58 protein-coding genes, 2 tRNA genes, 2 pseudogenes and 1 riboswitch (2 of these 63 cut by a window edge) are annotated in these 55253 nt (G+C 71.3%); of the genes and pseudogenes, 36 read left to right on the forward strand and 26 right to left on the reverse strand.

Annotated elements, in window-relative coordinates; genetic code table 11:
• From FBY22_RS02965 to FBY22_RS02985, 5 genes are all read left to right on the forward strand, one after another.
• On the forward strand, positions 1 to 905 hold the 3' end of the coding sequence (locus FBY22_RS02965; protein WP_142142338.1) for an ATP-dependent DNA helicase UvrD2. Its footprint begins 1294 nt before the window's first position; the window shows 905 of its 2199 coding nt (coding positions 1295-2199); its start codon lies beyond the left edge, outside the window; its stop codon occupies positions 903 to 905.
• 164 nt (positions 906 to 1069) lie between these two features.
• A complete protein-coding gene (locus FBY22_RS02970) occupies positions 1070 to 1390 on the forward strand; it encodes a hypothetical protein (protein WP_174267073.1) in 321 nt (106 codons plus the stop codon).
• 178 nt (positions 1391 to 1568) lie between these two features.
• Positions 1569 to 1937: a WhiB family transcriptional regulator gene (locus FBY22_RS02975; protein WP_019072119.1), complete on the forward strand. Its 369-nt coding sequence runs from the start codon at positions 1569 to 1571 to the stop codon at positions 1935 to 1937.
• A complete protein-coding gene (locus FBY22_RS02980) occupies positions 1934 to 2257 on the forward strand; it encodes a hypothetical protein (RefSeq protein ID WP_142142340.1) in 324 nt (107 codons plus the stop codon). Before FBY22_RS02975 ends, FBY22_RS02980 begins: the two co-directional genes overlap by 4 nt.
• A gap of 135 nt (positions 2258 to 2392) precedes the next feature.
• Positions 2393 to 2602 carry a hypothetical protein gene (locus FBY22_RS02985; protein ID WP_142142341.1) on the forward strand — a complete coding sequence of 70 codons (210 nt, stop codon included), beginning with the start codon at positions 2393 to 2395 and terminating at the stop codon, positions 2600 to 2602.
• A 1-nt stretch (position 2603) separates the two neighbouring features.
• Here FBY22_RS02985 and FBY22_RS02990 read toward each other — a convergent pair whose 3' ends face one another.
• Positions 2604 to 3971 (reverse strand): AarF/ABC1/UbiB kinase family protein, encoded by a 1368-nt coding sequence (locus FBY22_RS02990; RefSeq protein WP_142142342.1) that lies wholly within the window; start codon positions 3969 to 3971, stop codon positions 2604 to 2606.
• Positions 3964 to 5187, reverse strand: coding sequence for a TOMM precursor leader peptide-binding protein (locus tag FBY22_RS02995; protein ID WP_142147311.1), 1224 nt, complete (start codon positions 5185 to 5187; stop codon positions 3964 to 3966). Before FBY22_RS02995 ends, FBY22_RS02990 begins: the two co-directional genes overlap by 8 nt.
• Before the next feature lie 281 nt (positions 5188 to 5468).
• Between FBY22_RS02995 and FBY22_RS03000 the strand changes: the two genes are divergently transcribed.
• The 4 genes from FBY22_RS03000 (at position 5469) to FBY22_RS03015 (ending at position 9328) form a co-directional block, all read left to right on the forward strand.
• Complete coding sequence (locus FBY22_RS03000) at positions 5469 to 6065, forward strand: M48 family metallopeptidase (protein ID WP_142142343.1); 597 nt, start codon at positions 5469 to 5471, stop codon at positions 6063 to 6065.
• A 123-nt stretch (positions 6066 to 6188) separates the two neighbouring features.
• Positions 6189 to 7862: a TerD family protein gene (locus FBY22_RS03005; RefSeq protein WP_142142344.1), complete on the forward strand. Its 1674-nt coding sequence runs from the start codon at positions 6189 to 6191 to the stop codon at positions 7860 to 7862.
• Between the two features lie 11 nt (positions 7863 to 7873).
• Positions 7874 to 8554 carry an AIM24 family protein gene (locus FBY22_RS03010; RefSeq protein WP_142142345.1) on the forward strand — a complete coding sequence of 227 codons (681 nt, stop codon included), beginning with the start codon at positions 7874 to 7876 and terminating at the stop codon, positions 8552 to 8554.
• A gap of 18 nt (positions 8555 to 8572) precedes the next feature.
• Entirely contained in the window at positions 8573 to 9328 is a 756-nt protein-coding gene (locus FBY22_RS03015) for an AIM24 family protein (protein ID WP_142142346.1), read from the forward strand.
• Positions 9329 to 9371: 43 nt separating this feature from the next.
• Here the strand turns inward: FBY22_RS03015 and FBY22_RS03020 are convergent, their stop codons facing one another.
• Both FBY22_RS03020 and FBY22_RS03025 read right to left on the reverse strand, forming a co-directional pair.
• The gene (locus FBY22_RS03020) at positions 9372 to 9893 is read right to left on the reverse strand and encodes an NUDIX hydrolase (protein WP_142142347.1); all 522 of its coding nucleotides are present in this window, start codon (positions 9891 to 9893) and stop codon (positions 9372 to 9374) included.
• Positions 9890 to 11308, reverse strand: a complete 1419-nt coding sequence (locus tag FBY22_RS03025) for a zinc-dependent metalloprotease (protein ID WP_142142348.1) — start codon at positions 11306 to 11308, stop codon at positions 9890 to 9892. Before FBY22_RS03025 ends, FBY22_RS03020 begins: the two co-directional genes overlap by 4 nt.
• Positions 11309 to 11500: 192 nt before the next feature.
• Here FBY22_RS03025 and FBY22_RS03030 point away from each other — a divergent pair, with 192 nt between their 5' ends.
• The 4 genes from FBY22_RS03030 (at position 11501) to FBY22_RS03040 (ending at position 14688) form a co-directional block, all read left to right on the forward strand.
• Positions 11501 to 12613, forward strand: a complete 1113-nt coding sequence (locus tag FBY22_RS03030) for an SDR family oxidoreductase (protein WP_142142349.1) — start codon at positions 11501 to 11503, stop codon at positions 12611 to 12613.
• Between the two features lie 160 nt (positions 12614 to 12773).
• On the forward strand, positions 12774 to 13235 hold the full coding sequence (locus FBY22_RS03035; protein ID WP_142142350.1) for a molybdenum cofactor biosynthesis protein MoaE: 462 nt from the start codon (positions 12774 to 12776) through the stop codon (positions 13233 to 13235).
• A gap of 139 nt (positions 13236 to 13374) precedes the next feature.
• Positions 13375 to 13539 (forward strand): hypothetical protein, encoded by a 165-nt coding sequence (locus tag FBY22_RS44075; RefSeq protein WP_174267074.1) that lies wholly within the window; start codon positions 13375 to 13377, stop codon positions 13537 to 13539.
• A 51-nt stretch (positions 13540 to 13590) separates the two neighbouring features.
• On the forward strand, positions 13591 to 14688 hold the full coding sequence (locus tag FBY22_RS03040; RefSeq protein ID WP_142142351.1) for a PDZ domain-containing protein: 1098 nt from the start codon (positions 13591 to 13593) through the stop codon (positions 14686 to 14688).
• A 70-nt stretch (positions 14689 to 14758) separates the two neighbouring features.
• On the opposite strand, the gene FBY22_RS03045 is transcribed toward FBY22_RS03040, so the two are convergent.
• The gene (locus tag FBY22_RS03045) at positions 14759 to 15301 is read right to left on the reverse strand and encodes a PPA1309 family protein (RefSeq protein ID WP_174267075.1); all 543 of its coding nucleotides are present in this window, start codon (positions 15299 to 15301) and stop codon (positions 14759 to 14761) included.
• A 163-nt stretch (positions 15302 to 15464) separates the two neighbouring features.
• Between FBY22_RS03045 and FBY22_RS03050 the strand changes: the two genes are divergently transcribed.
• The 4 genes from FBY22_RS03050 to FBY22_RS03065 all read left to right on the forward strand — a co-directional run bounded on the left by FBY22_RS03050 (position 15465) and on the right by FBY22_RS03065 (position 20750).
• Positions 15465 to 18398 (forward strand): UPF0182 family protein, encoded by a 2934-nt coding sequence (locus FBY22_RS03050; RefSeq protein ID WP_260844958.1) that lies wholly within the window; start codon positions 15465 to 15467, stop codon positions 18396 to 18398.
• 42 nt (positions 18399 to 18440) lie between these two features.
• Positions 18441 to 18514: transfer RNA gene (locus FBY22_RS03055), tRNA-Met, on the forward strand.
• A 204-nt stretch (positions 18515 to 18718) separates the two neighbouring features.
• Positions 18719 to 20536, forward strand: a complete 1818-nt coding sequence (locus tag FBY22_RS03060; RefSeq protein WP_142142353.1) for a tetratricopeptide repeat protein — start codon at positions 18719 to 18721, stop codon at positions 20534 to 20536.
• Positions 20537 to 20676: 140 nt separating this feature from the next.
• Positions 20677 to 20750 (forward strand) — tRNA-Met (locus tag FBY22_RS03065).
• 84 nt (positions 20751 to 20834) lie between these two features.
• On the opposite strand, the gene FBY22_RS03070 is transcribed toward FBY22_RS03065, so the two are convergent.
• The 3 genes from FBY22_RS03070 to hisN all read right to left on the reverse strand — a co-directional run bounded on the left by FBY22_RS03070 (position 20835) and on the right by hisN (position 22677).
• Positions 20835 to 21248, reverse strand: coding sequence for a Fur family transcriptional regulator (locus FBY22_RS03070; protein ID WP_142142354.1), 414 nt, complete (start codon positions 21246 to 21248; stop codon positions 20835 to 20837).
• 69 nt (positions 21249 to 21317) lie between these two features.
• The gene (locus tag FBY22_RS03075; RefSeq protein ID WP_142142355.1) at positions 21318 to 21716 is read right to left on the reverse strand and encodes a cyclic nucleotide-binding/CBS domain-containing protein; all 399 of its coding nucleotides are present in this window, start codon (positions 21714 to 21716) and stop codon (positions 21318 to 21320) included.
• A gap of 160 nt (positions 21717 to 21876) precedes the next feature.
• Positions 21877 to 22677 carry a histidinol-phosphatase gene (gene hisN, locus FBY22_RS03080; protein ID WP_142142356.1) on the reverse strand — a complete coding sequence of 267 codons (801 nt, stop codon included), beginning with the start codon at positions 22675 to 22677 and terminating at the stop codon, positions 21877 to 21879.
• A gap of 168 nt (positions 22678 to 22845) precedes the next feature.
• On the opposite strand from hisN, the gene FBY22_RS03085 reads away from it, so the two are divergent.
• Positions 22846 to 23451, forward strand: a complete 606-nt coding sequence (locus tag FBY22_RS03085) for a TetR/AcrR family transcriptional regulator (protein ID WP_142147315.1) — start codon at positions 22846 to 22848, stop codon at positions 23449 to 23451.
• Between the two features lie 24 nt (positions 23452 to 23475).
• On the opposite strand, the gene FBY22_RS03090 is transcribed toward FBY22_RS03085, so the two are convergent.
• From FBY22_RS03090 to FBY22_RS03105, 4 genes are all read right to left on the reverse strand, one after another.
• Entirely contained in the window at positions 23476 to 23799 is a 324-nt protein-coding gene (locus FBY22_RS03090; protein WP_142142357.1) for a multidrug efflux SMR transporter, read from the reverse strand.
• 75 nt (positions 23800 to 23874) lie between these two features.
• Positions 23875 to 24882 (reverse strand): ribosome small subunit-dependent GTPase A, encoded by a 1008-nt coding sequence (gene rsgA, locus FBY22_RS03095; protein ID WP_142142358.1) that lies wholly within the window; start codon positions 24880 to 24882, stop codon positions 23875 to 23877.
• A 13-nt stretch (positions 24883 to 24895) separates the two neighbouring features.
• A complete protein-coding gene (gene aroA, locus FBY22_RS03100) occupies positions 24896 to 26212 on the reverse strand; it encodes a 3-phosphoshikimate 1-carboxyvinyltransferase (protein ID WP_142142359.1) in 1317 nt (438 codons plus the stop codon).
• A gap of 123 nt (positions 26213 to 26335) precedes the next feature.
• Entirely contained in the window at positions 26336 to 27055 is a 720-nt protein-coding gene (locus tag FBY22_RS03105; protein WP_142142360.1) for a M50 family metallopeptidase, read from the reverse strand.
• Positions 27056 to 27362: 307 nt separating this feature from the next.
• Between FBY22_RS03105 and FBY22_RS03110 the strand changes: the two genes are divergently transcribed.
• Both FBY22_RS03110 and FBY22_RS03115 read left to right on the forward strand, forming a co-directional pair.
• Complete coding sequence (locus FBY22_RS03110) at positions 27363 to 27947, forward strand: sigma-70 family RNA polymerase sigma factor (protein WP_142142361.1); 585 nt, start codon at positions 27363 to 27365, stop codon at positions 27945 to 27947.
• Positions 27944 to 28696, forward strand: coding sequence for an anti-sigma factor domain-containing protein (locus tag FBY22_RS03115; RefSeq protein ID WP_142142362.1), 753 nt, complete (start codon positions 27944 to 27946; stop codon positions 28694 to 28696). The genes FBY22_RS03110 and FBY22_RS03115 overlap by 4 nt, the downstream gene beginning before the upstream one ends.
• A gap of 241 nt (positions 28697 to 28937) precedes the next feature.
• Here FBY22_RS03115 and FBY22_RS03120 read toward each other — a convergent pair whose 3' ends face one another.
• Genes FBY22_RS03120 through FBY22_RS03130 form a run of 3 tightly spaced genes read right to left on the reverse strand, consistent with a single transcriptional unit; the run spans position 28938 to position 30492 of the window.
• Positions 28938 to 29282 carry a hypothetical protein gene (locus tag FBY22_RS03120; RefSeq protein WP_142142363.1) on the reverse strand — a complete coding sequence of 115 codons (345 nt, stop codon included), beginning with the start codon at positions 29280 to 29282 and terminating at the stop codon, positions 28938 to 28940.
• The gene (locus FBY22_RS03125; protein WP_142142364.1) at positions 29279 to 29911 is read right to left on the reverse strand and encodes an Asp23/Gls24 family envelope stress response protein; all 633 of its coding nucleotides are present in this window, start codon (positions 29909 to 29911) and stop codon (positions 29279 to 29281) included. Before FBY22_RS03125 ends, FBY22_RS03120 begins: the two co-directional genes overlap by 4 nt.
• Positions 29908 to 30492: an RNA polymerase sigma factor gene (locus tag FBY22_RS03130; protein WP_142142365.1), complete on the reverse strand. Its 585-nt coding sequence runs from the start codon at positions 30490 to 30492 to the stop codon at positions 29908 to 29910. The genes FBY22_RS03125 and FBY22_RS03130 overlap by 4 nt, the downstream gene beginning before the upstream one ends.
• Before the next feature lie 256 nt (positions 30493 to 30748).
• On the opposite strand from FBY22_RS03130, the pseudogene FBY22_RS03135 reads away from it, so the two are divergent.
• The 5 genes and pseudogenes from FBY22_RS03135 to FBY22_RS44080 all read left to right on the forward strand — a co-directional run bounded on the left by FBY22_RS03135 (position 30749) and on the right by FBY22_RS44080 (position 34667).
• Positions 30749 to 32340, forward strand: a pseudogene (locus FBY22_RS03135) (molybdopterin-dependent oxidoreductase).
• A gap of 74 nt (positions 32341 to 32414) precedes the next feature.
• Complete coding sequence (locus tag FBY22_RS03140; protein WP_142147317.1) at positions 32415 to 33074, forward strand: fasciclin domain-containing protein; 660 nt, start codon at positions 32415 to 32417, stop codon at positions 33072 to 33074.
• A 133-nt stretch (positions 33075 to 33207) separates the two neighbouring features.
• Positions 33208 to 33720, forward strand: coding sequence for an Asp23/Gls24 family envelope stress response protein (locus tag FBY22_RS03145; RefSeq protein WP_142142366.1), 513 nt, complete (start codon positions 33208 to 33210; stop codon positions 33718 to 33720).
• A 33-nt stretch (positions 33721 to 33753) separates the two neighbouring features.
• Positions 33754 to 33939 (forward strand): hypothetical protein, encoded by a 186-nt coding sequence (locus tag FBY22_RS03150; protein ID WP_142142367.1) that lies wholly within the window; start codon positions 33754 to 33756, stop codon positions 33937 to 33939.
• On the forward strand, positions 33936 to 34667 hold the full coding sequence (locus tag FBY22_RS44080; protein WP_174267046.1) for a hypothetical protein: 732 nt from the start codon (positions 33936 to 33938) through the stop codon (positions 34665 to 34667). The genes FBY22_RS03150 and FBY22_RS44080 overlap by 4 nt, the downstream gene beginning before the upstream one ends.
• On the opposite strand, the pseudogene FBY22_RS03155 reads toward FBY22_RS44080, so the two are convergent.
• Positions 34568 to 35488 (reverse strand): annotated as a pseudogene (locus FBY22_RS03155) (NAD(P)/FAD-dependent oxidoreductase); the annotation flags it as partial. The gene FBY22_RS44080 and the pseudogene FBY22_RS03155 sit on opposite strands and share 100 nt — an antisense overlap.
• Before the next feature lie 262 nt (positions 35489 to 35750).
• Between FBY22_RS03155 and FBY22_RS03160 the strand changes: the two are divergent.
• The 10 genes from FBY22_RS03160 (at position 35751) to FBY22_RS03205 (ending at position 45780) form a co-directional block, all read left to right on the forward strand.
• Positions 35751 to 36569 (forward strand): SOS response-associated peptidase, encoded by an 819-nt coding sequence (locus FBY22_RS03160; RefSeq protein WP_142142368.1) that lies wholly within the window; start codon positions 35751 to 35753, stop codon positions 36567 to 36569.
• Between the two features lies 1 nt (position 36570).
• The gene (locus FBY22_RS03165; RefSeq protein ID WP_142142369.1) at positions 36571 to 37200 is read left to right on the forward strand and encodes an alpha/beta family hydrolase; all 630 of its coding nucleotides are present in this window, start codon (positions 36571 to 36573) and stop codon (positions 37198 to 37200) included.
• Positions 37201 to 37458: 258 nt separating this feature from the next.
• Entirely contained in the window at positions 37459 to 38142 is a 684-nt protein-coding gene (gene sigR, locus FBY22_RS03170) for an RNA polymerase sigma factor SigR (protein WP_058923321.1), read from the forward strand.
• Positions 38139 to 38450 (forward strand): mycothiol system anti-sigma-R factor, encoded by a 312-nt coding sequence (rsrA, locus tag FBY22_RS03175; RefSeq protein ID WP_142142370.1) that lies wholly within the window; start codon positions 38139 to 38141, stop codon positions 38448 to 38450. The genes sigR and rsrA overlap by 4 nt, the downstream gene beginning before the upstream one ends.
• 166 nt (positions 38451 to 38616) lie before the next feature.
• Positions 38617 to 39927: an HD-GYP domain-containing protein gene (locus FBY22_RS03180; RefSeq protein WP_142142371.1), complete on the forward strand. Its 1311-nt coding sequence runs from the start codon at positions 38617 to 38619 to the stop codon at positions 39925 to 39927.
• Positions 39840 to 41147 carry an HD-GYP domain-containing protein gene (locus FBY22_RS03185; protein ID WP_260844700.1) on the forward strand — a complete coding sequence of 436 codons (1308 nt, stop codon included), beginning with the start codon at positions 39840 to 39842 and terminating at the stop codon, positions 41145 to 41147. The genes FBY22_RS03180 and FBY22_RS03185 overlap by 88 nt, the downstream gene beginning before the upstream one ends.
• 110 nt (positions 41148 to 41257) lie before the next feature.
• Entirely contained in the window at positions 41258 to 42238 is a 981-nt protein-coding gene (locus FBY22_RS03190) for a hypothetical protein (RefSeq protein ID WP_142142373.1), read from the forward strand.
• Positions 42239 to 42387: 149 nt separating this feature from the next.
• On the forward strand, positions 42388 to 43038 hold the full coding sequence (gene def, locus FBY22_RS03195) for a peptide deformylase (protein ID WP_142142374.1): 651 nt from the start codon (positions 42388 to 42390) through the stop codon (positions 43036 to 43038).
• Positions 43039 to 43321: 283 nt separating this feature from the next.
• Positions 43322 to 44407, forward strand: a complete 1086-nt coding sequence (gene cyc1, locus FBY22_RS03200; RefSeq protein WP_142142375.1) for an epi-isozizaene synthase — start codon at positions 43322 to 43324, stop codon at positions 44405 to 44407.
• Positions 44404 to 45780, forward strand: coding sequence for a cytochrome P450 (locus tag FBY22_RS03205; protein WP_142142376.1), 1377 nt, complete (start codon positions 44404 to 44406; stop codon positions 45778 to 45780). The genes cyc1 and FBY22_RS03205 overlap by 4 nt, the downstream gene beginning before the upstream one ends.
• Before the next feature lie 6 nt (positions 45781 to 45786).
• Here FBY22_RS03205 and FBY22_RS03210 read toward each other — a convergent pair whose 3' ends face one another.
• Complete coding sequence (locus FBY22_RS03210) at positions 45787 to 46752, reverse strand: GlxA family transcriptional regulator (protein WP_142142377.1); 966 nt, start codon at positions 46750 to 46752, stop codon at positions 45787 to 45789.
• Positions 46753 to 46845: 93 nt separating this feature from the next.
• Between FBY22_RS03210 and FBY22_RS03215 the strand changes: the two genes are divergently transcribed.
• A complete protein-coding gene (locus FBY22_RS03215) occupies positions 46846 to 47064 on the forward strand; it encodes a hypothetical protein (protein WP_174267047.1) in 219 nt (72 codons plus the stop codon).
• Here FBY22_RS03215 and FBY22_RS03220 read toward each other — a convergent pair.
• The 9 genes from FBY22_RS03220 to FBY22_RS03260 all read right to left on the reverse strand — a co-directional run.
• On the reverse strand, positions 47031 to 47510 hold the full coding sequence (locus FBY22_RS03220) for a hypothetical protein (protein ID WP_142142379.1): 480 nt from the start codon (positions 47508 to 47510) through the stop codon (positions 47031 to 47033). The two genes, FBY22_RS03215 and FBY22_RS03220, sit on opposite strands and share 34 nt — an antisense overlap.
• Positions 47511 to 47620: 110 nt before the next feature.
• Positions 47621 to 48226: a nucleotidyltransferase family protein gene (locus tag FBY22_RS03225; RefSeq protein WP_142142380.1), complete on the reverse strand. Its 606-nt coding sequence runs from the start codon at positions 48224 to 48226 to the stop codon at positions 47621 to 47623.
• Positions 48227 to 48252: 26 nt separating this feature from the next.
• Positions 48253 to 49266, reverse strand: coding sequence for a ribonucleotide-diphosphate reductase subunit beta (locus FBY22_RS03230; protein WP_142142381.1), 1014 nt, complete (start codon positions 49264 to 49266; stop codon positions 48253 to 48255).
• The gene (locus FBY22_RS03235) at positions 49266 to 51614 is read right to left on the reverse strand and encodes a ribonucleoside-diphosphate reductase subunit alpha (RefSeq protein WP_142142382.1); all 2349 of its coding nucleotides are present in this window, start codon (positions 51612 to 51614) and stop codon (positions 49266 to 49268) included. The genes FBY22_RS03230 and FBY22_RS03235 overlap by 1 nt, the downstream gene beginning before the upstream one ends.
• 142 nt (positions 51615 to 51756) lie before the next feature.
• A riboswitch (cobalamin riboswitch) is annotated at positions 51757 to 51839 on the reverse strand.
• An 87-nt stretch (positions 51840 to 51926) separates the two neighbouring features.
• A complete protein-coding gene (locus FBY22_RS03240) occupies positions 51927 to 52427 on the reverse strand; it encodes a GNAT family N-acetyltransferase (protein ID WP_142142383.1) in 501 nt (166 codons plus the stop codon).
• 82 nt (positions 52428 to 52509) lie between these two features.
• On the reverse strand, positions 52510 to 54147 hold the full coding sequence (gene mctP / locus FBY22_RS03245; protein ID WP_142142384.1) for a monocarboxylate uptake permease MctP: 1638 nt from the start codon (positions 54145 to 54147) through the stop codon (positions 52510 to 52512).
• Positions 54144 to 54407 carry a DUF3311 domain-containing protein gene (locus tag FBY22_RS03250; RefSeq protein WP_174267076.1) on the reverse strand — a complete coding sequence of 88 codons (264 nt, stop codon included), beginning with the start codon at positions 54405 to 54407 and terminating at the stop codon, positions 54144 to 54146. Before FBY22_RS03250 ends, mctP begins: the two co-directional genes overlap by 4 nt.
• Positions 54408 to 54542: 135 nt before the next feature.
• Entirely contained in the window at positions 54543 to 54749 is a 207-nt protein-coding gene (locus FBY22_RS03255; RefSeq protein WP_142142385.1) for a YbdD/YjiX family protein, read from the reverse strand.
• Positions 54715 to 55253: the 3' portion of a carbon starvation CstA family protein gene (locus FBY22_RS03260; protein WP_142142386.1), read on the reverse strand. Its footprint extends 1606 nt past the window's final position; 539 of the gene's 2145 nt are visible here — the last part of the coding sequence; the start codon falls outside the window, past its right edge; its stop codon occupies positions 54715 to 54717. Before FBY22_RS03260 ends, FBY22_RS03255 begins: the two co-directional genes overlap by 35 nt.

Below are 55253 nucleotides of genomic sequence, written 5' to 3' on the forward strand. Positions count from 1 at the left end.
ACCTGCCCTCCCAAGTGCGTGCCGTGCTCTCCGGCGAGGGCTGGAGCACCGAGCCCCCGGCCGGTTCCGGCGCCGTCAGGGAGCGCTGGGAGTCCCTGGCCGCCCTGGTGAATCTGGCGCACGACTTCGCCGCCGCCCAGCAGGGCGCCACCCTGGCCGACCTCGTCGCCGAGCTGGACGAGAGAGCGAACGCGCAGCACGCTCCGACCGTCCAGGGCGTCACCCTCGCCTCCCTGCACTCGGCCAAGGGCCTCGAGTGGGACGTCGTCTTCCTGGTCGGGGTCGCCGAGGGCATGATGCCGATCACCTATGCGAAGACCGACGAGCAGATCGAGGAGGAGCGCCGCCTCCTCTACGTCGGCGTCACCCGGGCCCGCGAACGCCTGCACGTCTCCTGGGCGCTGTCCCGCTCGCCGGGCGGCCGCCCGAACCGCCGCCCCAGCCGCTTCCTGGACGGCCTGCGCCCCGGCTCCACCGGCGCCGCCGGCCGCGGCGCGACGGGCGGCGCGGGGGGCGTGGAGCGCGGTTACACCAGCAGGCCGGAGTCCGTCGCCCCGCGACGCACCCAGCGGACCCCGGCCCGCTGCCGGGTCTGCGGGCGCACGCTCACCGACGCCGGCGAGATGAAGCTGATGCGCTGCGAGGACTGCCCCTCCGACATGGACGAGGGCCTGTACGAGCGGCTGTGCGAGTGGCGCGCGGAGCAGGCACGGCGCAGCGGGCAGCCTGCCTTCTGCGTCTTCACCGACAAGACGCTGATGGCCATCGCCGAGGCCGTACCGGACGACGCGCACGAGTTGGCACGCATCCCCGGGGTCGGACAGCGCAAGCTCAACCGCTACGGGGCGGACGTACTGGCTCTGTGCGCAGGCCAGGACCTCGCGGCTGACGGCGAGAAAGACTGATGCGAACTCGTCGGAAAAATAGTTTGCGCATGCCCCAGCAATCCCCATAGGTTCTTAGCCACGGGGACAGAGGCCTTCTCGGAGGCCCTGATTCCGTGCTCTACTTGCATATCCGTCGGACTGGTTCAACCCAGTCCCCGAAGCGCCGAGAGGAGGCGAGTCCAGTGATCAGCATCAACACCAGCTCCACCAGCAGCGTCAAAATGACCGATCGCTCGGTCGTCGTCTCCCTGTGCATGCTCGGCGCCTCGATCCCGGGCACCGGTCTGTCCGGCATCCGTGCCGTGCGTCCGGCGTCCCCTGTGTCTCCCGCGGGTCTTCCCGTCCGTGAGCGCAATGAGCGACCGACGAAGGCACTGGAAGCAGTAGAGGCACAGGCGCAGGCCTATGCCTTTACGGCCGCCGGTGCCGGAAGCCGGAAGCAGACGCAGCACCACCTGATGTGGGCCTTCCGTGGGCCAGAACCCTGGAGTGATCCAGCCTGACAGCCGATCAGGCCGGCGCCTTCAGGGCCGCGGAACCCCATCCGGGATCCGCGGCCCTTCTGTTTGTCCCCCCACCGGGGACGACGGAGTGAAGGGGCCTCGGGACAACAGCAGAACCCGGTACCAGCCGCCTCCCGGCCCAACAGGGCCGGAAACGAACAGACGAGGAAGACGACCCGTGCAACTCGAAGCGCACGCCCCGTCCGTACCGCCTTCCGAAACGATCCCCCCGCCCGGCCTCACGGAGGACTCCACCTTGACCCCGCTCACCGCGCTCACCGCGCTCGACGACGCCATCGAGAACCTCGGCGTACCCGTCCCCTGCCGTTCCTACGACCCGGAGGTCTTCTTCGCCGAGTCGCCGGCCGACGTCGAGTACGCCAAGTCCCTCTGCCGCACCTGCCCGCTGATCGAGGCCTGCCTCGCCGGCGCCAAGGAGCGGCGTGAGCCCTGGGGCGTCTGGGGTGGCGAGCTGTTCGTCCAGGGTGTCGTCGTCGCCCGGAAGCGGCCGCGTGGTCGCCCGCGCAAGAACCCGGTCACGGCATGAACACCGTAGGCACGATCGACCGTCCCCTCACGCACGACCCCAAGAAGCAGGCCCCGATGAAGCCGTCCACCACTGAGCCCACCGGCTCCGCGATCGAAGACTCCACCTCCACCGACGTGACCGGTTCGCGTCAGAACAGGACCCGAGAGATGCAACTCATTCCAGAAGCCCTGGCACGTGCGCATATGCACGAGCGGCTGCGCGAGGCCGAGCGGGAACGCCCGGCCGCGCGTGTGGTGGCCGCCCGCCGGATGCAGCGCCGGGCCGAGCGCGCCTCGCGCCTCGCCCGCCGTGCGCTCGCCATGGCGGTCATGCAGTAGCCGCCCCATTTGAAGACGGCGCCTCCCGAGCCCGGGAGGCACCGGCCTCCCCGCGGGGCCGGTCCGTGCGAACGGACCGGCCCCCGCGGTGCGTTGCACCCGCCCGAGCTCCGGCCCCGGAGGTATCGTCACCGGATGACGAGTCCTCCCGGAAACCGTGACGACTCGGGCTCCGCGGCGGAGCCCCGGCCACTGGTGTGCGCCCGCTGCGCCGCCCGGGCCGAGGAACCGCAGCCCACCTGGACCTTCTCGGTGGAGGACGGCGTCCGCCGGCACTACTGCGACGCCTGCTCCCGGGAGAACCTCCGGGCGATCGAGGGCCGGCTGGACTCGGCCTGGTGGTAGGTCAGGCTTCCGCAGCCGGCTCGTCCTCCTCCGCGTCCTCCAGCACGAACCCCGGCAGCCACTCCTCCAACTCCTCGCGCAGCCGCACCGTGGCCCCCAGCTGACACAGGACACCGATCGTGCTCAGCGTCACCCGGTGGATCAGAAGGTAGGCGGGCGGCAGGTTCAGCTGCTTGCCCAGTTGGTAGGCCGGTGAGCGGGGGTCGGCGATGCGGGCCGCCTGGCTGCGCATCCAGCCGCGGGTGAAGGTGAACTCGTCCGCCCGGGCCGGTTCGATGATCGGCAGCAGGTAGTCGAGGACGGCCGCCGGGTCCAGCTCTATGGACTCCTTGACGAAACCCTCCTCGCAGAGCAGCTCGTAGACGGCCTCCGCATCTCCGTCGAGGGTCATCCGCAGGGAGTCGCCGATCGGGGTGGGCAGGCCTCCCGGGAGACGGTCGACCGTGCCGAAGTCCAGCACGCCCAGCCGCCAGTCGCCCTCGCCGTCCGCGTCGCCGGGCAGCAGGCGGAAGTTGCCCGGGTGCGGGTCGGCGTGCAGCAGACCGGTGCGGGCCGGACCGGAGAAGAGGAAGCGGGCCAGGAGCTGTCCGGCGCGGTCGCGCTGCTCCGGAGTGCCGTCCGCGATGATCTCCGAGAGCGGGATGCCGTCCATCCACTCCGTGATCAGGATCTGGTCGCACTGGTGGACCACCACCGGCACCACCACGTCCGGGTCGCCCGTGAACTCCTCGGCGTGGACCTGCTGGGCCTGGGCCTCCAGAGCGTAGTCCAGCTCCTCCGAGACACGGTCCCGGAGTTCCGTGATCAGCGGCTTGATGTCCATACCGGGAATGAGCGGGCCCAGCAGACGGGCGAAACGGCTGAGTTGGTTCAGATCGGACAGAAGGGCGTCGCCGGCTCCCGGGTACTGCACCTTGACCGCCACCTCGCGGCCGTCGTGCCACACCCCCCGGTGCACCTGGCCGATCGAGGCGGCCGCGGCCGGCTTGTCCTCGAACTCCAGGAACAGCTCCTGCCAGTCAGCGCCGAGCCGCTCGCCGAGCACCGTGTGCACGGTGCGCGTCGGCATCGGCGGGGCCGCTTCCTGCAACTTCGTCAGCGCCGCGCGGTAGGGGCCGGCGACCTCCTCGGGGAGTGCGGACTCGAAGACGGACAGGGCCTGCCCGAACTTCATCGCACCGCCCTTGAGCTCGCCCAACACCTTGAACAGCTGCTCCGCCGTACGCTGCTGCAGCTCGCGGCCGACGATCTCCGCCGACTCGCCGACGATCCTCTTGCCCAGTCCCCAGGTGGCCCGCCCGGCGAAGCCGAGCGGGAGCGCGGCGAGCTTGGCGGTCCGGGTGACCGCCTTGCGGGGAAGATCAGACATGCGCCCTCCAAGTCCCTGCCGGCCGCGCCGCCTCTGCCTCACGGCACAACTTCATCGGCGACCGTTGCACTCTCATTGTCTCGTGCCGGTCCGCGTCCTCAGCGGTGTGTTCCCCCTTACTTACCTTCTCCCCGGCTCCGCACGGGCATGCCGGGTGGGGCCAGACCGGCCGGGAATGCCAGTTCAGGGCCGGTAGGGAGACCTCCCAGCGGGCTCCGGCGCTCGCCGGGAGATGGCCGTCGAGAAAGGCGAGCGCGTGGCCCGCCGCCAGTCCTGCAACCAGAGTGGCCAGTGTCACATCGCACGGCCGCACCTGCCGTGACCTGCCCGAACCCGAACGCCACTGGGCGACCAGGCGGGGCCAGGCCGGGTCCCGGTCGGTGCGTCCCTCGTGCAGACAGCCCGCGCACCCCGTTTCGCCGGGCAGCACGAGGGGGCCGACGACACCGGTCGCCTCGACCACCCCGGCGTACAGATGGGGCGTACCCGAAGTGATGAGGGGTTCGGCGGTGGCCGGTGCGGGGGCGTGGACGGCGACGTCGTCGCGCGGGGCGAGGATCACCAGCGAGAATCCCGGGTCGCCGTCCGACGGCGGTGCCGTGGGGCCGCGGCGCGGCGGGCGGCCCGGTGCGCAACGGCGTACCGCCTGCCGGGCGGCATCGTCCCTGCGGGCGCCCACCGACTCCGGGGACAGACCGCCCGGCGAGACGTCCCAACGCTCGACCCGGCCGATGTCCCGGACGTCGACCTCGCCGACTCCCGCGGCCGCCAGCAGCGAGGCCAGCAGCGCTCCCACCCGGCCCGCTCCCCGGACCTGCACGCGCAGGGATCGCCGGGCGGCCAGCCGTGCGATCGCGTCGCCCGGCTCGGTGGTGAACACGGACAGTGAGGCCAGGTCCGGGCGAAGCCGGTCCAGGGCCTCCTTCTTTCCGCGCAGGGCGTCGGCGGCCGGCCCGCCTCCCTTCGCGTCGTCCAGCAGACCGGCCCCGACCAGCCGCGACACCAGCGTGTCGACGTGACTGTCTGGCAGGTCCATGCGGCGCCCCTCCTCACGCAGGAGCGGCAGGCCGCGCGTGCCGTCGAGCAGGTCGAGGAAGCTGCCCGTCGCGGAGTCCATCGGGCCCAGCGTCATCGCGTGCGCCGGAGCCATGCCGAACTGCACCGTGTTGAGATCACGCCAGCCACGCCTGAAGGCGGGCTTCACCACAGGTGCGATCACGTCCCTCGCATCCCTCGCATTCCCGGCATGTGTGGCGCGCAGTGCTTCCATGGCATTCATCGGCAGGCCCCCGTAGCCCTGAGAGAACATCCCCGTCCGCCGACGGAGGCAGGTCGGCCTCCGCGGTGAGACCCAGCATGCACGGACCCGGCGGAGCGTGCCGAAAGTTGTCCACAGGCGGTGGATATTCGTCGTACAAATCAAACGCTCGGTGGGGGATCGGGACGGAACCGTCCGGGAGTCGGGACTTCCCCATGTGCAGCGGGTAACGTCGGGGCGTGCCCGCCGACCCACTGCACAGCGCCGGAACGCCACAGCGCAGCACGACGAGCCAGCCGCCGAGCGGCTCGGGGGCGAGCGCGATCGAGGTCCGCAGGAGCGCCCGGCGACGCCGGACGGTCTCCGCGTACCGCGAGGGCGATCGCACCGTCGTGCTCATCCCTGCCCGGATGTCCGAGGCCGAGGAACAGCGCTGGGTCACCGTCATGCTCGACAAACTGGCCGCCCAGGAGAGCAAACGGATCCTCGGCGACGACGCGCTGGCGGAGCGCGCCGAACGGCTGTCCGCCCAGTACTTCGAAGGCCGGGCGCGGCCCGCCTCGGTGCGCTGGGTCACCAACCAGAACACGCGCTGGGGCTCGTGCACCCCGTCAGAGGGCAGCATCCGCCTGTCGCACCGGCTGCAGGGCATGCCCGAATACGTCATCGACTACGTCCTCGTCCACGAACTGGCGCACCTGCTGGTACCCGGGCACGGGCCGCGTTTCTGGCGGCTCCTGGAGGCCTATCCCCGCACCGAGCGCGCCCGCGGCTACCTCGAAGGAGTGGTCGCCGCCGAACGGTTGCCGCATCTGCCGGGCGCCCCCGACGAGTGACGGCCGCCCCGGCCGCCGGGACGCGGTTGTGTACCGGGTCTGTACCGGCTTCTTCCGATGTCGGAGTTAGCCGTTAGCCTGGCGCGACGCACTCACATTCGGGATGGGGGACGGTCGTTACGCATGGCCAGGGAATTCCAACGCGGCCACAAGGCCAAGATCAGTGACCTCACCCCGGGCACCGATCTGTACGTAGGCGTGCAGATCGGCGGACCCGGGCTGACGTTCGACATCAGCTGCTTCGGCCTCGACGCCGACGAACGGCTCTCGGACGACCGCTATTTCATCTTCTTCAACCAGCCCAAGTCCCCCGAGGAGTCCATCCAGCTCCTGGGTGCGCAGGCCGGCGACACGGAGTCCTTCCGCATCACGCTGGACAGGATCCCGCCGCAGATCCATAAGCTGTCCTTCACGGCGACCATCGACGGCTCCGGCCAGATGTCGCAGGTCGGCCCCGGATACCTGCGGATCGTCGCGGGCGGCGAGGAAGTGGCCCGGTACGCGTTCAACGGCTCGGAGTTCACCACCGAGCGGGCCGTGATGCTGGGCGACTTCTACCTGAAGGACGTGTGGCGCTTCGCGGCCGTCGGCCAGGGCTTCGACGGCGGTCTGGAGGCGCTGCTGAAGAACTTCGGCGGCGAGGTCGCCGAGGAGGAGGCACCCGCCGCTCCCCAGCAGCCGCAGGCATCCGGCGCCACTCCCGGGTTCGCGCCGCCCGCCTTCGCCGCCCCGGCCGCCCCTCCCGCACCGGCTCCGGCGCCGCAGCCCGCCCAGGGCTTCGCTCCGCCTCCGGGCGCGACCCCGCCCCCGCCTGCGGCACCCGCGCCCGCGCCGAACGTGCACGCCGCGCCCACCATCGTCGCGCCGATGACCCCGCCCGGCGGCGCCCCGGTGCCGCCCCCGGGCCCCGTACCGGCCCCGTACGGCCAGCCGCCCCAGCAGCAGCCCTACGGCCAGCCCCCCGGCCACGGCGCCCCGCCGCCCGGATACCCGCAGGCGCCGCAGGCCCCCGCCCCGCCGCCCGGCTACGGGCAGCCGACCCCGCCGCCCGGCTACGGCCAGCAGCCGCCCTTCGGCCAGGTCCCGGGCCAGCAGGCCGGCGGCTACGGCGTCCCGCAGGGTGCTCCCCAGGGGGGTGCCGGCGTGTCCGCCGCGCTGTCGGTGTTCAAGGAGACGCCCACCGGACAGCGCTGGACGCAGCAGAACAAGAAGCTCATCCGGGTCGACCTCGGCATCGGCGGCCAGCCCGTGCTCGCCCGGCAGGGCAGCATGGTGCTCTACCAGGGCAAGGTCGACTTCGGCTACAAGGGCGCCGGCTTCGCGGGCCGCATCGTGGGCAACGCGACCGGCCAGGAGATGCAGCTGATGCGCTGCACCGGCCAGGGGCAGGTGTTCCTCGCCGAGAACGCCACGCATCTGCACCCGATCGAGCTCCAGGGCGACGCGATCTGCGTCTCCGCCGAGAACGTCCTCGCCTTCGACGAGACCCTGCAGTACGAGGTCCGGCGCATCGAGGGGCACGGCATCCCCGGGGGCGCGCTGTTCACGATGCAGTTCCAGGGGACCGGCACCATCGTCGTGAAGACGCACGGCACGCCGGTGGTGCTGCCCGTCACGCCCACGACGTTCGCCGACGCCAACGCCGTGGTCGCCTGGTCGGCCGCCTCCCAGGTGATCGTCTCCAGCCAGGTCCGGATGCGCCGCAACGCCTACCCGGGCGACACCGGGGAGAGCGTGAACCTGCAGTTCCGGGGCGCCCCCGGCAACTTCATCGTCGTCCAGCCGTACGAGGTCTGAGGGAGCCCGTCATGAACCAGCCGCTCGCGGGCTACGCCCCCGCACCCGTCACCGCCCGCATGGAGAACCACGGCGAGCACATGCTCAAGGTCGCCATGCAGAGCGGGCAGGACCTCTTCGCGCGCGTGGGCTCGATGATCGCCTACGAGGGTTTCATCCAGTACGAGCCCAACCCGCCGGCCGTGCGCCAGATCGCCCGTGACTGGATCACCGGTGAGGGCGCGCCCCTGATGAAGTGCTCCGGCGACGGACTGCTCTACCTCGCCGACTACGGCGCGAACGTCGTCGTCATCAACCTCAACGGCGACGGCATCTCCGTCAACGCCACCAACCTGCTCGCCTTCGACGCCCACCTCACCTGGGGCGTCGAGCGGGTCAAGGGGCTGGCGAAGTTCGCCGGACAGGGCCTGTGGAACACGAAGATCTCCGGGCAGGGCTGGGTCGCGCTGACCTCCCGGGGAACCCCGATCGTGGTCGACTGCGGCGGTGGCGAGGACGAGACGTACGTCGACCCGGACGCCCTCGTCGCCTGGTCCCCGAACCTCAAGGTGAAGGGCAAGCGCAGTTTCAAGGCGCAGTCGCTGATCGGCCGTGGCAGCGGCGAGGCCTACCAGATGGGCTTCTCCGGCCAGGGCATCGTCGTCGTCCAGCCCAGCGAGGACAGCACCGACCGCCTCCGGTTCCGGGGCTGAGGGGGAGCCAGAAACGCCATGCAGAGTCCGCTTTTCGCCTTCAACGACTCCCAGTCCCAGGAGCGCTACAGCCTGCAGAACAAGCAGCTGCTGCGCGTCAACCTGGAGGGTCATGACGACATCCTGGCCCGAAAGGGCACCATGGTCGCCTACCAGGGGCTCGTCGAGTTCGACGCCGAGTACCAGAGCAACAACCAGGCACGCGCGCGTGCCCACACCGGCGAGGGCCTGAGCCTCATGCGCTGCCACGGGCAGGGCACGGTGTACTTCGCCAACCTCGCCCAGCACATCCATGTGATGGACGTGGAGCAGGACGGCCTGACCGTCGACAGCGGCTACGTGCTCGCGATGGACTCCTCGCTGCACCACGAGGTCATCGCCGTCGACAGCCTCTACGGCATCTCCGGCTCCGGGAAGTACCAGCTGAACATCACCGGCCGCGGCAAGGTGGCGCTGATGACCTCCGGTGCGCCGCTGATGCTGCAGGTCACGCCCGACAAGTACGTCAACTGCGATGCGGACGCGATCGTCGCCTGGTCCACCGGCCTGCGGGTGCAGATGCAGGCCCAGACGCACTCCTCCGGGGTGTGGCGGCGCCGCGGCAACACCGGTGAGGGCTGGGAGCTCAGCTTCATGGGCAGCGGCTTCGCGCTGGTCCAGCCGAGTGAGCTGCTGCCGCCGCAGAACGCCCAGATCGGTCAGGGCCTCGCCGCCCAGTACGGCATGGGCCAGCACGGGGCCCGGGCGCAGAACCAGGGCAACGTCTGGAGCTAGTACCCGTAAGGGGTGACCGCCTCGGTGGTCACCCCTTACCCGTTCACAGTCTGGCGCGGGCCGCTTCCAGCAGTCGTACGACCGACTCGTCCGCCACGTCCGCCACCTCGTCGTAGCGGAACCAGCGCAGGTCGAGGGACTCGTCGCTGATCTCCTGGACCGCGCCCGGGGGCGCCACGACCGCGTACTGCACGTCGAGGTGCCAGTGGCAGGGGGCCGGGATGGGGTGCCGGTCGAGACGGGCCGGGCCGCCCGGCAGCAGTGCGAGCCCGGTGATGCCCGACTCCTCGGTGGCCTCGCGCAGCGCGGCCGCCTCCAGCGAGGTGTCCTGCGGCTCGCAGTGGCCGCCCATCTGCAGCCACATCCGCAGCTTCCGGTGCAGGGTGAGCAGCACACGCCCCCGCGAAGGGTCGATGACCAGAGCGCTCGCCGTGATGTGGCCGGTCGTACAGGCCTTCCACAGACCGTCCGGATGGGCCGCCAGATGGTCGAGGTAGGCCTGGCGCAGCTCTTCCTGGCCCTCGTACCCCTTCAGGACGAGGACCGCGTCGTCGTACAGGCTCACTCGGCGTCGTCGCCCTTGTCGTCGTCCTTCTTGCGCAGGTCGGGCTTGTCCGCCGCCTCGCCCAGCATCTTGTCCAGCTCGGAGAAGTCCAGCTGCTCGCGGTGCACGAAGCCGTCCGGGTCGTCCAGGTCGGAGGCCGTGGGCAGCATGTCCGGGTGGGACCACAGGGCGTCGCGGCCGTCGATCCCGCGCGCGTCGGTCAGCGAGGCCCACAGGCGGGAGGCGTCGCGCAGGCGGCGCGGGCGCAGTTCCAGGCCGATCAGCGTGGCGAACGTCTGCTCCGCGGGCCCGCCCGAGGCGCGGCGGCGGCGCAGGGTCTCGCGCAGCGCGTCGGCGGACCCCAGGCGCGGCTTCGCGGCCGCGTGCACCACCGCGTCCACCCAACCCTCCACGAGCGCCAGAGCCGTCTCCAGACGGGCCAGCGCCGCCTTCTGCTCGGGCGTGTCCTCCGGCTGGAACATGCCCTGCTGCAGGGCGTCCTGCAGTTGCTCCGGGTTCTGCGGGTCGAACTGGCCGACGACGTCCTCCAGCTTGGCGGTGTCGACCTTGATCCCGCGTGCGTAGCCGTCGACCGCGCCGTACAGGTGCGAGCGCAGCCACGGCACGTGCGCGAAGAGGCGCTGGTGGGCGGCCTCGCGCAGGGCCAGGTACAGCCGCACCTCCTCCTTCGGCACGCCCAGGTCCTTGCCGAAGGTCTCGATGTTCACCGGCAGCAGCGCCGCCTTGCCGGCCGGGCTGAGCGGCAGCCCGATGTCGGTGGAGCCGACGACCTCGCCGGCGAGCACGCCCACGGCCTGCCCGATCTGCGTGCCGAACATGGCGCCGCCCATGGAGCGCATCATGCCGATCAGCGGGCCGGCCATGGCCTGCATCTCCTCCGGCAGGACGTCGCCCATCGCGGTGCCGACGCGCTCGGCGACCGGGTCGACAAGCTCCTGCCACGCGGGCAGGGTGGCCTCCACCCACTCCGCGCGCGACCACGCCACCGCGGTGCCGGCGCCGGAGGGCAGGGACGTCACGTCGTCCAGCCACAGGTCGGCCAGGCGGACGGCCTCCTGGACGGCGTTGCGCTCGGCGGGGCCGACGCTCGCGTCCTTGACGCCGTCCGCGGTGCCCTGCGAGACCGTCTGGCGGGCGATCTGCTTCGCCATGTCCCAGTTCACCGGGCCGCCCTCGTAGGAGAGCATCTGGCCCAGCTGCTGGAAGGCGGCGCCCAGGTCGGTGGGGTTCAGCGAACCGAACATGGCAGCGAGCGGGTTGTCACCGCCGGGGCCGCCGAAGCCGCCGGGCAGCCCGAAACCGAACGGGTTGGACGGGTCCTGACCACCACCGCTCTGCTGGTCCTTCTTCTTGCCCTCGTCGCCGTCTTCCGGCTCCTCCGGCGGAAGGCCGAATCCGAATGGGGTGTCGCTCACGGGATTCCTCGGCTGGTAAGGCCGCCGGTTGTCCCCGACGGCGCGGCTGCCCGATGACACCACCCAGCGTAGACACCATGGGCGGTTCGGGCCTCGGTGCTTCGCCGACTCATCGCCTGCGGCAGGATGGATGCCACCTGGTACGGACGCGTCACTCGCGTTCTTACTGAAGACAACCGCTGGAGACGCCCGGTGAGTTCCCCAGATCCGCAGGTTCGCGCAGCGCGAAACGAGTCAACCCCGCCGACTGTACGCGGGCCCGTCGTCGCCGTCACCGGCGCCGCGACCGGCGTCGGCGCGCTGCTCACCGAGCGGCTGGCCGCGTCCGACGAGATCAAGCAGGTCATCGCCATCGACGAGCGGCGCGGCGAGTGCGCGGCGGCCCAGTGGCACATCCTCGACGTACGGGATCCGGCCATCGCGGACAAGCTGCGCGGGGCCGACGTCGTGGTCCACCTGGCGCTCGACCTGGACCTCGAGACAGATGCCGCCGCGCGGACGGCGTACAACGTCCGGGGGACGCAGACCGTGCTCACGGCGGCCGCCGCGGCCGGGGTCCACCGCGTCGTGCTGTGCACGTCCTCGATGGTCTACGGGGCGCTTCCCGACAACGAGCTGCCCCTCTCGGAGGACGCCGAGCTGCGGGCGACGGCCGAGGCCACCGGTGTGGGGGACCTGCTGGAGATCGAGCGGCTCGCACGGCGCGCGCCCCGGGCGCACCCGGGGCTGAACGTCACCGTCGTCCGCCCGGCCGTCCTGGTGGGAGGCACCGACACAGCGCTGACCAGGTACTTCGAGTCGCCCCGGCTGCTGGTCGTGGCCGGGTCGCGGCCCGCCTGGCAGTTCTGCCACGTCGAGGACCTGTGCAGCGCCCTGGAGTACGCCGTCCTGGAGAAGGTCGAGGGCGAGCTCGCGGTGGGGTGCGAGGGGTGGCTGGAGCAGGAGGAGGTCGAGGAGCTCAGCGGGATCCGCCGGATGGAGCTGCCGTCGGCCGTGGCGCTCGGGGCGGCGGCCCGGCTGCATCGGATCGGGCTGACGCCGTCGCCGGCCGGGGACCTGGCCTACACGATGTACCCCTGGGTGGTGAGCGGCAGCCGGCTGCACGACGCCGGATGGCGGCCGCAGTGGACCAACGAGGAGGTCCTCGCGGAGCTGCTGGAGGAGGTTTCCGGGCGGCACACCGTCGTCGGACGGCGGCTGGGGCGCAAGGACGCGACCGCGGCGGGTGCCGCGGGGGCGACGGTGGCCCTGCTGGGCGCGGCGGCCGTGGTGCGGCGGGCCCGCAAGGCACGGCGGCGGATCTGAGCGGCCGGTTCCTGGGGCCGACCGGCCTCGCGGCGGACCCGAGCGGCCCGAACGGGGCCGGCCGCCGCGGCGGTCCTGTAGGAGTCGCCGAAAACGCACGCGCGTGTGCCTGGTGAAAGTCGTATTCCGTGTTGTCACGGGCGTGAGGCACGATGGACGCATGGCAGACACCCACGACCACCCCGGCGAGCAGGCCGCGGACGACCCCGTCAAGCTCATCGGCGTCCGCGAGACGCCCCTGTCCGTCGACGAGGTCTTCCGGGCCGTCGGGGACGACGCCGCCGGCGGGACCGCGCTGTTCGTGGGCACCGTGCGCAACCACGACGGCGGCGCTGACGTCGACCGGCTCGGCTACTCGTGCCACCCCAGTGCCGAGGCGGAGATGCGGCGGATCGCCGAGAAGGTCGTCGCGGAGTACCCCGTACGGGCGCTGGCGGCCGTGCACCGCGTCGGGGACCTCGCGGTCGGGGATCTCGCCGTCGTCGTCGCCGTGTCGTGTCCGCACCGGGGTGAGGCCTTCGACGCCTGCCGGAAGCTGATCGACGACCTCAAGCACGAGGTGCCGATCTGGAAGCACCAGACCTTCTCCGACGGTACGGAGGAATGGGTCGGCGCCTGCTGAGCACACGGAAGGAGTCCGCTGACTCCCTTCGTCGGTCCCGGGTTGCGTAACCGCACCCCTGGCGTGAGCGTTGTCAGTGGCGGCGGTTAATCTGCTGATCAGTCAGTTCGCGATCGCTCACCGGGGTTGGGAGGGCGGCATGGGTGCGCTCGTGTGGTTGTTGATTCCGCTGGTAGCCGCGATCGGCGCCGGTCTGTGGGGCAGTTGGGCCAACCGCACCCGTAAGGCGCGCGGCGACGGGCCGGAGCTCGACGGGTACGCGCGTTTCCGTGAGGCCATGGAGAAGTCCCACTCCGGTACATGACAGGGGTGGGCCTGACGGCCCTCTGACAGAGGCGTCCCGTACTGTCGTGGCATGCCACGCCGCACCGCGACGATGCTCGCCTCCACCCTGATGCTGATCGCGCTCCTGTGCGCGGGAGTCTTCATCCCCGTGCCGTACTCGGAGATGTCCCCGGGCCCGACGGTGAACACCCTGGGGAACCACGACGGCGAGCCGGTGCTGCAGGTCTCCGGGCGCAGGACCTACGCCACCAGCGGGAACCTGAACATGACCACGGTGCGGGTCACCAGCGCCGACTACCGGATGAACCTCGTCGAGGCCGTGTACGGGTGGCTCGCGCACGACAACAAGGTCGTGCCGCACGACACGCTCTACCCGGACGGCAAGACCGAGGAGCAGTCGACCCAGGAGAACGCCGAGGAGTTCAGCCAGTCGCAGGAGAGCGCCAAGGTGGCGGCGCTGAAGCAGCTCGACATTCCGGTGACGTCCTGGGTGATCGTCTCCACGGTCGTCAAGGACTCGCCCGCCGAGGGCAGGCTGCACGCCGGGGACGTCATCAAGGCCGTCGACGACACCGCGGTCAAGAAGCCGGCCGACGTCGCCAAGCTGGTGACCAAGCACAAGCCGGGCCAGAACGTGGTCTTCACGATCGTGCCGGCCAAGGAGCAGGCCGCCGCCGAGAAGGCGCGCAAGACGCCGACGAAGACCGAGAAGATCACGATCACGACCGCCACGTCCGACGACAGCGGCGCGAAGCGGGCCATCGTCGGGATCTCCGCCGGGACCGACCACACCTTCCCGTTCACCATCGACATCAAGCTCGCCGACGTCGGCGGCCCCAGCGCCGGTCTGATGTTCGCGCTCGGCATCTACGACAAGCTCACCCCGGGCAGCCTCACCGGCGGCAAATTCGTGGCCGGCACCGGCACCATCGACGACAACGGCAAGGTCGGCCCGATCGGCGGCATCGAGATGAAGACGGTCGGCGCGCGCAACAAGGGCGCCCAGTACTTCCTGACCCCGGCCGAGAACTGCTCGGCCGCCGCCAAGGACACCCCCGGTGGACTCAGGCTGGTCAAGGTGAACACCATCAAGGACGCCCTGTCCGCGCTCAAGGACATCCGCAGCGGCGACACCGCCGACCTGCCGAAGTGCACGACCAAGGGCTGACGCACAACCTCGGGCACGGCCGGGGGCGCTCCCGCCGACGCGGGGCGCCCCCTTCGTCGTACCGAAGGGCTCAGTCCTCGAAGGTCGCCGACAGGGCCTCGGCAAGGCCCGGGACCAGGTCGCGGCCCGTGAGGACCTCCGTGGGCGTGTCCTTCTCGCGCAGCCGCAGGGCCGACTCGCGGGTGCCGTCGCGCAACACCGCGACCGTCATACGGACCTCCTGGCGGTCCGGGTGCTCGGCGACCCACTGCGCGAGCTTCTTCTCGTTCAGCCCCTCCGGTACGGCCGCCTCGGCGGACGCCGGCAGCATCAGCCGCTCCACCGTCAACGCGCAGCCGGCCACCGCGTCGGGCCAGGCGATCGTGGCGAGGAATTCGTCCAGCGGGTTGCCCGCCGGGATCTCGTCCTGCTCGATCGGGGTGAGACCGGCGGACTCCTGCTCCTCCTCCAGGCCGAGCTGCGCCGCGAGGGCGGGTTCCTGGGCGCGCAGCCGAGCGGTGTCTACGAGGGCGAAGAGGCGGGCGGGCTGGTCCCAGCCGAGGCCGGAGGCGTACTCGTCGATCTCGAGCACGGCCCGGGTGAGCGGGTTCGCCGCCATGGGGGTGTTGGACATGGTCACAATCCTGCCTCGTTCATGGCCGGAATCGGGAACCGAGTAAACGGTGAGTAAGTTGCATAGGTGTGGGCCCACGATCACGGGGGGCCACGGCAGGTCCGTGAAACCGCGGGCCTGACGGACCGACAGCGACTTCGAGGTGCGCACCTTGGCTTTCCAGATGCCGGACCGCGGCGGAGGCCCGACGGGGCCACGGATCAGAGTGGGCCGCCCGTCCCGGCGCGTCCGGACCCTGCTCATGACACTGGGCGTCCTTGCCGTGCTCGGCATGGCGTTCACCATGTTCGCGGGCTTCTGGACGGACTGGCTCTGGTACCGGTCGGTGCACTACTCGTCCGTGTTCACCACCACCCTGTGGACGAAGATCGGCCTGTTCTTCGTCTTCGGTCTGCTGATGGCCCTCGCGGTCGGATTCAACATCTGGCTCGCGCACCGGCTGCGGCCGCCGCTGAGCGCCATGTCGATGGAGCAGCAGAGCCTGGACCGTTACCGAATGGGCATCGCGCCCTACAAGAGGTGGCTGCTGCTCGGGATCACCGCACTGGTGGGCCTGATCGCCGGCGCCTCGGCGTCCGGCCAGTGGCGGACCTGGCTGATGTGGGTCAACGGCGTGCCCTTCCACCAGAAGGACCCGCAGTTCCACCTCGACGTCTCCTTCTACGCCTTCGACCTGCCCTGGTACCGCTTCCTGCTGGGCTTCGGCTTCGCCGCCACGATCCTCGCGCTGATCGCCGCCGCGCTGACGCACTACCTGTACGGCGGCCTCAGGATCACCTCCCCGGGCGCGCGGGCCACGGCTGCCGCGACCGGGCACCTGTCGGTGCTGCTCGGGGTCTTCGTCGCGCTGAAGGCGGTCGCGTACTGGCTCGACCGGTACGGCCTGGCGGTGAAGTCCAGCGACTTCAAGGCCACGGACAACTGGACCGGCCTGAGGTACGTCGACGCCAACGCCTATCTGCCGGCGAAGACCATCCTGTTCTGCATCGCCGTCATCTGCGCCCTGCTGTTCTTCGCCACCCTGTGGCGGCGCACCTGGCAGCTGCCGGTGATCGGCTTCGGCCTGATGGTGCTCTCGGCGATCCTGATCGGCGGCCTCTACCCGGCGATCGTCCAGAAGTTCCAGGTCCAGCCGAACGAGCAGGCCAAGGAAGCCCCGTACGTCCAGAAGAACCTCAAGGCGACGCGCGAGGCCTACGGCATCGACGGCACCAAGGTCAGCGACTACTCGGGCACCAGCAAGACCGACGACAAAGCCACGCTGCGCGACGACGTCGACTCCACGGCGAGCATCCGCATCCTGGACCCGAACATCGTCTCGCCGACGTTCCAGCAGCTGCAACAGATCAGGAACTACTACGCGTTCCCGACCAACCTGGACGTCGACCGCTACACCAAGGACGGCAAGGTCCAGGACACGGTCATCGGTCTGCGCGAGCTGAACCTCAACGGCATTCCGAAGAACAACTGGATCAACGACCACTTCCGCTACACCCACGGCTACGGCGTGGTGGCGGCGAAGGGCACCGCGGCCGACCCCAACGGCCAGCCGGTCTTCACCGAGTCCGACCTGCCGTCCCGGGGCGACCTGGGGACGTACGAGCAGCAGGTTTACTACGGCGAGAAGACCACCACCTACTCGATCGTCGGCGGTCCCCAGAAGGAGATCGACTACTCCGACGACAGCGGTGAGAAGACCACCAGCTACAAGGGCAAGAGCGGCGTCAACCTCGCCAACCCGATCAACCGGGCGGCGTACGCGGTGACGTTCAGCGAGCCGCAGATCCTGTACTCCGGCGCCATCGGCGAGGGTTCGCGGATCCTGTACAACCGCACGCCCAAGGAGCGCGTCGAGGCGGTGGCGCCCTGGCTGACCATCGACGGCGACGCCTATCCGGCGGTGGTGGACGGCCGTATCCAGTGGATCGTCGACGCCTACACGACGACGAACGGCTACCCGTACGCCTCCCGTACGACCCTGGGCGACACGACGGCCGACTCGCTGACCGCGACCAACAACTCGCGCGCGGTGGTGGCCCAGCAGAACCAGGTCAACTACATCCGCAACTCGGTGAAGGCGACGGTCGACGCGTACACCGGGCAGGTCAAGCTCTACCAGTGGGACACCCAGGACCCGGTCCTGAAGACCTGGATGAAGGCCTTCCCGGGCACGGTCGAGTCCAAGAGCGCCATCTCCAAGTCGCTCCTGGCCCATCTGCGCTACCCCCAGGACCTGTTCAAGGTCCAGCGCGAGCTGCTGACCCGCTACCACGTCACCAACCCGACCACCTTCCTCACCGGCAGCGAGGTGTGGCAGGTGCCGGACGATCCGACCAACAAGTCGGGCAACGCGGTGCCGCCGTACTACCTGAGCATGAAGATGCCCGACCAGGCGTCGCAGGCGTTCTCGCTGACGACGACGTTCACGCCCAACGGCCGTGACAACCTGAGCGCGTTCATGTCGGTCGACGCACAGGCGGACTCCAGCGACTACGGCAGGATCAGAATCCTGAAACTGCCGACGAGCACGACGGTCGACGGACCCAAACAGGTGCAGAGCCAGTTCAACTCCGAACAGGACATCGCCGAGTCGATCAAGCTGCTCAAGGGCGGCGACTCCGACATCGAGTACGGCAACCTGCTGACGGTGCCGCTCGACGGAGGACTGCTCTACGTGGAGCCGGTCTACGTACGCGGTGGTGGACTGAAGTACCCACTGCTGCGGAAGGTGTTGGTCAGCTACGGCGACAAGACCGCCTTCGAGGACACGCTCGACCAGGCGCTCAACAAGGTCTTCGGGGCGGAGAGTTCGACCACTCCGCCGCCCGACAAGGGGACCACGACGCCGCCGACGTCCAACAACCCGACGGTCCAACAGGCTCTCGACGACGCCCAGAAGGCCTTCGACGCCGGCCAGACGGCCCTGAAGAAGGGCGACTGGAAGTCGTACGGCGAGGCGCAGAAGGACCTCGAGGACGCGCTGAAGAGGGCCGAGGAGGCGCAGGCCAAGGCCGACAAGACCGCGGGTGGCAAGAACACCGCCAGCCCGAGTCCCAGCGGCAGTCCCAGCCCGAGCGGCAGTTCCGGCAGCGGTTGATCAAAGGCCGCCCCGCGTCGTGATACGGTTGCCGAACAACGACGCGGGGTGGAGCAGCTCGGTAGCTCGCTGGGCTCATAACCCAGAGGTCGCAGGTTCAAATCCTGTCCCCGCTACTGCGGTCGAAGGCCCGGATCCAACATGGATCCGGGCCTTCGACGTGTGCGAACGCATGTGCCGAGCACAGGGGATACGTGGCGCGGCGGGGAGTTGGGTGTTCTGTGTTTGACTTGTCTCTCTGTGGGCATGTCGACAAAACGCTGAAGTGACCTCAATGGCTGCGGTATACCAGGTGTACCCAGGTTGCAGGTGGTGCGACGATGGACGTTATGGGGGACAAGGCAACTCTGTTCGAGACAGGGCGATTTGTGCAGCCTTCCGAACCGGGCGAGACCACGGCCGGGGAGGCCGCGGAAGAGGCTGCCGAGGAACTGCGTCAGCGGCTCGCCGCCGAAGCCGGCGACGTCGAGGCGATGAGTGTTCTCGGGGCCATGCTGTTGCGCCGCGGAGATCTCGACGGAGCCGAACCCCATCTGCGTGCCGCCACCGCGGCCGGCGACCGCGCCGCCGCCAACAACCTCGGTGTCCTGCTGCATCAGCGCGGCTACGCAGACGAGGCCGCCGGATGGTGGCGGATCGCCGCCGTCGCCGGCTCGGCCGCTGCCGCTCACGCCCTGGGCCGGCACCACCGCGAGCGCGGGGACGAGCCGGCCGCCGAGTACTGGCTGCGCCAGTCCGCCGAGCAGGGGCACGCCCTGGGGGCGTACGCGCTCGCCGACCTGCTGGAGCACCGCGCGGACGCCGCGGCGGACAAGTGGATGCGGGCCGCGGCCGAGCGCGGCCACCGCGAGGCGGCGTACCGGCTGGCGCGCGCGCTCGACCGCAAGGCGGCCTGCCTGGACGAGGGCGGGCCCGACAACGGTGTCGAGGTGCTGGCCGAGGCCGAGCAGTTCTACCGGCAGGCCGCCGCGCGCGGACACCGGCGGGCCGCGCTGCATCTCGGGGCGATCCTGGAGAAGCGCGGAGAGCTGAAGGAGGCCGGGCGCTGGTACTTGACCTCCGCCAAGGACGGTGAGGCACGGGCCGCCTGCGCGCTCGGCTTCCTGCTGCGCGACGCCGGCGACACCGAGAGCGCCGCCGTGTGGTGGCTCAGAGCCGCGCAGGACGGGGACGGCAACGCGGCCAACGCGCTGGGCGCGCTGCACGCCGAGCGCGGCGAGACGCAGACCGCCGAGCGGTGGTACCGCGCGGCCATGGACGCCGGGGACGACAACGGCGCGTACAACCTCGGGCTGCTCTGCGCCGAGCAGGGACGGACCTCGCAGGCCGAGCAGTGGTACCGGCGGGCCGCGTACGCCGGGCACCGGGAGGCGGCGAACGCGCTGGCCATCCTGCTGCTCCAGGGCGGCGACACGACCGGGGCCGAGCCGTGGTTCTCCAAGGCCGCGGAGGCCGGCAGCGTGGACGCCGCGTTCAACCTGGGCATCCTCCACGCCGGACGGGACGAGGACGAGGCCGCGCTGCGGTGGTACGAGCGTGCCGCGGCCGCCGGGCACACCGAGGCGGCGCTACAGGTGGGGATCGCGCGGCTGCGGGACGGCGACGAGCTCGAGGCGGAGCGGCATCTGCGCTGCGCGGCCGGCGGTGGGAGCGCCGAGGCGGCGTACCGGCTGGCGACCGTGCTCGACGCGCGACGTCCGCCGGAGCCGGCGCACGAGCTGGGCGAGGTGCTGCACGAGAAGACCGAGTGCGAGGAGTGGTACGAGCGGGCGGCCTCCCAGGGGCACCGGCGGGCGCAGGTGCGGGTCGGCATGATGGCCGCGGCCCGCGGGGACGTCGTGGAGGCGGCCCGGTGGTACCGCGAGGCGGCCGAGGCCGGGTCCCGCAACGGCGCCTTCAACCTGGGGCTGCTGCTGGCCCGGGAGGGGAGTGAGCCGGAGGCGGCGGTCTGGTGGACACGGGCGGCCGATGCCGGGCACGGTCGGGCGGCGTTGCGGCTGGCCCTGGTCTACGCGCGTCGGGGGGAGCTGGCGGAGGGGCAGCGGTGGGCCGACCGGGCCGTGTCCCTCGGGCCTGCGGAGGTCACGGAGCGGGCGGCGCGGCTGCGGGACGCGTTGCGGGAGGAGCTGTCGGCCTGACGTTCTGGGGGCGGCCGCCCCCAGGCCCCCGCTTCGGCGCTGAAAGCTTCGACGCTGAGAGCTTCGGCGTCTAAAGCTTCGGCGCCGAAAGAAGCGATTTGCTTCTGTGCTCGTTCCTCACGTACTGTTCTGTTCATCGACGCGGGGTGGAGCAGCTCGGTAGCTCGCTGGGCTCATAACCCAGAGGTCGCAGGTTCAAATCCTGTCCCCGCTACTGAAGACAGAGGGCCGGAATCCAGAGATGGATTCCGGCCCTCTGTGTATGCCGGGTGTGGGCCCGCGAGAGGCCCGCACGCCCTTACGCCGCGCAGTTCGGGCAGACGCCGCGGTAGGTGACCTCCACGTCCGAGACCGTGAAGCCGAAGCGTTCCGAGTCCGGGAGGTCGGCCAGGGGGTTGCCCGTCGGGTGGACGTCCTTGATCGTGCCGCACCGGGCGCAGACCAGGTGGTGGTGCGGGCGGTGCGCGTTCGGGTCGTAGCGCTTGGCGCGCCGGTCCGTGGCGACCTCGAGCACCTCGCCGAGCGAGACCAGCTCGCCCAGCGTGTTGTAGACGGTCGCCCGGGAGATCTCCGGCAGCTTGGCCACGGCCCGGGTGTGGACCTCGTCGGCCGTCAGGTGGACGTGTTCGCCGTCGAGAACCTCGGCCACGACGCGCCGCTGCGCGGTCATCCGCCATCCGCGTCCGCGCAGCCGTTCCAGAAGGTCACTCATACGGCCAGCCTAACAGAAGGGGACCAGGACGCGAATGAATGTGACTTTAGACTTGGTCCAATCTGACGGTCAGTGCAGCAGGGCGACCTGCTGTCGGGCGGGTGCCCAGCAGCGGATGATGTCGCGGACAGAGACGACCCCGACGGTCTCGCCGCGGTCGAGGACGATCAGGTGGCGGAACCCGCCGTGCGCCATGGCGTGGGCGGCCTCCTCCAGGGTCCAGGACGGGGCGGCGAAGACCACGTCGGTGGTGGTGTGGGCGGAGGCGTGCTCCGCGTCCGGGTTCTGGCCGAGCCCCACCGAGTTGAGGATGTCGCGTTCGGTGAGGATGCCGATCCCGCCCGCGTCCGGGTCGAGGACCACGGCCGCGCCGACGCGGCGTGCGGCCATCAGGGCGGCTGCCTGACGGAGGGTGTGGGCGGGGCCGATGGTGAGGACCACTGTGCTCATGGCGTCACGGACGAGCATGGACTTGAGCCACCTCCTAGGGAATCCGGAGCGTTAGTTCACGGATTCACAAGTTCACAAGTGGGGGGACTCTCAGAGTGGCAGGTAAAGCACGGGTCAACAAGAGGGCGCGGGCAGCCGATTGAGGGCGCGCACGCTCATCTGTGGGTTCCGGTGTGCCTCAGTAGCGCTGGTTGAGGTACCCCAGCAACTCGTCGTGCAGCGGGCCGTTCGACGCGGCCGCGTTGCCGCTGTGCGGGCCCGGGCGGCCGTCGAGGCCCGTGAAGGTGCCGCCGGCCTCCGTCACGATGACCGCGTTGGCGGCCATGTCCCACAGGGAGAGCTCGGGCTCGGCGCAGATGTCGACGGCGCCCTCGGCGACCAGCATGTAGGGCCAGAAGTCGCCGTACGCGCGTGTGCGCCACACCTCGCGGGTCAGGTCCAGGAAGCCGTCGAGGCGGCCCTGCTCCTCCCAGCCGGACAGCGAGGAGTAGGCGAAGGAGGCGTCCGACAGCTTCGAGACACGGGAGACGTGCAGGCGGGAGGCGGAGGACAGGCTGCGGCCGGTGAACGCGCCGTGCCCCTGCGCGGCCCACCAGCGCCGACCCAGCGCGGGCGCGGAGACGACGCCGACCACCGGCTCGAAGCCGGTCTCGCCGGCCTCCATCAGGGAGATCAGCGTGGCCCACACCGGGACACCGCGCACGTAGTTCTTGGTGCCGTCGATCGGGTCGATCACCCAGCGCCGGGGGCCCGTGCCCTCGACGCCGTACTCCTCGCCGAGGATCGCGTCGCGCGGGCGGGCGCGCTGCAGCTGGCCGCGGATCAGCTCCTCGGCGGCCTTGTCCGCCTCGCTCACCGGAGTCATGTCCGGTTTGGTCTCGACCTTGAGGTCGAGGGCCTTGAAACGGGCCATGGTCGCCGCGTCCGCGGCGTCCGCGAGGACATGGGCGAAACGGAGGTCGTCGAGGTAGTCCGGCATGGGACGAACGCTATCCGGCGAGGTGTACGAGGGGCCACACGGCCCGGATTACGGTCTGACGGCACATGGTGGCCGAAGGGCGCTCCCGCGTGCTCCCGCGAACCCTTGACAGTGCGTGTGCACGCGTCAAATCTGGGCGCAGAGTCGCTCCGCCCCAGGGAGGCGATGATGCCTGCAGCGCGGGAATCCCTACTGGACGCCGCCTACACGGCGCTGGCGCGCCGGCCGTGGTCCGCCGTACGGATGGTGGACGTGGCCGCGGCGGCCGGAGTGTCCCGGCAGACCCTCTACAACGAGTTCGGCAGCAAGGAGGGGCTCGCCCGGGCACTGGTCAGAAGGGAGGCGGACGGCTTTCTCGCGGGAGTGGAGCGGGCGCTCGCCACGCACTCCGACGCCCGCGAGCGGCTGACCGCGACCGCCGAGTGGACCGCGTCGGCCGCCCGGGAGAACGCGCTGGTACGGGCCATGCTGACCGGCTGCTGGAGCGAGCGGCTGCCCTCGCCGACGCTGTCCGCCGTGCCGTCCTCCTCGGCCGTGCCCGCGCAGCGCAGGGCCGACGGCCCGCTGCCCTCGCCCGGCGACTTCGTGGCCATCGTCCGCGACCGGGCCGTGGCGGTGCTCGGGGGGCCCGGCGCGCACCGGACGGACACGGCGGAGCTGGCCCGCTCCTGCGAACTGGTGGTCAGGCTGGCGCTGTCCTGCGTGGCCGCCCCGCCGGTCGACGGCGGGGTGGGGGACCTGGTGCGCACGGCGCTGCCCCGGCAGCCGGCGTGAGCCGGCCCCGGGCGGGGTCGCCGCCTAGTGCGTCGAGCCCGACAGTTGGAGGCCTATGACCCCCACGATCACCAGGCTGATCGACACGATCTTCAGCGTGGAGACCAGGTCGCCGAGGAAGATCATGCCGTAGATCGCGGTGCCCGCCGCGCCGATGCCGGTCCAGACGGCGTAGGCGGGGCCGACGTCGAGCTTGCGCAGGGAGAGGGTCAGCAGGCCGAAGCTGCCCAGGGCGAAGACGCAGAACGCGATCGTGGGCCACAGACGAGTGAAGCCGTGCGAGAGCTTGAGGCACACGGCGAAACCCGTCTCGAGCAAACCGGCCACCACTACCAGCAGCCACGCCATGTGCTGTCCTCCCGTACGTCCGCTCGGTGCGAGTATGCACTTACCGGGCCGGCGTACGGGCAAACAACGCGGTGGTCAGTCGCCCTCCTTGTGCTCCCGGGTGGACAGCAGCCGGCGCAGTGAGTACAGCCTCGCCGGATCCGCGTGGCCCTCGGCAACCCACTGGTCCAGCGCGCAGTCCGGCTCGTCGTGGCTGCAGGCGCGCGGGCAGCCCTCGGTGCCGGGTTCGAGGTCCGGGAACGCTTTGATGACCCGGGACGGGTCGACGTGCGCGAGGCCGAAGGAACGCAGGCCCGGAGTGTCGATCACCCAGCCGTCGCCGCCGAGGGGGAGGGCCAGGGCGGAGGTCGTGGTGTGGCGGCCGCGGCCCGTGACCGCGTTGACATGACCGGTCAGACGGCGGCGGTCCACGGGGACCAGCGCGTTCACCAGCGTCGTCTTCCCCACGCCAGAGTGGCCGACGAACGCCGTGACCTTGCCGTCGAGCTGCTCGCGCACCCGGCCCACCGCGTCGCCGTTCTCCAGCTCCTCACGGCTGGTGACCACGTACGGGATGTCCAGATCGCCGTAGAGCTCCAGGAGCTTGTCGGGCGGCGACAGGTCCGACTTGGTCAGGACGAGGAGGGGGGTCAGGCCGCCGTCGTACGCGGCGACCAGGCAGCGGTCGATCAGGCGGGGGCGGGGCTCGGGGTCGGCCAGGGCCGTGACGACGGCGAGCTGGTCGGCGTTGGCCACGACCACGCGCTCGAAGGGGTCGTCGTCGTCCGCCGTGCGGCGCAGCACGGACGTCCGCTTCTCGATGCGGACGATCCGCGCGAGGGTGTCCTTCTTGCCGGTGAGGTCACCGACGATGGCCACCCGGTCGCCGACCACCGCCGCCTTGCGGCCCAGTTCGCGTGCCTTCATCGCCAGCACGGTCCGGCCGTCGACCAGACAGGTCAGCCGGCCCCGGTCGACGGTGAGGACCATGCCCTCGGCCGCGTCCTCGTGGGCGGGGCGGATGTTCGTACGCGGCCGGGTTCCCTTGCGGCCCGGGCGGACACGGATGTCGTCCTCGTCGGTGTGCTTGCCGTAGCGGCGCATCTCCTCTACGTCCCTACGCCCCGAGCATCCCGGTCCACAGCTCGGGGAAGTCCGGCAGGGTCTTCGCCGTCGTCGCCACGTTCTCGATCTGCACGCCCTCCACCGCGAGGCCGATGATCGCGCCGGCTGTCGCCATGCGGTGGTCCTCGTAGGTGTGGAAGATCCCGCCGTGCAGGCGGCGCGGGCGGATGTGCAGGCCGTCGGCGGTCTCGGTGACGTCGCCGCCGAGTTCGTTGATCTCCTTGGTGAGCGCGGCCAGCCGGTCCGTCTCGTGCAGGCGCAGATGGGCCACCCCGCGCAGGGTCGAGGGGGAGTCCGCGAGGGCCGCGACCGCGGCGATGCCCGGAGTCAGCTCGCCGACGTCGCCGAGGTCCACATCGATACCGTGAACGGCACCCGAACCGGTGAACTCCAGTCCGTACTCGGTGAGTTCGCAGGAACCGCCCATTTCGGTGAAGATCTCCCGCAGCCGGTCGCCGGGCTGGGTGGTGTGCACCGGCCAGCCGGGCACGACGACCTTGCCGCCGGTGACCAGGGCGGCGGCGAGGAACGGCTGGGCGTTGGACAGGTCGGGTTCGACGGTCAGGTCCCGGCCGAGCAGCGCGCCCGGCGTCACCCGCCACACGTTCGGCTCGCCGCCCGACTCCGGCGTGTCCACCTGGGCGCCGACGGTGCGCAGCATGTCCACGGTCATGCGGATGTGGGGCAGGGAGGGCAGCGAGGAGCCGACGTGCCGGACCTCGACCCCCTGGTTGAACCGCGGGCCGGACAGCAGCAGGGCGCTGACGAACTGCGAGGACGACGAGGCGTCGATCTCCACCGGGCCGCCGTCCAGCGCCCCGCCGCCGTGCACCGTCAGCGGCAGCGCGCCGCGGCCGTCGTCGTCGATCCGCGCGCCCAGCACGCGCAGGGCGTCGATCACGCCGTGCAGGGGGCGCTCGTACGACCGCGGGTCGCCGTCGAAGCGGACGGGGCCGTCGGCGAGGGTGGCCACCGGGGGCAGGAAGCGCATCACGGTGCCGGCGTTGCCGACGTCGACCGTGGCCGGGCCGCGCAGGCCCGTGGGCAGCACCCGCCAGACCTCGCCCGTGCCGTCCGGGCCGACCCCCTCCTCGATGCCGACGCCCATGGCGCGCAGGGCGCCGGCCATCAGCAGCGTGTCGCGCGAGCGCAGGGGGCGGCGCAGCCAGCCGGGCTCGGAGGCGAGGGCGGCCAGCACCAGGGCGCGGTTGGTGACCGACTTGGACCCGGGCACGTGGACCGTCGCGTCGACGGCTTCGCTCGCGTGCGGGGCGGGCCAGAGGGCGGTGTGTGCGGGGTTAACGGTCATGGCCCCACTTTAGTGGCTGGGCGTGACCGGAGATCTTGATCAAATGCGGCGAAATCATGGTGAAAGAACGGCATGGGAATTGCCGTGCATATATGCGCGCGCACGGGCCGCAGCGGTGCCCGGTCACATCTCCAGGAGCCAGCGTCCTCCGCCGATCAGCGAGCACAGCGACACCGCGTGGAACAGGAACAGCCACAGTCCCGCCGGCACGTGCGTCAGCCGGGAGAGCTGGTCCGCGTCCGAGTCGCCCGCGCCGCCGCGCATCCTCTTGGCCTGCAGTTCGAACGCCGGCCGGACGCCGCCCACCAGCAGGAACCACACCACCGCGTACGCGAACGCCGCTTGCACCTGCGGCCCCGCCAGCCACGACACCAGCAGGAACATCCCGCCCGTGAGCACCACCGTCAGCGCGCCGTAGGCGTTGCGGATCATGATCAACATGGCGATGAGCAGGGCCGTCGCCGCCCACAGCAGCAGTGTGATGTGCCCCGCGGCCAGCAGGGCCGCGCCGCCCAGGCCGAGCAGTGAGGGGGCGGTGTAGCCGGCGGCCGCGGTCAGGATCATGCCGATGCCGTGCGGCTTGCCGCGGGAGAGGGTCAGGCCGCTGGTGTCCGAGTGCAGCCGTATCCCCGTCAGCTGACGCCCGGTGAGCAGGGCGACCAGGCCGTGACCGCCCTCGTGGGCGATGGTGATGGCGTTGCGCGCGATGCGCCACACGCTGTGCGGGACGGTGACGGCGAGCGCCGCGACGAGGGTCGCGAGGACCACCCACAGGTCGGGGTCGGGCTGGGTGCCGAAGACGCGGTCCCACAGGGAGGCGAACGAGGATGCGGTGCTGTCCATTGGCGGGCGTGGCTCCCATGGGTCTCGGCGGTTGCGGCGGTGTGGCGCGTAGGTGCGGACGGTACCTGAGACGCCGGCCCCGCAGGGATCGTTCCTGACAGCAAACCCGCAGGTCACGGTGTCGATGTGACGAAGTCGTCCAGCACTCTGCTTTACCCGTGCCGGCTGTGCGCCCCCTTGGAGACACCTGTGCCGCGGCCGACTCCGCCGGTGCCACCTGCGCCTTTTTCGTCACCGCCGCAACCAATCCGGCGTCCCGGCAGGAACGGATTACGCCACGGACATGTCCCGACCACGGAGGCCCTCGGTGAAGGAAGCGGTACATATCGGCAGGAATCCTGCACATGAGCCAGATCTGCAGGAACTGGTCCGCCGTGTGGCCCTGGGCGACGAGGAGGCGTTCGCCGCCGTCTACGACGCCGTCGCGAGCGGGGTGCTGGGAGTCGTCCGGGCCGTCGTACGGGACCGGGCGCAGTCGGAGGAAGTGGCTCAGGAGGTGCTGGTGGAGGTGTGGCGGACGGCTCCGCGCTTCCGGTCCGACCGGGGCACGGCCATGAACTGGATCCTCACGCTGGCGCACCGCCGGGCCGTGGACCGGGTGCGCTCGGTGGAGGCCGCGGCCGCCCGGGACCACAAGGCGTCCCTGCTGGAGCGGGTGCCCGAGTACGACGAGGTGGTCGAGCACGTCGAGGCCCGGCTGGAGCGGGAGCAGGTGCGGCGCTGTCTGCGCACGCTGACCGAGATCCAGCACCAGGCCGTCACCCTCGCCTACTACCGGGGGCTGACCTACCGGGAGGTGTCGGAGGCGCTGGCACTTCCGCTCGGCACCGTCAAGACGCGCCTGCGCGACGGACTCATCCGGCTGCGCGACTGTCTGGGAGTGACCGCATGACCACCGCCGACCTGCACCGGCTGACGGGCGCCTACGCCCTGCACGCCCTCTCCGACGAGGAGAGCGCCGCGTTCGAACGGCATCTCGCGGGCTGCGAGGCGTGCGCGCAGGAGACGGCCGAACTGCGCGCCACCGCCGCCCGCCTGGGACTCGCCACCGCCGCGACGCCCGCTCCCGGGATGCGCGAGCACGTGCTGCGGCGCATCGGCACCGTCCGCCAGGACGGCCCCGGCGAACCGGCCCGGTCCGCCCTCACCCGCACCGAGCCGCGCGGCCGGACGGTGTCGCGCTGGGCGCTGGCGGCCTGCCTCGCGGCCGTCACGGCACTGGGCGGCACCACCGTCTGGCAGCACCAGCGGGCCGAGGACGCCCAGGACCGGGCGCGCCGTGCCACGCGGGCGACGGACGACATCGCCGCCGTACTGACCGCGCCGGACGCCAGGACCAGGGCCGCCGAACTGGCCGGCGGCGCCACCGGGACCATCGTGGTCTCCCGCAGCCGGGACCGGGCCGTCTTCGCCGTCTCCGGGATGGCCGCGCCGCCCAGCGGCAAGGTCTACCAGCTGTGGTTCGACGACGACGGCACGATGCGGTCGGCCGGCCTCATGGACTCCCACCACGCCGAGCAGACCCTCCTCCTGCGGGGCGCCGTCGACGGGGCGTCGGGCATCGGCATCACCGTCGAACCCGGCGGCGGCTCGAAGCACCCCACTTCCGCGCCGGTCGCGCTGCTGTCCTTCCCGAGCTGAGCGGCTGCCGTCCGACGCGGTCGGCGACCGTGGAGCTGGGTGGCGGCCGAGTCCGTCCCTGGCCGGTCGCCGGATGCGGCCGGTGACCGCGGGGACCCGGCGGGGACGGGTGGCTGATCGTCCGTGGCCGGCCGGCCGGTGGCCACCGCCGGCCGCCGCCGGCCGCCGCCGGACGCGGTCGGTGACCGGAGAATCCGGCGGTGGCTCGGAGTACCGCACCTTCGCGTCCGCTCGCCCGGCGTCAGACGCGGCCTGTGACCGTGACCGTGACGGTCGGTGTGGGGTGGGTCGGGGCCAGGGTGGTCAGGCGGTCGCGGACATGGGCGCGGACCGCGCGGGCCACGTCCACCGCCCTGGCCCGGCGGGCCACGACGACCTGGATCTCCACGTGCCAGGAGCCGTCCTCGCCGTCCGCGGTCATCCGTACTCCCGCGGGCCGGGTCCGGCCGGTGTGCGCTGCCGGGCGGGACAAGGGGGAGCGCAGCCGCTCGGCCAGTCCCGGCTTGAGGAAGGCCACCCCGGCCACGCCCTCCGCCGCCGCGGCGGCCTCCTCGACGAGCGTCGTCTGCGCGATGTGCGCGGTCATGGCGTACGGCCTTCCTGGTCGTCGTCTGCCGGTGCGGCGACGAGATCGATGACACGGATGTCCACGGCGGCCAGGGTCATTCCCAGCTCGCGGTCCGCCGCCTCACGCACGCACCGCCGCACCCGCTCGGCGACGTCGGGAAGGAAGGCGGCGATCGGGGCGTGGATGTCGAGACGGGCCCCGACGGCGCCGTCCCGCGCGCCGTCCTCACGGCCGTCGAGGAGGCGGCAGGAGCCGGCCCGCACGCCCGGGACGGTCTCGGCGGCCGCGCGCAGCACCCGCGCCGCGACCGCCTCCATGACCCACAGGTCCTCCGCGGGCTCCCCGAGGGGCAGCGGCCGCCCGGGACGCAGTTCGAGGCGTACGACGTCCATGACGCGCCGGGTCAGCGGCTCGGCGTCCCACGCGTGGGCGTCCGCCGCGTCGTCGCGCAGGCCGCGCACCGCGGACTCCAGCCGGTCGAGCTCGCCCACGGCCTCCCGGCAGTACGGGCAGGACCGCAGGTGGGCGTCGTCGGCCCGTTCCTCCCAGGCGAGCCAGGTGTGCGACAACAGCCGTCCGCACGGCAGGAGTTCGTCCTCGTCCCCCGCGGTGACGGCGCTGTTCGGCGGGTCGGTGTGAGAGGTCATCGCCAGGCCCCCAGTGCTTGTGTCAGACAACGGCGTGCGCGGAAGACCCGGGCCCGGACGGCATCCTGGCTGATTCCGACCGTGTCCGCGATGAACTCGTAGGACCGGCCGTCCAGTTCCCGCAGCACCCAGCACGCCCGCTGTTCGGGCGACAGCCGGCCGAGGGCCTCGCGCAGCTCCCGGACCGCGTCGCGGGCCTCCGCGATACGGGCCGGGGACGCCGTGTGCTCGGCGGCGGGCAGGTCGCCGGCCGCGTCCAGCGGGGTCACCGGCCTGCGGGCGCGCAGCACGTTCAGGCAGCGGTTGGTGACGATCCGGTACATCCAGGTGCCGAACGCGGAGCGGCCCTGGAACTCGGGCAGCCTCCGCCAGGCCCTGAGGAAGGCGTCCTGCACGGCGTCCTCGGCCTCGGCCCGGTTGCCGAGCAGACTCGTGGCGAGCCGCAGCAGCGCCGGGGCATGGCGCCGTACCAGCAGGGCGAAGGCGTCCTCGTCCCCTTCGGCGGCGCGGACCGCCAGCAGGGCGTCGTCCGTGCCCGCCCGGCCGACCGCTGGTGTGCTCTGGGTGCGGGACCCCGCCACGGGGCGGCTCCTCTCGTCCGTTCTTCCGAAGGTTGGACAGCGCCGGGCCGTCGTTGTTACGGAGCACTTCCGCGAGCGGGCGCCGCGCGGATGCCCGCCCCGGGGGTGGAAACGGGACGGGCGATCTCCCGGAGCGGAAGTCGACATTATTTCTCGTACATCCGTAGCCGGACCGGGCTCGGATTGGTCGGAAAAAAGAATTCATTCAATCGTGTGTACGGCCAATCCGGTCGGGCTCGGGGGCCGGATTCCCCACGTGAGCGAGAACGAGAAGGAACGCCGAATCCGGCCCGGCACCGTGGCGCTGGGAGCCCTCAGCGGTGCGCTGGCGGGCTTCGCGGCGCTCGCGTTCGCCGAGGCGGTGGCCGGGCTGGTCCGACCGCAGGCCGGTCCCGTGGTGGCGGTGGGCGGCGCGGCGATCGACCGCACCCCCACCCCCGTGAAGGACTGGGCGATCCGCCATTTCGGCACCGACGACAAACTCGTTCTGCAGCTCGGAATTCTCGCGGTGCTGACGCTCTTCGCGCTGCTGCTGGGAATTGCCGCACCGCGCTTCCGGCGCACCGCCGCTCTCGGCGTGCTGCTGTTCGGCGTGGTCGGCGCGGCCGCGGCGACGAGCCGCCCCGACTCGCGCGGCGTGGCGGACGCGCTGCCCTCGGTCGTCGGCGCCGTCGTCGGCGCGGTGGTGCTGTACGTCCTCGCGGGCCGCCTCGCGCCCCGGCCTCCGGCCACGACCGAGCGGGAAGCGGCACCCGGCGACCGGGACCGGCGCGGGTTCGTGATCACCGCGACGGCCGCCGCTCTGGCCTCGGCCGGGGCTGGTGCGCTGGGCCGGTCGCTCGGCGGCGCGGCCGGCCGGGACGCGGTGGCTTCCCGCCGGGCCGTGATGCTGCCCGCTCCCGCCTCCCCGGCGGCCGCCGTCCCTCGTGGCGCGGGGCTGCGCATCCCCGGGATCAGCCCCTTCACCACGCCGAACGGCTCCTTCTACCGGGTCGACACCGCCCTGGTGGTGCCGAAGGTCGACGCCACCGCCTGGCGGCTGCGCATCCACGGCAAGGGAGTCGCCCGGCCCCGCAAGCTCACCTACGACGACCTCGTGCGACGCGAGCTGATCGAACGGGACATCACGCTCACCTGCGTCTCGAACGAGGTCGGCGGCCCCTACGTCGGCACGCCCGCTGGATCGGCGTACGCCTGGCCGATCTGCTGGCCGAGTGCGGGGTGCGCCCGCCCTCCCGGGGCGGCCCGGCCGACCAGCTCGTGGCCCGCTCGGTCGACGGCATGACCATCGGCAGCCCCGTCGAGGACGTGATGGACGGCCGTGACGCCCTCCTGGCCGTCGGGATGAACGGCGAACCCCTGCCCTTCGCGCACGGCTTCCCCGTCCGCATGGTGGTGCCCGGCCTCTACGGCTTCGTCTCCGCCTGCAAGTGGATCGAGGACATCGAACTCACCACGTTCGACGCCTACGATCCCTACTGGGTGAAGCGCGGCTGGGCCCGCCGGGCCCCCGTCAGGACGCAGTCCCGGATCGACACCCCCAAGCCCTTCGCCCGTCCCTCCGCCGGCACGGTCATGGTCGCCGGGGTCGCCTGGGCCCAGCACCGCGGCATCGACAAGGTCGAGGTCCGTGTCGACGACGGGCCCTGGCGGGAGGCCCGGCTGGCCGCCGAGGACAGCCGCGACACCTGGCGCCAGTGGTCCATCCCCTGGGAGGCCGCCAAGGGGAGCCACACCCTCACCGTGCGCGCCGCCGACCGCACCGGCCGGCTCCAGACCGCCAGACGCACCCGGACCGTCCCCGACGGTGCCAGTGGATGGCACTCCGTCGTCGTGACCGTCGACTGACCCGCTCCTCGGACCACCTTTCCCGATCCGTACGCCCGCGGCACCCCGCCGCGGAACCCGACAGGAGAACCATGATGAACACCCGTATCCGTCGTACCGCCGTCACCCTGGCCGCCGCGGCCGTCCTGCCGCTCGCCCTGAGCGCCTGCTCCGACAGCGGCAGCGACTCCGCCAAGTCCGACTCCTCGTCGAAGGCGTCCGCCTCGGCCTCCGCGTCGGACGACGGCATGACCGGCGCCGGCAGCACCGTCTCGGCGGACAAGCCCTTCGGAGCGGCCTGCTCGGCCGTGCCGAAGGACGGCGCCGGTTCCTTCGACGGCATGGCCCAGGACCCCGTGGCCACCGCCGCCTCCAACAACCCCGCCCTGTCCACCCTCGTGACGGCGGTGAAGAAGGCCGGTCTGGTCGACACCCTCAACAACGCTCAGAACATCACGGTGTTCGCCCCGACCAACGACGCCTTCGCGAAGATCCCCAAGGCCACCCTGGACAAGGTCCTCAACGACAAGGCCCAGCTGACGAAGATCCTCACCTACCACGTCGTCGGCAAGCAGCTCACCCCCGCGGACCTGGAGAAGGGCTCCTACGAGACGCTGGAGAAGTCCAAGATCACCACCTCCGGCTCCGGTGAGTCCTACACCGTCAACGGCTCCGCCAAGGTCGTCTGCGGCAACGTCAAGACTGCCAACGCGACCGTCTACATCATCGACTCCGTCCTGATGCCGACCAGCTGACGCGTCCCCAGGGGCCGGGCGGCACCACCCCGCGGTGGTGCCCGGCCTCTTTTTCCGCGGTTCCCGCGTCACAGGGCCCGCCGCGACGGGTCCAAGGAAGTGAAGACAGAGACGGCCAGGAAAGGAACGTGCCATGACCACGCAGACCCCCCAGACCGCACTCACCGGCAAGGACGCGTCCACGCCGCGCACGGGCGGGGCGCCGGCGAAGACGACGGCCGTGTCCGGCGGCGCGACCGGTGCCGACCAGCCGGCCGCCGACCGCGGCCGGACGTCGATCGCCGACGTGGTCGTCGTGAAGGTCGCGGGCATCGCGGCCCGCGAGATCCCCGGCGTCCACGACATGGGCGGCGGCCTCTCCCGCACCGTCGGCGCGGTGCGCGACCGCGTCCCCGGGGGGCGGTCCAACATCGGCCGCGGCGTCAAGGTCGAGGTGGGCGAGCGGCAGACCGCCATCGACCTGGACCTCGTCGTCGAGTACGGCGTCGCCATCACGGACGTCTCCAGGGACGTGCGGGAGAACGTCATCTCCGCGGTCGAGCGGATCACCGGCCTGGAGGTCGTCGAGGTGAACATCACCGTCAACGACGTCCGGCTGCCCGAGGAGGAGGAGCCCGAGACCGCGGCCGCGGCCCGCGTGGAGTAACGGCCGTCGATCCGGGTGAGAGGGGACCAGAGCATGAGCACAGCGTTCATGGGGATGATCGCGGGCATGGCCCTAGCGTTCGCCGGCTACTTCGGCGGGTTCGGCGCCTTCCTGCTCGTGGCCGCGCTCGGCGGTCTGGGCTGGGCGCTGGGCCGGTGGGCCGAGAGCGGCGGCAGCGTCCGGGACGTCCGTGACGTCTTCGAGCGGAGCCGCCGATGACCGCGGCCGCGGAACGGGGGACCACCACCGTCTCGCAGGGGGCGGTGCGCAGAATCGCCGAGCGGGCGGCCACCGAGGCGCGGGCCGGCCGGGTGGTCGGCTCGGCGGCGTCCGTACGGGGCACGAGCGCCGAGGTGTCCCTCAAGCTGACGTTGCCGTATCCGGCTCCGCCGGCCGACAGCGTGCGGGAGGTCCAGTCCCACGTCACGCAGCGGACCCGGCCCCTGACGGGACTCGACGTCCACCCGCCGCGCATCGGCGTCACGGCACTCACGCCGACGGCCACCTCCACGGCGTGGGACGCCCTCCCGGCGGCCGCCGGGCCGCGTACGCCCCGGCGGTGGTGGTCGCGGCGCGGGATGCCGGTCGCCCTGCTGGCCTGGGTCGCGGCCGTGAGCTGCGGTGCGCTCGCCTTCGACCTGTTCCGCGTGCACCTCGCGGACCGGCCGGCGGCCGCCTGGCGCACCGGTGCCGTGCACTGGCTGTCGGCCCACGGCCCCGGTGATCCGGCGGTGGTCGCCGCAGGCGCGCTGATCGCTCTCATGGGCGCGTTGATGATCCTGCTCGCCCTCGCGCCCGGCCGCCGCGACCAGTGGACCGTGGACGCCCCCGCGGCCCGCGTGGCCGTGGCGGTGGACCGCTCGGCCTGGTTCCAGGAGGCGCGGGCACCCCGGGCCGGCGGCAGCAGCTGGGTGTCGATGTGCAGCAGCGTGGTATTGCGGGAGTAGCGGAAGGCGCCCAGCACCTCCCGTTCCCGCTCGCTCGCGTCGGCCAGCAGACGCAGCGCCTGGTCCGGGTGGACCGCGATCACGACGGCGTCGTACGACTCGGTCGTGCCGTCCTCGGATGTGAGGTCGGCCCCGTCGGCGTGCCGGTGCACCGCCCGCACGGGTGTGCCGGTGCGCACCTCGGCGATCTGCTTGGCGATCCGGTCGACGTACTCGCGCGAACCCCCGGTGACCGTGCGCCAGGTGGGGGAGCCGCTCACCGAGAGCATCCCGTGGTGGTCCATGAAGCGGAACAAGTAGGCGGCCGGGTAGCGCTGGGCGGTGCCGGCGTCGCACGACCACACCGCGGACACCAGCGGCGTCATGAAGTGGCTGCGGAAGTAAGCGGAGAAGCCCTCCCGCTCCAGGAACCGGCCCAGGGTGAGCGAGGCGTCGCCGCCGGCGTCCAGCAGTCGCCGGGCCGTCCGGTGGAAGACCGGCACCTCGGCCAGCAGCCGCAGGTACGGGCTCCGCAGCAGGTTGCCCGGCCGTGGGAACAGGCCGGCCGGGCCGCGGGCGCCGGCGTACTCGAGGCCGCACCCGTCGCACCGCACCGACATGCTCATCGCCGACTCCTGCGTGGCGACGCCGAGTTCGTCGAAGAGCCGCAGCAGACGCGGATAGGTACGGCGGTTGTGCACGATGAACCCGGAGTCCACGCGGTGCATCCGGCCGTCGTGCGGTGAGACCAGCTCATGCGTGCGCGCGTGCCCGCCGAGCCGGTCGTCGGCCTCGTACAGGGTGACGTGACGGTTGCGCCCCAGGACGTGGGCCGCGGTCAGTCACGCCACGCCGGAGCCCACCATGGTCGTCCGCCCCCGACGCCCTGACCTGCCCTGCGGGCCGTGCCGGGCGTCCGTCGACGTCCGCTCCATCTCGTTCCTCCCGCTCCGGTGATCGGCGATCCGGGTGTGATCCGGAGCGGGCCGTGCGGTGGATTGGCCGCTGTCGGGGCAGCCGGAGACCGGCCCGGGCGGACCGCGCCTTTCCGTAAGGTGGCAGGTGCGAGACGCCGGTGAGGCAGGTCGAAGGGGTGGTTTCGAGGTGTGCGGACGGTATGCGGCGAGTCGGCGGCCGGAGGAGCTCGCCGGGATCTTCGAGATAGAGAAGGCGGAGGAGCCCGAGGAGACGTTCGCGCCGGACTACAACGTGGCCCCCACCAAGGAGGTCTACGCCGTCCTGGACCGCCCGCTCAAGGACGTCGAGGACCCGCGCCCGGTGCGCCAGCTGCGCAGCCTCAAGTGGGGTCTGGTGCCGTCCTGGTCCAAGTCCCCCGAGGGCGCCGCGCGGATGATCAACGCCCGCGCGGAGACCGTCCACGAGAAGCCGTCGTACCGGCGGGCCTTCTCCTCCCGCCGTTGCATCATCCCCGCCGACGGCTACTACGAGTGGGTCACCGGCACGCAGGAGCGGGATCTGGAGGTCGAGGGCAGGAAGAAGCGGCCGCGCAAGCAGCCGTACTTCGTGCTGCCCGCCGACGGCTCGGTCTTCGCGATGGCCGGCCTGTACGAGTTCTGGCGCGACAAGACCCTCCCCGACGACCACCCGCAGGCCTGGTGGGTCACCTGCTCGGTGATCACCACCGAGGCCGAGACCACGCCCCTGGCCGTCTCCCCGGCCGAGGGCCCGCGCTCGCTGGCGGAGATCCACCCCCGCATGCCGCTGATGCTCACCCCCGACCGCTGGGACGGCTGGCTCGACCCCTCCCGCACCGACCCGGAGGACCTGCGCGGTCTCCTGTCCCCGCCCCCGCCGGGCCTGATGCGCGCCTACCCGGTCTCCACGGCCGTCAGCAACGTCCGCAACAACGGCCCGGAGCTGCTCAAGGAGCTGGACGGCCCCGAAGAGGGCACACTCTTCTGACGTGACGACCGAGATCATCCCTACGGAGGCGGGCGACGCCCGCATCACCTGGCACCCCGCGGACCGTGCCCGGCTCGTGCTGGCCGTGAGCCACGGCGCGGGCGGCGGCATCGAGGCCCGGGACCTGCGGGCGCTGGCCGCGGCCCTCCCGGCCCACGGCGTGAGCGTCGCCCTCGTGGAGCAGCCCTGGCGGGTGGCCGGCAAGAAGGTGGCGCCGGCGCCCAGGACGCTCGACACCGGGTGGCGGGGAGTATGGCCCGCGCTGGTGAAGGCCGGGCCGCCGGTGATCTCCGGCGGCCGCAGCGCCGGGGCCCGGGTGGCCTGCCGTACGGCCGTCGAGCTCGGCGCCCGTGCCGTTCTGGCGCTGAGCTTCCCGCTCCACCCGCCCGGGCGGCCGGAGAGGTCCCGGGCCGCGGAACTGCTCGGGGCCGGGGTGCCCGCCCTCGTCGTACAGGGCGGCAACGATCCCTTCGGCAGGCCGGAGGAGTTCCCCGACGGGGACTACCGCCTGGTCGAGGTCCCGCACGGCGATCACGGCTTCGCGGTGCCGAAGAGGGCGGACATCACGCAGGAGCAGGCCGTGGCGCTCGTCACGGACGCGGTGGTGCAGTGGGCCGGGTCACTCGGGTAATGGGCCGGGAATGTTGCGGCCCCGGCCTCTGTTGTGGCCGACAGAAGTGCTGAACCACCAGCACCGATCGTCGTCGGAGAGGAAGTCCGCCGCATGGGTTCGACCATCTGCCCGAGCCGTGAGCGCAGCGCTGACCTGGACTGGACGGTGCTGCACGCGGCCAAGACCACCCCTGTTCGGGGGGCGGCGGGGACGGGTCGTCGTCTATCCTCCAATTCCGGTGGTACCGGTCTCGGTGCTGCCCGGAACTTTGAGGAGGTGGGTCCGGTCACTGGGATCGACGCAGGGACCGACAACGGCCAGGCGGAGCAGCCCGAGGGCCAGGGCGTCAGCGCGGAGTCGACCTCGGAGCGCAGCGCGCGCTTTGAGCGGGACGCGCTCGAATTCCTCGACCAGATGTACTCGGCCGCCCTGCGCATGACGCGCAACCCGGCCGACGCGGAGGACCTGGTGCAGGAGACGTACGCCAAGGCGTACGCGTCCTTCCACCAGTTCCGTGAGGGCACCAACCTCAAGGCGTGGCTGTACCGGATTCTCACGAACACCTTCATCAACTCCTACCGCAAGAAGCAGCGCGAGCCCCAGCGCAGTGCGGCGGAGGAGATCGAGGACTGGCAGCTCGCCCGCGCCGAGTCGCACATGTCGACCGGTCTGCGCTCCGCGGAGTCGCAGGCGCTCGACCACCTGCCGGACTCGGACGTGAAGGAAGCGCTCCAGGCGATCCCCGAGGAGTTCCGCATCGCCGTCTACCTCGCCGACGTAGAGGGCTTTGCGTACAAGGAGATCGCGGACATCATGGGGACACCCATCGGTACGGTGATGTCCCGGCTGCACCGGGGCCGCCGTCAACTGCGTGGCATGCTCGAGGACTACGCCCGTGAGCGCGGGCTGGTCCCGGCCGGCGCCGGAGAGTCGAACGAAGCGAAAGGCTCGGGCTCATGAGCTGCGGAGAGCCGCACGAGACGGACTGCAGTGAGGTCCTCGACCACCTGTACGAGTTTCTCGACAGCGAGATGCCGGAAGTCGATCGCGACAAGTTCAAGCGGCACTTCAAGGAGTGCTCGCCGTGCCTGGAGAAGTACGGCCTGGAGCAGGCCGTGAAGAAGCTCGTCAAGCGCTGCTGCGGGCATGACGACGTACCGACCGACCTGCGCTCCAAGGTGATGGGGCGGATCGATCTGATCCGCTCCGGCCAGGCGGTCCCCGAGCACGACGTCACGGCGACCCCGGCGACTCCCCAGGAGTCGTGACGGCCACCGGCGTGGCCCGGTGCACGGCCGTGTTCGTCTCGAACTGACACGCTGCGCAAGCTTGTTCGGTCACTCGAACGTGCTAATCCCCCTTTCATAAGCCACGCGTTCCCCTGCCCCGCCCTAGGCTCGTCGGCCAGAGCAGGCACGGCCGGGGAGGGGTTTGATGGAGGCGGTTCCGGCGCGGGCCCGTGCGTATGTCGCCTGCGTCGTCCTGGCCGCCCTGCTCTGTGCGGCACCGCCGCCGCGGACCCCCGCGCCCTGGTGGGCGGTCGTCCTGCTCGCCGCCGTGTACGCCGGGTGCGAGCGGGCCGCGGCCCGCTGGCGCTTCGTCGGCACCTTCTACCCCGTCCTCCTCGCCGGCGCCTTCCTGCTGCCGCCGGCCGCCGCCGCGCTGGTCCCGGTGCCGGGCGCGCTGCTGTCCCGGGTCGAGCAACGGCCGTACGCGCTGCGGCGGATCTGGCGCGCGGCGCACCTGATGCTCGGCGTCTGGGCCGCGAGCTCGGTGCACGGGACGCTGGGCGGCCGGGACACGCTCGCCGGCTCCGACTTCCCCTGCGCCCTCGGGCCCGCCGGGGCCGCGGTCCTCGCCTTCTGCCTGACGCTGACGGCGCTGGAGGGCGGCATCCTCGCCCTCGGCGAACGCGTTCCGCCGCGACGGGCCTGGCGCGGGCTGTTCCTCCGCTCCCTCGCACCCGTCGCCGTGCACGGGCTGGCCGGACTGATGATGGCCGTGCTGTGGCGCAGCCCGTACGGCCCGGTCGCCGCGCTGCTCGTGCTGCTGCCGATGTGCGTGTCCTGGTGGGTGTTTGCGCAGTACCACCGGGAGGGGGCCGCGCACCAGGCGACCATCCGGGCGCTGGTCCAGGCCGTCGACATCAAGGACGGCTACACCCGCGGGCACAGCGAGCGGGTCGGCCAGGCGTCGATGATGATCGCGCGGGAACTGGGCCTGGACGACGAGCGCGTCGAGGTGCTCCGGTTCGCCGGGATCCTGCACGACGTGGGCAAACTCGGCGTCCCGACCCGGCTGTTGCGCAAGGACGGCCCGCTCACCCCCGAGGAACGGCGGGTCATCGAGCTGCACCCCGAGTACGGGCACGAGATGGTGCGCGGGATCGGGTTCCTGGGGGAGGCCCGGGCGGCCGTGCTCCACCACCACGAGCGGCTGGACGGCAGCGGCTACCCCTACGGCCTCATGGGCGCCCAGATCCCGGAGTCCGCCCGGGTCGTCGCGGTCGCCGACGCCTTCGACGCCATGACCTCCACCCGCTCCTACCGGCGGGCCCGGCCGGTGCCGGCCGCGCTGGAGGAACTCCAGCGGTGCGCCGGGGCACAGTTCGACCCGCTGATGGTGACGGCACTGGTACGGGCACTGGGGCGGGAGGGATGGCATCCGGTGGTCACCGCCGGCGAGGAACCGGACCCGTTCGTCCCGGCGCAGCAGGCCGCCGACCGCTCCGGAGCCCGCCCGTGAAGAGGGCCATCCACAGTGCCGCCGCCCTCCTCGCCGGCGTCTGTCTCGCCGTCACCCTCTGGACCGGCCTGGAGGAACGCTCCACCGCCCTCGCCTTCGGCCTGCTCGTCTGCGTCGGCGAGCTCGGCCGCTGGACCGGCGCCCGGGTGCGCGAGGCCGCGCCGCTCGGGGCCGCCGGCGCCCTGTCGTACGCGCTGCTCGGCGCGGACGCCGGAAATCCCTCCCACCACGGCGTCACCCAGGTCGTGAGCGTCGTCCTCGCCGCCTCCCTGCTCGGCAGCGTGCCCCACACCGCGCGCGGCCGGGGGCCGACGACGGACCATCTCGCCCGCCGCGTACTGACCGTCGGCTTCACCGCCGTCTGCTTCCAGCCTCTCTACGACCAGGGTCTGTTCGAGCAGTGGGGCGGCCCCGCCTACGCCCTCGCCCTGCTCGCGCTCCTCACCCTCACCGCCCTGTGCGACTGCGTGCTCGCCGCCGCCCTCGCGCACTCCCGCACCGGCTGGCCCTTCGGGCCCCTGCTCCGGGACGAGCTGCGCGGACTGCTCGGCATCGGCTCCGCTGTGGGCGCGACCGGCGCGGTGATGGCGCTCGCGGTGGCCGTCGTCGGCCTGTGGGCACTGCCGGTCTTCTCGCTGCCCCTGCTGCTGACCCAGCTGTCCTTCAAACGGTACGCGGCGGTCCGCACCACCTACCGTCAGACCATCGCCTCCCTGGCCCGCGCCACCGAGATCGCCGGGTACACCCCCGCCGGGCACGCCAGACGCGTGGCCGAGCTCAGCCGGGCCGTCGGCCGCGAGCTGGGACTGACCCGGCCCGAGCTGGCCGTGCTGGAGTCCGCGGCCCTCATGCACGACATCGGCCAGCTCAGCCTGGTCGACCCGGTCCCGGCCGGCGCCACCGCCGACCTCCCCGGAGCCGAGCAGCGCCGGATCGCCCTGCTCGGCGGGGCCGTCGTACGGCAGACCGGGGTGGACTCGGCGGTCGCCGTGGTGGTGGAGCGGCAGGCCGACCCCTACCGGGAGCAGCCGGTCGCCGCGCGGATCGTCCGGGCCGTGAACGCCTACGAGGAGAAGGTGCGCGACACCGGCCCCGGCGGACCCCTGCGGGCACTGGAGGAACTGCGGCTGGCCACGGCCGGGGACTACGCGCCCGACGTGGTCGAATCCCTGGCCCGGGTCCTGGCAAGGGACTGTCTGACGCTCCCCTCGGCTGGGTAACCCATGGGTAATGAGCGCCCTTCCAGCCCCACATGGTTGGATGCGAATGAGAGGGTGTCCGGGGGCAGACTCCGGGCCGGCCCACTCCAAGGAACTGGCAGGCGGGAATCGTGAGGATCTTCGGCAAGGGACGACACCGGCCCTCCGCCTCCTGGCGGCAGGCCACCGATCGCGCGTTCACGCTCATCGGCGACGGCCGGTACGAGGACGCGGGCGCGCTGCTGACGCGCGCCGCCGATCTGGAGCCCTGGCTGTCCGAGTCCTGGTTCAACCTCGCCCTGCTGCACAAGTTCCGGCACGACTGGGAGCAGGCCCGTGCCGCCGGGCTGCGCGCCGTCGCCCTGCTCGACCGGGAGACCGGCGCGCCCGACTGGTGGAACGTCGGCATCGCGGCCACCGCCCTCCAGGACTGGCCGCTGGCCCGGCGGGCCTGGCAGGCCTACGGGCTGCGGGTGCCGGGCGCGGTGGCGGCAGGCGGCGAGCCCGTCGGGATGGAGCTCGGCAGCGCGGCCGTACGGCTGTCGCCGGAGGGCGAGGCCGAGGTGGTGTGGGGGCGGCGGCTGGACCCCGCCCGCATCGAGGTCCTGTCGATTCCGCTGCCGTCGTCCGGCCGGCGCTGGGGCGAGGTCGTCCTGCACGACGGTGTGCCGCACGGTGAGCGCACCACGGCGGCCGGACACGCCTACCCGGTCTTCGACGAGATCGAGCTGTGGGCCCCCTCGCCGGTGCCGACCTGGGTGGTGCTGCTGGAGGCGGCGACCGAGTCCGACCGGGACGCGCTGGAGCAGCTGGCCGCGGACGCGGGGTTCGCCGCCGAGGACTGGTCGTCGTCGGTGCGGTTGCTCTGCCGGATGTGCAGTGAGTCCCGGATGCCCTCGGACGAGGGCGACGGGGAGCATCTCGATCCGCACGACCACAGTGAGCCGGGGCATCCCGGGCCGCTCGGGCACCGGACCGACGGGCAGTTGTGGGTGCCGGAGCGGGAGTGCGGGGTGGCCGCGCCGGCTTCACTGGTACGGGGGTTGCTGGACGGGTGGGTCGCCGACAGTCCGGAGTCGAGGGATTGGCGGGATCTCGAGGAGGTCTGTTAGGACCGTTGCCGTCCGCGGGTCCGTGGGGGCTGGTCGCGCCCCAGGCGGCGGAGCCGCACAGCGACACTGCCCCGCCCCCCTGGAGGGGCGCGTCCACGTACCCTGTATCAGCAGTGAGCCCCGGGATTTTTGAGGAAGGCATCGTCGGCATGGCGCAGCAGGACACCGATCAGCAGCACGTGGGCGTGCTCCCCGTGGACGACGAGGGTTTCGTCATCGACACCCAGGACTGCGAGGAGCGGGAGACGGCCTGGCGTGAGGCCGGGACCTCGCGGCCGATCACGGTCGTCGGCAACCCGGTGCTGCACAAGGAGTGCAAGGACGTCACCGACTTCGGCGAGGAGCTGCAGCAGCTGGTCGCGGACATGTTCGCCTCGCAGCGCACCGCCGAGGGCGTGGGCCTGGCCGCCAACCAGATCGGTGTCGACCTGAAGGTCTTCGTCTACGACTGTGGGGACGACGAGGGACAGCGGCACGTCGGTGTCGTGTGCAACCCCAAGCTGGTCGACCTGCCCGCGGACCAGCGCCGGCTGGACGACAGCAACGAGGGGTGCCTGTCCGTGCCGACCGCCTACGCGCCGCTCGCCCGGCCGGACTACGCCGAGGTGACCGGGCAGGACGAGAAGGGCAACCCGATCAAGGTGCGGGGCACCGGCTACTTCGCTCGCTGTTTGCAGCACGAGACCGACCACCTGTATGGCTACCTGTACATCGACCGCCTGTCCAAGCGTGAACGCAAGGACGCGCTGCGGCAGATGGCCGAGAACGAGCCCCGCTACCCGGTGGTCGCGAACGACTGACGGCCCACAACCCCCCTTGCGCACGGCGCCTGTTCAGCAATCACACCGTCAACAGGCGCCGTTCGTGTGTCCGACGCACGTCCGACCGGGGTGGTACGCCTGTAGCGATCGGAAACAAGTCGCGCAAGGGGAGAATCCCGGCACTGGGGGGTAGTGAATGAAGCAAATGCGTTCCCAGATCGGTCAGTTGTGGTGCTGAATAGTCAGTGCGGGGATACGCAACGGCGCACGCCCGGCACAGGGGGAGGGGCGTGCGAAACTGGCGGCTGAGAGGGGCTTGTTCGTGCCTGCTTTCCCATACAGCACCACGTCGACCGCGAGTCCGACCGCGGTCCCACCGTCACTCTCCCTTCCGGTGATCGAGGCAGCGTTTCCCCGACAACTGCACCCGTATTGGCCTCGGCTCCAGGAGACAACGCGCACCTGGCTGCTGCGAAAACGGCTCATGCCGGCGGACAAGGTGGAGGAATATGCCGACCGACTTTGCTACACCGACCTCATGGCGGGGTACTACCTCGGCGCCCCGGACGAGGTCCTTCAGGCGATAGCCGACTACAGCGCGTGGTTCTTCGTCTGGGACGACCGCCACGACCGGGACATCGTCCACCGCCGGCCGGAGGCCTGGCGCCGGCTCCGGCTCGGCCTGCACGCGGCGCTGGACTCCCCGCAGGAGCACCTGCGCCACCAGGACCCGCTGGTCGCGGCGTTCGCGGACAGCATGGTGCGCCTTTACTCGTTCCTGCCGGGCACCTGGAACGCGCGCTTCGCGCGGCACTTCCACGCGGTCATCGAGGCGTACGACCGCGAGTTCCGCAACCGCACCGAGGGAGTCGTCCCGACGGTGGAGGAGTATCTCGAACTCCGCCGGCTCACCTTTGCGCACTGGATCTGGACCGACCTGCTGGAGGCGGCCGCCGGATGTGAACTCCCGGACGCCGTGCGGAAACACCCGGCATTTCGGCGGGCGGCCCTGCTGAGCCAGGAATTCGCCGCCTGGTACAACGACCTGTGCTCGCTGCCGAAGGAAATAGCGGGTGATGAGGTCCACAATCTCGGCATCAGTCTCATCAAACACGAGGGACTGACCCTGGAAGGGGCGATAGCCGAAGTGCGGCGGCGCGTGGAGAAATGCATCAACGAATTCGTATTCGTCGAACGCCACGCCCTGCGATTCGCCGACGAGCTCGCCGACGGCACCGTACGCGGAAAAGAACTCAGCCTCGCCGTACGGTCCTGCGTCGGCAATATGCGCAACTGGTTCTCCACCGTCTACTGGTTCCACCACGAGTCCGGCCGTTACATGGTCGACAGCTGGGACGACCGGTCCACGCCCCCGTACGTCAACAACGAAGCGGCAGGTGAGAAATGACCGTCGAGTCCGTCCCGCCCGAACCGCGGATACTCGCGGAAACCGAACCGGGTGAGCCCCCGCTCGCCGACGGCGCGATGCCGCTGCTCGGCCACGGCTGGAAGCTGGTCCGCGACCCGCTGGCCTTCCTGGCCGGGCTGCGCGACCACGGCGACGTCGTACGCCTGCGGCTCGGCCCCAAGACGGTGTACGCCGTCACGGCCCCCGAACTCACCGGAGCCATCGCCCTCAGCCCCGACTACATCATCGCCGGACCGCTGTGGGAGTCCCTGGAGAGCCTGCTCGGAAAGGAGGGCGTGGCCACGGCCAACGGGCCGCTGCACCGGCGCCAGCGGCGCACCGTCCAGCCGGCGTTCCGGCTCGACGCCATCCCCGGCTACGGCCCCGTCATGGAGGAGGAGGTCCGCGCGCTGGTGGCCCGCTGGCGCTCCCGCGAGACGGTCGACGCCACCGCCGAGGCGTTCCGGCTCGCCGTGCGGATCTCGGTGCGCTGTCTGATGCACGACACATGCAACGAGGCGCGCGCGGAACGCATCTCCAGTGCGCTCGCCACCCTGTTCCGAGGTATGTACCAGCGCATGGTCGTACCTCTCGGACCGCTTTATCGGGTGCCGCTTCCGGCCAACCGCGAATTCAACCGGGCGCTGGCCGATCTGCACCTCCTGGTGGACGAGATCGTCGCCGAGCGCAGGGCATCCGGTCAAAAGCCGAACGATTTGCTCACGGCTTTGCTCGAGGCGCGCAAAGAGAATGGCGAACGCATCGGGGAGCAGGAGATCCACGACCAGGTCGTCGCCATGCTCACCGCCGGCGACGAATCCATCGGCTCGATGGTCATGTCACTGCTCTTGGTGCTCACCGAGCACCCCGATGTGGCCGACAAGATCCGGAACGAGGCGAATACCGTCGCCGGCGAGGGGCCGATCGCATTCGGGGACGTACGGAAGCTGACGTACACCGCGAATGTGGTGGTCGAGACAATGCGGCTGCATCCGTCGGTATGGATATTGACCCGGCGCGCGGTGGCCGACACAAGGCTGGGCGGATACCGAATACCGGCCGGTGCCGACATCGTGTACAGCCCGTACGCGATCCAGCGCGACGCACGGTCGTTCGAGCGGAACGAGGAGTTCGACCCCGACCGCTGGCTGCCCGAGCGGGCCGCCGAGGTGCCGAAGTACGCGATGAGCCCGTTCAGCGTCGGCAACCGCAAGTGCCCGGCCGACCACTTCTCGATGGCCGAGCTGACGCTCGTCACCGCGGAGGTGGCCCGTGCCTTCCGGCTGGAGCAGGCGCCGGACTCCGACGCCCGGACCCGCATCGGCATCACGCTGCGTCCACGCGGGCTGAGGCTGCGGCCGGTGGCGCGCTGAGCGGCGTCAGGCGGCCGCCTCGGGTCCTCTGAAGGTGCGCCGGTAGGCGTTGGGGGTGGTCCCGATCGCCTGGACGAACTGGTGACGCAGCGCGGCCGCGTTGCCGAACCCCGTCCGTCCGGCGATCGCGTCCACCGTCTCGTCCGTCGCTTCCAGCAGCCGCTGGGCCAGCAGCACGCGCTGGCGCAGGATCCAGCGGTAGGGGGTCGTCCCCGTCTCCTGCTGGAAGCGGCGGGCGAAGGTGCGCGGCGACATGTGGGCGCGCTCGGCGAGCTGCTCCACGGTGACCTCCTCGTCGAGGTGCCGCTCCATCCAGGCCAGCACCTCGCCGACGGTGTCGCACGAGTTCTTCGGCAGCGGACGCTCGATGTACTGGGCCTGTCCGCCGTCGCGGTGCGGCGGCACGACCATCCGCCGGGCGATCTTGTTGGCGACGTCCGGGCCCTGCTCCTTGCGCACCAGGTGCAGACAGGCGTCGATGCCGGCGGCCGTCCCCGCCGAGGTGATCACCGGGTCCTCGTCGACGTAGAGGACGTCGGGCTCGACGGTCAGCTGTGGGTAGGCCCGCGCCAGCTCGTCCACGTGGTGCCAGTGCACGGCGCAGCGCCGGCCGTCCAGCAGCCCGGCCGCGGCCAGCACGAAGACGCCGGAGCAGACGCTGAGCACCCGGGCACCGCGGTCCACGGCCCGGCGCAGCGCGTCGAGCAGCTCCGGCGGGAACGCGCGCGTCTCGAAGCGCGCCCCGGCCGGGACGGCGATCAGGTCCGCCTCCTCCAGCCGCTCCAGGCCGTGCTCCACCTGCATGGAGAAGCCCGCGCGGGTGCCGAGGACCGGACCCTCGGCCGAGGCGACCGCGAAGTCGTACACGGGCAGTCCGTCGTCACTGCGGTCGGTGCCGAAGACCTCGCAGACGACGGCCAGTTCGAAGGGGTTCACACCGTCCAGCACGACGGCGGCGACGTTCTGCAGCATGCGTCCAGTGTGCCTCGTCATTGGCAGTATTTCGAGGGCCTACGGCAGTCCTGCCACTGTTGGTAAGGAGTCAACGGCGCGACAGTGGTGTCTATGGATACGGCACACATCGAAGGACTGATCGGCATGCTGACCGTTCTCGCAATCCTCGTTCTCCTGGTCCTGCCGTCCGTGCTCGGCATCGCGCGCGACCGTCGTGCCGACCGGCAGATCCGCGAGGCCGACCGCGCGCGCCGCGCGGAGGGCGTCGGACCGGGCCCGCGCGAGGCGCGCCCGCGCTACTTCACCACCACGGTGACCCACCACTCCTGAATCCCCAGGCACGAGACCCGGCCGGTCTGCGTGGCACACAACGGCCGCGTGGACTCGAGCCGGGTCCTGCCGTCGGACACGGCCTTGAACGCGGCGCTCGCGTCGCCGGGTTGCAGTACGAAGCCGCTGTTGACGGCCTGCAACCCCGAGCCGCTGACGGTGACCGGCTTCCAGGGCCGCTTGGTGGTTCCGTCCAGGCTGATCCGGACGGTGTCGCCGACCGACAGACAGACCGTACGGCCGCTGTCGCCGGCGTCCAGCGTGGCGGCAGGGGCGCAGCCGGTGGCACTCGCCGAGGGGGTGGGGGTGGTGGGAGCGGGTGTGGGGGAGGACGAGACGGTGCCGCTGTCGCCGCCCTTGCCGCTGTCGGTGCCGCCGCCGCAGCCGGCGAGGGCCAGGGCGAGCGCGGTGACGGCGAGGGCCGTGTGGGGGATCGATCGACGCATGGGGGGGCCTCCTCTCCCCTTTGACGTGTCACCCACATGTTCGGATCCACGCCCGGGCAGGCCGGAGGGAGCCCCGGCCTGACGGTGGAGCCGGACTGTGGATGGAGGCCCTAGCGACGGTCCGTGGGCCAGTCCAGGACGGTCAGTTCCGGCCACTGCTCCCGCCATCGGGCGGCCTTGGTCTCATAGACAGAGGGCGGGGCGAGCACCGGGTTGGGGCGCAGGACGAGACCGAACACGTCCGACAGCCCGTGCGGCGCGTACACCCGCCACCGCCCGCCGGTCTCCAGCCGCACACCCAGACAGCACGTGGTCGCGGCGAAGCTGTCGATCGCCGCCTCACTGGACTCGTACGGGGGGCACGGCACCCCGAACCTGTCCTCGTACCACAGGTGCACCCGCGCCTCGTTGCGGATCTCCACCTCGGCCGGGAGGCCGGCGAAGACCTCCCGGCCGGCCCTGATCACGGCGTCCTCGGCCTCCCAGGACAGGTCCTCGGCGTCGAAGTAGAAGACGTCGTAGTCCTTGATGCCCTCGGTGGGCGGCCGGCCGGTGACGACGTTCCAGACGGTCTGGAAGAGGCACCCGGCCGTGAGGTACCAGCCGGGCAGCCCCATCGTCGCGCCCCGCTCCAGCACCTGGGTCAGCACGCTGTTGCGGGACAACACCGCCCGCAGGGAGTCGAGTTGCTCATCGAGCGGAAGACGACCGATCACCCCGCAGGCTTACCACACGGGCGCCGTCAGAAGTCCTCGTCGAGATCGACCGTGCCCTCGACCGCCACCTGGTACGCCGACGGCCGTCGCTCGAAGAAGTTGGTCAGCTCCTGGACACCCTGGAGTTCCATGAAGGAGAAGGGGTTCTCCGAGCCGTACACCGGGGCGAAGCCGAGGCGGACCAGGCGCTGGTCGGCGACGCACTCCAGGTACTGGCGCATGGACTCGGTGTTCATCCCGGGCAGCCCGTCGCCGCACAGGTCGCGGGCGAACTGCAACTCGGCCTCGACGGCCTCCCGCAGCATGTCCGTGACCTGCTGCTGGAGTTCGTCGTCGAAGAGGTCCGGCTCCTCCTTGCGGACGGTGTCGACCACGTCGAAGGCGAAGGACATGTGCATGGTCTCGTCGCGGAACACCCAGTTGGTGCCGGTGGCCAGCCCGTGCAGCAGGCCCCGGCTGCGGAACCAGTACACGTACGCGAAGGCGCCGTAGAAGAACAGGCCCTCGATGCAGGCGGCGAAGCAGATCAGGTTCAGCAGGAAGCGGCGGCGGTCGGCCTTGGACTCCAGGCGGTCCAGCTTGTCGACCGAGTCCATCCACGTGAAGCAGAAATCCGCCTTCTCACGGATGGAGGGGATGTTCTCCACCGCCGCGAAGGCCGCCGCGCGGTCCTCCGGGTCGGGCAGGTAGGTGTCCAGAAGGGTCAGGTAGAACTGGACGTGGACCGCTTCCTCGAACAGCTGGCGCGACAGGTACAGCCGCGCCTCCGGGGAGTTGATGTGCTTGTACAGGGTCAGCACGAGGTTGTTCGCCACGATCGAGTCGCCCGTCGCGAAGAACGCCACCAGGCGCCCGATCAGGTGCTGCTCGGCGGGCGTCAGCTTCGCCAGGTCGGCCACGTCGGAGTGGAGGTCGACCTCCTCGACGGTCCAGGTGTTCTTGATGGCGTCCCGGTAGCGCTCGTAGAAGTCCGGGTAGCGCATGGGGCGCAGCGTCAGCTCGAAGCCCGGGTCGAGGAGATGGGCGTTACGGGTGGTCATTACTGGCAGGCCTCGCAGGACTCGGGGTTTTCCAGGGAGCAGGCGACGGCCTCTTGGGAGGTCACCTGCTGGACGGGGACAGCGGCCTGCGCGGCGCGGGCGATCCTCGTCGCCGGGCGCGAGCGCAGGTAGTACGTCGTCTTCAGGCCCTTCTTCCAGGCGTACGCGTACATCGAGGAGAGTTTGCCGATGGTCGGCGTCTCCAGGAACAGGTTCAGGGACTGCGACTGGTCCAGGTAGGGAGTGCGGTCGGCCGCCATGTCGATCAGGCCGCGCTGCGGGATCTCCCAGGCGGTGCGGTACAGCGCCCTCATCTCGTCCGGGATCCAGGCGAAGTCCTGCACCGAGCCGTTCGCCTCGCGCAGCGCCTCGCGGGTCCGGGCGTCCCAGACGCCCAGCTCCTTCAGATCCCGCACCAGGTACGAGTTGACCTGGAGGAACTCGCCGGACAGCGTCTCGCGCTTGAACAGGTTCGACACCTGCGGCTCGATGCACTCGTAGACGCCGGCGATCGACGCGATGGTGGCGGTCGGGGCGATGGCGAGGAGCAGGGCGTTGCGCAGGCCGACCGCGGCGACGCGCTCGCGGAGGGCGGCCCAGCGCTCGGGCCAGGCCCGCTCCACGTCGTAGTGGTCGGGGTGCAGGACACCGCGGGCGGTGCGGGTCCTCTCCCAGGCCGGCAGCGGCCCGCTCCGCTCGGCGAGGTCCGCGGACGCCTCGTACGCGGCGAGCATGATCCTCTCGGCGATACGGGTCGACAGCCGCCTGGCCTCGGGCGAGCCGAAGGGCAGGCGCAGCTTGAAGAAGACGTCCTGCAGACCCATCGCGCCCAGGCCCACCGGGCGCCAGCGGGCGTTCGAACGGCCCGCCTGCTCGGTCGGGTAGAAGTTGATGTCGACCACGCGGTCCAGGAAGGTGACGGCCGTGCGGACCGTCTCGTCCAGCCGCTCCCAGTCCATGTCGCCGTCGCGGACGAACGCCCCCAGGTTCACCGAACCCAGGTTGCACACCGCCGTCTCCCCGTCGTCCGTGACCTCCAGGATCTCCGTGCAGAGGTTGGAGGAGTGGACGACGTGGCCCGGCTCGGCGGTCTGGTTGGCGGTGCGGTTGGCCGCGTCCTTGAAGGTCATCCAGCCGTTGCCGGTCTGCGCGAGGGTGCGCATCATGCGGCCGTAGAGCTCGCGGGCGGGCAGGGTCCGGCGTGCCAGCCCGGCCGCCTCGGCCCTGCGGTAGGCGGCGTCGAACTCCGCGCCCCACAGGTCCACCAACTCCGGCACGTCGGCGGGGGAGAACAGGCTCCACCGCTCGTCGGCCTCGACCCGGCGCATGAACTCGTCCGGGATCCAGTGCGCGAGGTTCAGGTTGTGCGTACGGCGGGCGTCCTCGCCGGTGTTGTCGCGCAGCTCCAGGAACTCCTCGACGTCGGAGTGCCAGGTCTCCAGGTACACCGCGGCGGCACCCTTGCGCCGGCCGCCCTGGTTCACCGCGGCGACCGAGGCGTCGAGGGTCTTCAGGAACGGGACGATGCCGTTGGAGTGCCCGTTGGTGCCGCGGATCAGCGAACCCCGGCCGCGGATGCGGGAGTAGGCGATGCCGATGCCGCCGGCGTGCTTGGAGAGGCGGGCGACCTGGAGGTAGCGCTCGTAGATGGAGTCCAGCTCGTCCTTGGGGGAGTCGAGGAGGTAGCAGGACGACATCTGAGGGTGACGGGTGCCGGAGTTGAAGAGGGTGGGGGAGGAGGGCAGGTAGTCCAGGCGGCTCATCAGGCCGTACAGGGCGGCGACTTCGTCGAGGGCGCGGTGGCTGTCGTCCTCGGCGAGGCCCGCGGCCACCCGAAGCATGAAGTGCTGCGGCGTCTCGATGACGTTGCGGGTGATCGGGTGCCGCAGCAGGTAGCGGCTGTGCAGGGTGCGCAGGCCGAAGTAGCCGAACCGGTCGTCCGCACGCCGGTCGATCAGCGCGTCGAGGCGGTCGGCGTGGACGCGCACGAACTCGGCCGTGCGGTCGGAGATGAGGCCCTCGCGGTGCCCGACGGCGACGGACTCGGTGAACGAGGTGACGCCCTGCGAGGCGGCCTCGGCGGCGATGCCGATGGTGAGCAGCCGGGCGGCCAGCCTGCTGTAGGCGGGGTCCTCGGAGATCAGGCCGGCCGCCGCCTCGGTGGCCAGCTCGCGCAGCTCCGCCTCGTTGGCGTGCGCCGACCGGCCGCGCAGCGCCGCGGCGGCGACCCGGCCGGGGTCGGCGTCGGGAAGGTCCGCGGTGAGCTCGGTCAGGGTCCGCAGCAGTGCGGCTTCGGTACCGCCGGTCTCCGGCGCTGCTGAGACCGGATCGGCTGGCGCGATGGTCACGTGGGGCTCTCCCTCGCTCGGCACGGGGCCTTGCGGGCAGGGGGCAGCTCACGAGCGCGCGGGGCGTCGCGTCCACCGGCCCATTCCACGAGGCCCGGACGTCATGGCACCCGGGCCACGGCGGCCGGGCGCACTGTCGGCAGGTCCTCGGACTGACGCCCATACGTGGACGAACACGCATGGGTACACCGTTGCGGGACAGTTCCGGATTCGCACCGGATTCCCCTGCGGCGACAGCGAGCATGAGCATACATCTTGTGCCGGGCGGGAACAGCGCCCCCATATGTTGTGTCGCCCCGACTTCGGAGCGTGTCAGAGCGTCAACTCGTAGCTGAGGAGCGTGAACGCGTCACCGGGGATCGGATTCCAGTCGCGGCCGGGCGCGCGGAGGAAGCCGAGGCGTTCGTAGATGCGGTGCGCGGCGTGCATCGTCTGCTGGGTGGACAGCACCACGCCGGTGCACTCCGAGGCTCGCGCGCGGTCGACGCAGGCCCGGACCAGGGCCTCGCCGGCGCCCCGGCCGCGGGCCGCGCCGTCCACGGCCAGCATGCGGATCTCGGCCTCTCCGGGCCGGGCGAGGTCGGCCATCGGGCCGCCGGCCGGGACGAAGGTGACGCCGCCGAGGAGGCTGCCGTCGCGGACGGCCACCAGGACGTCGGCGGCCGACGCCCGCTTGGCGACGTCGCGCAACTCCTCCAGGTACCAGTCGCTCTCGCCGAAGGCCAGCAGGCCGTCCTGAAGGTAGGCCCGGGCGGTGATCTCGCCGAGGGCGTCGTACTCGCCGGGTTCCACCGGCCTGATCACGATGTCCATGGGCCCGAGTCTGCCGGACGGGTACGACGACGGGCCGCCGGATTTCCCCGACGGCCCGCCGATCGCAGGAACCGGGTGGGGGCTAGTGCGAGGTCCCCGCCGTGGCCGGCGGCAGCTCCACCTGGACGCCCGGGTCGCCCGCGTCCGCCGTGTAGTCCTCCGGCCTGGTCTCGTCGATGCCGTCCGGCGCGTTGAAGGCCTTCAGGGCGAAGGTCAGCACCACCGCGACGACCGCGTTGAGCACGAACGCCGTCAGACCGATGTAGCCCATCTCGCCGATGCCCGGGATCTCCGCGTTGGAGCCGCCGAAGTGCTTCTGCGAAGGGTTGGTCGGCGAGGCGACGCCGTACGCGGCGAGGGTGCCGTAGACCATGCCGACCGCCCAGCCGGCGAGCAGTGCCCAGCGGTGGAACCAGCGCGTGAACAGGCCGCCGACCAGGGACGGGAAGGTCTGCAGGATCCAGATGCCGCCCAGCAGCTGGAAGTTGATGGCGACTGTCTTGTCCATGGTCAGCACGAAGACCAGCGCGCCCACCTTCACCAGCAGGGACACCAGCTTGGAGACCTTGGTCTCCTGCGCGGGCGTCGCGTCCGGCCTGATGAAGTCCTTGTAGATGTTGCGGGTGAACAGGTTCGCGGCCGCGATGGACATGATGGCCGCCGGCACGAGCGCGCCGATGCCGATCGCCGCGAAGGCCACGCCCGCGAACCAGCTCGGGAACATGTCCTCGAAGAGCTGCGGGATCGCCAACTGGCCGTTGGTGACCTTGACCCCGGCCGCGATCGCCATGAAGCCCAGCAGCGCCAGCAGACCCAGCATCAGCGAGTACAGCGGCAGGATCGTGGTGTTGCGGCGGATGACGTCACGGCTCCTGGAGGAGAGCGTCGCGGTGATCGAGTGCGGATACATGAACAGGGCGAGCGCGGAGCCGAGCGCCAGGGTGGCGTACGTCCACTGGGTCGCCTCCGCAGGGGCCAGCGCGCCGCGCGGCTTGCCCGTGACCGGGTTGGTCTGGCTGAACGCCTGGCCGGCCTTGGCGAAGATGTCGTCGAATCCGCCCAGCTTGATCGGGATGTAGATGATCGCCACCGCGATGACGATGTAGATCAGCGTGTCCTTCACGAACGCGATCAGGGCGGGGGCCCGCAGACCGGACGAGTAGGTGTACGCGGCCAGCACGCCGAAGGCGATCAGCAGGGGCAGGTCCTTGACGAACCAGTTGGTGTTCTCGCCGCCGCCGACGCCCATCACGTCCAGCACCGCCTGGATGCCGACCAGTTGGAGCGCGATGTACGGCATCGTCGCGAGGATGCCGGTCAGCGCGACGGCCAGCGACAGGCCCTTCGAGCCGAACCGTCCGCGCACGAAGTCCGAGGTGGTGACGTACCCGTGGCGGTGCGAGACCGACCACAGGCGGGGCAGGAAGGTGAAGATCAGCGGGTAGACGAGGATCGTGTACGGCACCGCGAAGAACCCGGCCGCGCCCGCCGCGTAGATCGCCGCCGGCACGGCGACGAAGGTGTACGCCGTGTACAGGTCGCCGCCGAGCAGGAACCAGGTGATCCAGGTGCCGAACGACCGGCCGCCCAGACCCCACTCGTCCAGCGAGTGCTCGGTCTCGGCCCGGCGCCAGCGCGCGGCCAGGAAGCCCATGACCGTGACGGCCACGAAGAAGAAGACGAAGACGCCGAGCGCGACGCCGTTCACACCGTCCTTCACTTCGACGCACCGCCCTTCTGCGCGGCACGGGCGCGCTGGTCACGCTGCCACAGCTTGTACGCGGTCATGGTCAGCGCGGTGGAGATCAGCACCCACAGCATCTGGTACCAGTAGAAGAACGGGATGCCGATGAACGCCGGGTCCGTCTTGGCGTAGGAACCGACCCAGAGCATCGCCACGAACGGCGCGATCAGGCATACGGCGATGACCACCCGGACCGGGGTCACCACCGGAGGTCTCACTTCGGGCACTTCGGACATACGGCGGCTCCGTCCCCTCACGATCACCTGTGATCACGTCGGTAATGCGCAGGCAATCTAGGTCACGCCGTCGCGAGAGCGGAAGACCTCGTCCGCATATCGGTATGTCGATTCCGTGAAGGCCCGACATCGGTGTCAGCAGCAGCGGAAGCCCTGTCGTGGATCTTCCTCCTGACGGTCGGTCCGCATGCGCTCGAACTCGCGCCGGGAGGGCACCGCCGCGTTCGGGTGCGTTCCGCGTACGTGCGCCACGTACCGCTCGTACGCGGACTCGTCGGTCAGCTCCCGCACGTACCAGCGCACACCCCTAATCGCCCGGCGCAGCAGTGCCGACGACCGCACGGCGCTCCTCCTCCCGCTCCGCGCGGGTCGGGATCAGGCCCGCCGGCGCACTGATCCTCGACTCCACGTACGGCGACTCGCTGAGCGTGGACAGCGCGGGCCTGCGGACGTGCCGTACGCACACGCGCAGCGCGTCCGCGATCACGACGACGATCAGCACGGCGAGCACCGCCGACAGGACGCCGTCCACCGTGGAGTTGACGACCACGGTGTGCATGTCGTCCATGTTCTTGGCGGGCGGCAGCACCTTCCCCGCGTCGATCGCGTCCTGGAAGACGGAACGCTGCTCGAAGAAGCCGACCTTGGGGTCGGAGGAGAACACCTTCTGCCAGCTGGCGGTCAGCGTGACCGTGGCGTCCCAGGCGAGCGGGACGGCCGTGATCCACGCCCACTTCAGCCGGCCGGACTTCACCAGCAGCGTGGTGCACACGGCCAGGGCGACGGCGGCCAGCAACTGATTGGAGATGCCGAAGATCGGGAAGAGCTGGTTGATCCCGCCGAGCG

The sequence above is a fragment of the Streptomyces sp. SLBN-31 genome, from assembly GCF_006715395.1.
Classification (GTDB): Bacteria; Actinomycetota; Actinomycetes; order Streptomycetales; family Streptomycetaceae; genus Streptomyces.

Coding starts and splice junctions, on each gene's coding strand:
- FBY22_RS02980 (WP_142142340.1), top strand. CDS start 1,934: ATGAACACCGTAGGCACGATCGACCGTCCCCTCACGCACGACCCCAAG.
- FBY22_RS02985 (WP_142142341.1), top strand. CDS start 2,393: ATGACGAGTCCTCCCGGAAACCGTGACGACTCGGGCTCCGCGGCGGAG.
- FBY22_RS02990 (WP_142142342.1), bottom strand. CDS start 3,971: ATGTCTGATCTTCCCCGCAAGGCGGTCACCCGGACCGCCAAGCTCGCC.
- FBY22_RS03005 (WP_142142344.1), top strand. CDS start 6,189: ATGGCCAGGGAATTCCAACGCGGCCACAAGGCCAAGATCAGTGACCTC.
- FBY22_RS03010 (WP_142142345.1), top strand. CDS start 7,874: ATGAACCAGCCGCTCGCGGGCTACGCCCCCGCACCCGTCACCGCCCGC.
- FBY22_RS03015 (WP_142142346.1), top strand. CDS start 8,573: ATGCAGAGTCCGCTTTTCGCCTTCAACGACTCCCAGTCCCAGGAGCGC.
- FBY22_RS03035 (WP_142142350.1), top strand. CDS start 12,774: ATGGCAGACACCCACGACCACCCCGGCGAGCAGGCCGCGGACGACCCC.
- FBY22_RS44075 (WP_174267074.1), top strand. CDS start 13,375: ATGGGTGCGCTCGTGTGGTTGTTGATTCCGCTGGTAGCCGCGATCGGC.
- FBY22_RS03040 (WP_142142351.1), top strand. CDS start 13,591: ATGCCACGCCGCACCGCGACGATGCTCGCCTCCACCCTGATGCTGATC.
- FBY22_RS03045 (WP_174267075.1), bottom strand. CDS start 15,301: ATGTCCAACACCCCCATGGCGGCGAACCCGCTCACCCGGGCCGTGCTC.
- FBY22_RS03050 (WP_260844958.1), top strand. CDS start 15,465: ATGCCGGACCGCGGCGGAGGCCCGACGGGGCCACGGATCAGAGTGGGC.
- FBY22_RS03060 (WP_142142353.1), top strand. CDS start 18,719: ATGGACGTTATGGGGGACAAGGCAACTCTGTTCGAGACAGGGCGATTT.
- FBY22_RS03070 (WP_142142354.1), bottom strand. CDS start 21,248: ATGAGTGACCTTCTGGAACGGCTGCGCGGACGCGGATGGCGGATGACC.
- FBY22_RS03075 (WP_142142355.1), bottom strand. CDS start 21,716: ATGCTCGTCCGTGACGCCATGAGCACAGTGGTCCTCACCATCGGCCCC.
- hisN (WP_142142356.1), bottom strand. CDS start 22,677: ATGCCGGACTACCTCGACGACCTCCGTTTCGCCCATGTCCTCGCGGAC.
- FBY22_RS03085 (WP_142147315.1), top strand. CDS start 22,846: ATGCCTGCAGCGCGGGAATCCCTACTGGACGCCGCCTACACGGCGCTG.
- FBY22_RS03090 (WP_142142357.1), bottom strand. CDS start 23,799: ATGGCGTGGCTGCTGGTAGTGGTGGCCGGTTTGCTCGAGACGGGTTTC.
- rsgA (WP_142142358.1), bottom strand. CDS start 24,882: ATGCGCCGCTACGGCAAGCACACCGACGAGGACGACATCCGTGTCCGC.
- aroA (WP_142142359.1), bottom strand. CDS start 26,212: ATGACCGTTAACCCCGCACACACCGCCCTCTGGCCCGCCCCGCACGCG.
- FBY22_RS03105 (WP_142142360.1), bottom strand. CDS start 27,055: ATGGACAGCACCGCATCCTCGTTCGCCTCCCTGTGGGACCGCGTCTTC.
- FBY22_RS03115 (WP_142142362.1), top strand. CDS start 27,944: ATGACCACCGCCGACCTGCACCGGCTGACGGGCGCCTACGCCCTGCAC.
- FBY22_RS03120 (WP_142142363.1), bottom strand. CDS start 29,282: ATGACCGCGCACATCGCGCAGACGACGCTCGTCGAGGAGGCCGCCGCG.
- FBY22_RS03125 (WP_142142364.1), bottom strand. CDS start 29,911: ATGACCTCTCACACCGACCCGCCGAACAGCGCCGTCACCGCGGGGGAC.
- FBY22_RS03140 (WP_142147317.1), top strand. CDS start 32,415: ATGAACACCCGTATCCGTCGTACCGCCGTCACCCTGGCCGCCGCGGCC.
- FBY22_RS03145 (WP_142142366.1), top strand. CDS start 33,208: ATGACCACGCAGACCCCCCAGACCGCACTCACCGGCAAGGACGCGTCC.
- FBY22_RS03150 (WP_142142367.1), top strand. CDS start 33,754: ATGAGCACAGCGTTCATGGGGATGATCGCGGGCATGGCCCTAGCGTTC.
- FBY22_RS44080 (WP_174267046.1), top strand. CDS start 33,936: ATGACCGCGGCCGCGGAACGGGGGACCACCACCGTCTCGCAGGGGGCG.
- rsrA (WP_142142370.1), top strand. CDS start 38,139: ATGAGCTGCGGAGAGCCGCACGAGACGGACTGCAGTGAGGTCCTCGAC.
- FBY22_RS03180 (WP_142142371.1), top strand. CDS start 38,617: ATGGAGGCGGTTCCGGCGCGGGCCCGTGCGTATGTCGCCTGCGTCGTC.
- FBY22_RS03185 (WP_260844700.1), top strand. CDS start 39,840: ATGGCATCCGGTGGTCACCGCCGGCGAGGAACCGGACCCGTTCGTCCC.
- def (WP_142142374.1), top strand. CDS start 42,388: ATGGCGCAGCAGGACACCGATCAGCAGCACGTGGGCGTGCTCCCCGTG.
- FBY22_RS03205 (WP_142142376.1), top strand. CDS start 44,404: ATGACCGTCGAGTCCGTCCCGCCCGAACCGCGGATACTCGCGGAAACC.
- FBY22_RS03210 (WP_142142377.1), bottom strand. CDS start 46,752: ATGCTGCAGAACGTCGCCGCCGTCGTGCTGGACGGTGTGAACCCCTTC.
- FBY22_RS03215 (WP_174267047.1), top strand. CDS start 46,846: ATGGATACGGCACACATCGAAGGACTGATCGGCATGCTGACCGTTCTC.
- FBY22_RS03220 (WP_142142379.1), bottom strand. CDS start 47,510: ATGCGTCGATCGATCCCCCACACGGCCCTCGCCGTCACCGCGCTCGCC.
- FBY22_RS03230 (WP_142142381.1), bottom strand. CDS start 49,266: ATGACCACCCGTAACGCCCATCTCCTCGACCCGGGCTTCGAGCTGACG.
- FBY22_RS03240 (WP_142142383.1), bottom strand. CDS start 52,427: ATGGACATCGTGATCAGGCCGGTGGAACCCGGCGAGTACGACGCCCTC.
- FBY22_RS03250 (WP_174267076.1), bottom strand. CDS start 54,407: ATGTCCGAAGTGCCCGAAGTGAGACCTCCGGTGGTGACCCCGGTCCGG.